Origin of the sequence: Streptomyces sp. x-19 (assembly GCF_046549115.1) — a bacterium.
GTDB lineage: Bacteria > Actinomycetota > Actinomycetes > Streptomycetales > Streptomycetaceae > Streptomyces > Streptomyces albulus_C.
The window spans coordinates 114,900-171,037 of sequence record NZ_JAJPWK010000004.1 but is presented as its reverse complement, the minus strand read 5'-3'; the positions used below and the strand labels follow the sequence as shown (position 1 = coordinate 171,037).

General features: G+C 72.6%; 55 protein-coding genes and 1 pseudogene (2 of these 56 cut by a window edge). 29 read left to right on the top strand and 27 right to left on the bottom strand.

All coding sequences use genetic code 11. The features are described 5' to 3' along the window. Positions 1-347, bottom strand: the 5' portion of a protein-coding gene (locus ACLJT4_RS13285) for a PIG-L deacetylase family protein (RefSeq protein WP_411122503.1). Its footprint begins 454 nt before the window's first position; the window shows 347 of its 801 coding nt (coding positions 1-347); its start codon is at positions 345-347; its stop codon lies off the left edge, out of view. 174 nt (positions 348-521) lie between these two features. After that, a complete protein-coding gene (locus ACLJT4_RS13280; RefSeq protein WP_411122502.1) occupies positions 522-1,187 on the bottom strand; it encodes a DedA family protein in 666 nt (221 codons plus the stop codon). Positions 1,188-1,320: 133 nt separating this feature from the next. Between ACLJT4_RS13280 and ACLJT4_RS13275 the strand changes: the two genes are divergently transcribed. The 4 genes and pseudogenes from ACLJT4_RS13275 to ACLJT4_RS13260 all read left to right on the top strand — a co-directional run bounded on the left by ACLJT4_RS13275 (position 1,321) and on the right by ACLJT4_RS13260 (position 4,993). Further along, entirely contained in the window at positions 1,321-2,457 is a 1,137-nt protein-coding gene (locus ACLJT4_RS13275; RefSeq protein WP_411122501.1) for a sensor histidine kinase, read from the top strand. After that, positions 2,457-3,091: pseudogene (locus ACLJT4_RS13270) on the top strand (response regulator). The gene ACLJT4_RS13275 and the pseudogene ACLJT4_RS13270 overlap by 1 nt, the downstream one beginning before the upstream one ends. A 193-nt stretch (positions 3,092-3,284) precedes the next feature. Continuing rightward, positions 3,285-4,274 carry an esterase/lipase family protein gene (locus ACLJT4_RS13265; RefSeq protein WP_411122500.1) on the top strand — a complete coding sequence of 330 codons (990 nt, stop codon included), beginning with the start codon at positions 3,285-3,287 and terminating at the stop codon, positions 4,272-4,274. A 317-nt stretch (positions 4,275-4,591) separates the two neighbouring features. Next, positions 4,592-4,993, top strand: a complete 402-nt coding sequence (locus tag ACLJT4_RS13260; protein ID WP_411122499.1) for an ACT domain-containing protein — start codon at positions 4,592-4,594, stop codon at positions 4,991-4,993. 3 nt (positions 4,994-4,996) lie between these two features. On the opposite strand, the gene ACLJT4_RS13255 is transcribed toward ACLJT4_RS13260, so the two are convergent. From ACLJT4_RS13255 to ACLJT4_RS13225, 7 genes are all read right to left on the bottom strand, one after another. Continuing rightward, positions 4,997-5,809, bottom strand: coding sequence for a fumarylacetoacetate hydrolase family protein (locus ACLJT4_RS13255; protein ID WP_411122498.1), 813 nt, complete (start codon positions 5,807-5,809; stop codon positions 4,997-4,999). A gap of 77 nt (positions 5,810-5,886) precedes the next feature. Then, positions 5,887-7,056: an enolase C-terminal domain-like protein gene (locus ACLJT4_RS13250; protein WP_411122497.1), complete on the bottom strand. Its 1,170-nt coding sequence runs from the start codon at positions 7,054-7,056 to the stop codon at positions 5,887-5,889. Then, complete coding sequence (locus ACLJT4_RS13245) at positions 7,053-7,991, bottom strand: alpha/beta hydrolase (RefSeq protein WP_411122496.1); 939 nt, start codon at positions 7,989-7,991, stop codon at positions 7,053-7,055. Before ACLJT4_RS13245 ends, ACLJT4_RS13250 begins: the two co-directional genes overlap by 4 nt. A 63-nt stretch (positions 7,992-8,054) precedes the next feature. Then, positions 8,055-9,755 carry a GH3 auxin-responsive promoter family protein gene (locus tag ACLJT4_RS13240; RefSeq protein ID WP_411122495.1) on the bottom strand — a complete coding sequence of 567 codons (1,701 nt, stop codon included), beginning with the start codon at positions 9,753-9,755 and terminating at the stop codon, positions 8,055-8,057. 139 nt (positions 9,756-9,894) lie between these two features. After that, positions 9,895-10,839: an NAD(P)-dependent oxidoreductase gene (locus tag ACLJT4_RS13235; RefSeq protein WP_411122494.1), complete on the bottom strand. Its 945-nt coding sequence runs from the start codon at positions 10,837-10,839 to the stop codon at positions 9,895-9,897. A 40-nt stretch (positions 10,840-10,879) separates the two neighbouring features. After that, positions 10,880-11,647 carry a class I SAM-dependent methyltransferase gene (locus tag ACLJT4_RS13230; protein WP_411122493.1) on the bottom strand — a complete coding sequence of 256 codons (768 nt, stop codon included), beginning with the start codon at positions 11,645-11,647 and terminating at the stop codon, positions 10,880-10,882. A 344-nt stretch (positions 11,648-11,991) separates the two neighbouring features. Next, complete coding sequence (locus tag ACLJT4_RS13225; protein ID WP_411122492.1) at positions 11,992-12,843, bottom strand: helix-turn-helix transcriptional regulator; 852 nt, start codon at positions 12,841-12,843, stop codon at positions 11,992-11,994. Positions 12,844-13,019: 176 nt separating this feature from the next. Here ACLJT4_RS13225 and ACLJT4_RS13220 point away from each other — a divergent pair, with 176 nt between their 5' ends. The 5 genes from ACLJT4_RS13220 to xdhC all read left to right on the top strand — a co-directional run bounded on the left by ACLJT4_RS13220 (position 13,020) and on the right by xdhC (position 20,051). Further along, complete coding sequence (locus ACLJT4_RS13220; RefSeq protein ID WP_411122491.1) at positions 13,020-14,468, top strand: MFS transporter; 1,449 nt, start codon at positions 13,020-13,022, stop codon at positions 14,466-14,468. 105 nt (positions 14,469-14,573) lie between these two features. Continuing rightward, positions 14,574-14,717, top strand: a complete 144-nt coding sequence (locus ACLJT4_RS13215; RefSeq protein ID WP_411122490.1) for a hypothetical protein — start codon at positions 14,574-14,576, stop codon at positions 14,715-14,717. Between the two features lie 621 nt (positions 14,718-15,338). After that, positions 15,339-16,802, top strand: coding sequence for a xanthine dehydrogenase small subunit (locus tag ACLJT4_RS13210; protein ID WP_411122489.1), 1,464 nt, complete (start codon positions 15,339-15,341; stop codon positions 16,800-16,802). Continuing rightward, positions 16,799-19,240, top strand: a complete 2,442-nt coding sequence (xdhB, locus tag ACLJT4_RS13205) for a xanthine dehydrogenase molybdopterin binding subunit (protein WP_411122488.1) — start codon at positions 16,799-16,801, stop codon at positions 19,238-19,240. The genes ACLJT4_RS13210 and xdhB overlap by 4 nt, the downstream gene beginning before the upstream one ends. 1 nt (position 19,241) lies before the next feature. Then, entirely contained in the window at positions 19,242-20,051 is an 810-nt protein-coding gene (gene xdhC / locus ACLJT4_RS13200) for a xanthine dehydrogenase accessory protein XdhC (protein ID WP_411122487.1), read from the top strand. A gap of 102 nt (positions 20,052-20,153) precedes the next feature. Here xdhC and ACLJT4_RS13195 read toward each other — a convergent pair whose 3' ends face one another. The 6 genes from ACLJT4_RS13195 to ACLJT4_RS13170 all read right to left on the bottom strand — a co-directional run bounded on the left by ACLJT4_RS13195 (position 20,154) and on the right by ACLJT4_RS13170 (position 28,245). Next, complete coding sequence (locus ACLJT4_RS13195) at positions 20,154-21,152, bottom strand: TIGR01777 family oxidoreductase (protein ID WP_411122486.1); 999 nt, start codon at positions 21,150-21,152, stop codon at positions 20,154-20,156. A gap of 81 nt (positions 21,153-21,233) precedes the next feature. After that, entirely contained in the window at positions 21,234-23,795 is a 2,562-nt protein-coding gene (locus ACLJT4_RS13190) for an ABC transporter permease (RefSeq protein WP_411122485.1), read from the bottom strand. Positions 23,796-23,900: 105 nt separating this feature from the next. Then, the gene (locus ACLJT4_RS13185) at positions 23,901-24,683 is read right to left on the bottom strand and encodes an ABC transporter ATP-binding protein (protein ID WP_020931209.1); all 783 of its coding nucleotides are present in this window, start codon (positions 24,681-24,683) and stop codon (positions 23,901-23,903) included. 286 nt (positions 24,684-24,969) lie between these two features. Beyond that, entirely contained in the window at positions 24,970-25,647 is a 678-nt protein-coding gene (locus ACLJT4_RS13180; protein WP_411122484.1) for a response regulator, read from the bottom strand. Then, positions 25,644-27,386: a sensor histidine kinase gene (locus ACLJT4_RS13175; RefSeq protein ID WP_411122483.1), complete on the bottom strand. Its 1,743-nt coding sequence runs from the start codon at positions 27,384-27,386 to the stop codon at positions 25,644-25,646. The genes ACLJT4_RS13180 and ACLJT4_RS13175 overlap by 4 nt, the downstream gene beginning before the upstream one ends. 109 nt (positions 27,387-27,495) lie before the next feature. After that, a complete protein-coding gene (locus tag ACLJT4_RS13170) occupies positions 27,496-28,245 on the bottom strand; it encodes a MerR family transcriptional regulator (RefSeq protein ID WP_411122482.1) in 750 nt (249 codons plus the stop codon). 46 nt (positions 28,246-28,291) lie between these two features. Between ACLJT4_RS13170 and ACLJT4_RS13165 the strand changes: the two genes are divergently transcribed. Then, on the top strand, positions 28,292-28,756 hold the full coding sequence (locus ACLJT4_RS13165) for a DUF6194 family protein (protein WP_411122805.1): 465 nt from the start codon (positions 28,292-28,294) through the stop codon (positions 28,754-28,756). Positions 28,757-28,775: 19 nt separating this feature from the next. On the opposite strand, the gene ACLJT4_RS13160 is transcribed toward ACLJT4_RS13165, so the two are convergent. Next, the gene (locus ACLJT4_RS13160) at positions 28,776-29,465 is read right to left on the bottom strand and encodes a TetR/AcrR family transcriptional regulator C-terminal domain-containing protein (protein WP_016575368.1); all 690 of its coding nucleotides are present in this window, start codon (positions 29,463-29,465) and stop codon (positions 28,776-28,778) included. A gap of 254 nt (positions 29,466-29,719) precedes the next feature. Here ACLJT4_RS13160 and ACLJT4_RS13155 point away from each other — a divergent pair, with 254 nt between their 5' ends. After that, complete coding sequence (locus ACLJT4_RS13155; protein ID WP_411122481.1) at positions 29,720-31,081, top strand: cytochrome P450; 1,362 nt, start codon at positions 29,720-29,722, stop codon at positions 31,079-31,081. Between the two features lie 98 nt (positions 31,082-31,179). On the opposite strand, the gene ACLJT4_RS13150 is transcribed toward ACLJT4_RS13155, so the two are convergent. Beyond that, positions 31,180-31,761: a hypothetical protein gene (locus ACLJT4_RS13150; RefSeq protein WP_411122480.1), complete on the bottom strand. Its 582-nt coding sequence runs from the start codon at positions 31,759-31,761 to the stop codon at positions 31,180-31,182. A 157-nt stretch (positions 31,762-31,918) separates the two neighbouring features. On the opposite strand from ACLJT4_RS13150, the gene ACLJT4_RS13145 reads away from it, so the two are divergent. Further along, positions 31,919-32,527 (top strand): hypothetical protein, encoded by a 609-nt coding sequence (locus ACLJT4_RS13145; protein ID WP_411122479.1) that lies wholly within the window; start codon positions 31,919-31,921, stop codon positions 32,525-32,527. Between the two features lie 44 nt (positions 32,528-32,571). Here the strand turns inward: ACLJT4_RS13145 and ACLJT4_RS13140 are convergent, their stop codons facing one another. The 3 genes from ACLJT4_RS13140 to ACLJT4_RS13130 form a co-directional block, all read right to left on the bottom strand. After that, complete coding sequence (locus ACLJT4_RS13140; RefSeq protein WP_411122478.1) at positions 32,572-33,324, bottom strand: AroM family protein; 753 nt, start codon at positions 33,322-33,324, stop codon at positions 32,572-32,574. A 31-nt stretch (positions 33,325-33,355) separates the two neighbouring features. Then, positions 33,356-35,071, bottom strand: coding sequence for an OPT/YSL family transporter (locus ACLJT4_RS13135; protein WP_411122477.1), 1,716 nt, complete (start codon positions 35,069-35,071; stop codon positions 33,356-33,358). A 76-nt stretch (positions 35,072-35,147) separates the two neighbouring features. Continuing rightward, a complete protein-coding gene (locus ACLJT4_RS13130) occupies positions 35,148-36,152 on the bottom strand; it encodes a DUF1177 domain-containing protein (protein ID WP_411122476.1) in 1,005 nt (334 codons plus the stop codon). A gap of 125 nt (positions 36,153-36,277) precedes the next feature. On the opposite strand from ACLJT4_RS13130, the gene ACLJT4_RS13125 reads away from it, so the two are divergent. The 4 genes from ACLJT4_RS13125 (at position 36,278) to ACLJT4_RS13110 (ending at position 39,680) form a co-directional block, all read left to right on the top strand. Next, positions 36,278-37,111, top strand: a complete 834-nt coding sequence (locus ACLJT4_RS13125; RefSeq protein WP_411122475.1) for an IclR family transcriptional regulator — start codon at positions 36,278-36,280, stop codon at positions 37,109-37,111. 49 nt (positions 37,112-37,160) lie between these two features. Beyond that, positions 37,161-37,901, top strand: coding sequence for a dipeptidase PepE (gene pepE / locus ACLJT4_RS13120; RefSeq protein WP_411122474.1), 741 nt, complete (start codon positions 37,161-37,163; stop codon positions 37,899-37,901). 262 nt (positions 37,902-38,163) lie between these two features. Beyond that, the gene (locus ACLJT4_RS13115) at positions 38,164-38,883 is read left to right on the top strand and encodes a helix-turn-helix transcriptional regulator (protein WP_411122473.1); all 720 of its coding nucleotides are present in this window, start codon (positions 38,164-38,166) and stop codon (positions 38,881-38,883) included. A gap of 251 nt (positions 38,884-39,134) precedes the next feature. Next, positions 39,135-39,680 carry a DoxX family protein gene (locus ACLJT4_RS13110; RefSeq protein ID WP_411122472.1) on the top strand — a complete coding sequence of 182 codons (546 nt, stop codon included), beginning with the start codon at positions 39,135-39,137 and terminating at the stop codon, positions 39,678-39,680. A gap of 41 nt (positions 39,681-39,721) precedes the next feature. Here ACLJT4_RS13110 and ACLJT4_RS13105 read toward each other — a convergent pair whose 3' ends face one another. Continuing rightward, positions 39,722-39,961, bottom strand: coding sequence for a hypothetical protein (locus ACLJT4_RS13105; RefSeq protein WP_411122471.1), 240 nt, complete (start codon positions 39,959-39,961; stop codon positions 39,722-39,724). Positions 39,962-40,053: 92 nt separating this feature from the next. Between ACLJT4_RS13105 and ACLJT4_RS13100 the strand changes: the two genes are divergently transcribed. Further along, complete coding sequence (locus ACLJT4_RS13100) at positions 40,054-40,584, top strand: DUF488 domain-containing protein (protein WP_411122470.1); 531 nt, start codon at positions 40,054-40,056, stop codon at positions 40,582-40,584. A 98-nt stretch (positions 40,585-40,682) separates the two neighbouring features. Further along, positions 40,683-41,090, top strand: coding sequence for a chaplin (locus tag ACLJT4_RS13095; protein ID WP_411122469.1), 408 nt, complete (start codon positions 40,683-40,685; stop codon positions 41,088-41,090). Positions 41,091-41,214: 124 nt separating this feature from the next. Here ACLJT4_RS13095 and ACLJT4_RS13090 read toward each other — a convergent pair whose 3' ends face one another. Further along, positions 41,215-41,685, bottom strand: coding sequence for a MarR family winged helix-turn-helix transcriptional regulator (locus ACLJT4_RS13090; protein WP_411122468.1), 471 nt, complete (start codon positions 41,683-41,685; stop codon positions 41,215-41,217). A 137-nt stretch (positions 41,686-41,822) separates the two neighbouring features. Here ACLJT4_RS13090 and ACLJT4_RS13085 point away from each other — a divergent pair, with 137 nt between their 5' ends. Genes ACLJT4_RS13085 through pcaB form a run of 5 tightly spaced genes read left to right on the top strand, consistent with a single transcriptional unit; the run spans position 41,823 to position 46,042 of the window. Next, on the top strand, positions 41,823-42,605 hold the full coding sequence (locus ACLJT4_RS13085) for a CoA transferase subunit A (RefSeq protein ID WP_411122467.1): 783 nt from the start codon (positions 41,823-41,825) through the stop codon (positions 42,603-42,605). After that, entirely contained in the window at positions 42,605-43,264 is a 660-nt protein-coding gene (locus ACLJT4_RS13080) for a 3-oxoacid CoA-transferase subunit B (protein WP_233655670.1), read from the top strand. Before ACLJT4_RS13085 ends, ACLJT4_RS13080 begins: the two co-directional genes overlap by 1 nt. Before the next feature lie 6 nt (positions 43,265-43,270). Further along, positions 43,271-44,047, top strand: coding sequence for a protocatechuate 3,4-dioxygenase subunit beta (gene pcaH, locus ACLJT4_RS13075; protein ID WP_411122466.1), 777 nt, complete (start codon positions 43,271-43,273; stop codon positions 44,045-44,047). 1 nt (position 44,048) lies between these two features. Next, positions 44,049-44,636 (top strand): protocatechuate 3,4-dioxygenase subunit alpha, encoded by a 588-nt coding sequence (pcaG, locus tag ACLJT4_RS13070; RefSeq protein WP_411122465.1) that lies wholly within the window; start codon positions 44,049-44,051, stop codon positions 44,634-44,636. Further along, complete coding sequence (gene pcaB, locus ACLJT4_RS13065; RefSeq protein WP_411122464.1) at positions 44,633-46,042, top strand: 3-carboxy-cis,cis-muconate cycloisomerase; 1,410 nt, start codon at positions 44,633-44,635, stop codon at positions 46,040-46,042. Before pcaG ends, pcaB begins: the two co-directional genes overlap by 4 nt. Positions 46,043-46,145: 103 nt before the next feature. Here pcaB and ACLJT4_RS13060 read toward each other — a convergent pair whose 3' ends face one another. Continuing rightward, entirely contained in the window at positions 46,146-46,637 is a 492-nt protein-coding gene (locus ACLJT4_RS13060; protein WP_275467043.1) for a TetR/AcrR family transcriptional regulator, read from the bottom strand. An 84-nt stretch (positions 46,638-46,721) separates the two neighbouring features. Here ACLJT4_RS13060 and ACLJT4_RS13055 point away from each other — a divergent pair, with 84 nt between their 5' ends. Then, positions 46,722-47,804 (top strand): FAD-dependent monooxygenase, encoded by a 1,083-nt coding sequence (locus ACLJT4_RS13055; protein WP_411122463.1) that lies wholly within the window; start codon positions 46,722-46,724, stop codon positions 47,802-47,804. Between the two features lie 184 nt (positions 47,805-47,988). On the opposite strand, the gene ACLJT4_RS13050 is transcribed toward ACLJT4_RS13055, so the two are convergent. Next, a complete protein-coding gene (locus ACLJT4_RS13050; protein ID WP_411122462.1) occupies positions 47,989-50,211 on the bottom strand; it encodes an alpha/beta fold hydrolase in 2,223 nt (740 codons plus the stop codon). A 135-nt stretch (positions 50,212-50,346) separates the two neighbouring features. Between ACLJT4_RS13050 and ACLJT4_RS13045 the strand changes: the two genes are divergently transcribed. Further along, positions 50,347-50,862: a TetR/AcrR family transcriptional regulator C-terminal ligand-binding domain-containing protein gene (locus ACLJT4_RS13045; RefSeq protein WP_411122461.1), complete on the top strand. Its 516-nt coding sequence runs from the start codon at positions 50,347-50,349 to the stop codon at positions 50,860-50,862. Positions 50,863-50,999: 137 nt separating this feature from the next. Here ACLJT4_RS13045 and ACLJT4_RS13040 read toward each other — a convergent pair whose 3' ends face one another. Continuing rightward, entirely contained in the window at positions 51,000-51,350 is a 351-nt protein-coding gene (locus ACLJT4_RS13040; protein ID WP_233656271.1) for a hypothetical protein, read from the bottom strand. Beyond that, the gene (locus tag ACLJT4_RS13035) at positions 51,337-51,600 is read right to left on the bottom strand and encodes a hypothetical protein (protein ID WP_016578069.1); all 264 of its coding nucleotides are present in this window, start codon (positions 51,598-51,600) and stop codon (positions 51,337-51,339) included. Before ACLJT4_RS13035 ends, ACLJT4_RS13040 begins: the two co-directional genes overlap by 14 nt. 193 nt (positions 51,601-51,793) lie before the next feature. On the opposite strand from ACLJT4_RS13035, the gene ACLJT4_RS13030 reads away from it, so the two are divergent. The 3 genes from ACLJT4_RS13030 (at position 51,794) to ACLJT4_RS13020 (ending at position 54,938) form a co-directional block, all read left to right on the top strand. Continuing rightward, entirely contained in the window at positions 51,794-53,008 is a 1,215-nt protein-coding gene (locus tag ACLJT4_RS13030; protein ID WP_411122460.1) for a cytochrome P450, read from the top strand. 2 nt (positions 53,009-53,010) lie between these two features. Further along, positions 53,011-53,649, top strand: a complete 639-nt coding sequence (locus ACLJT4_RS13025) for a TetR/AcrR family transcriptional regulator (protein ID WP_411122459.1) — start codon at positions 53,011-53,013, stop codon at positions 53,647-53,649. Between the two features lie 122 nt (positions 53,650-53,771). After that, entirely contained in the window at positions 53,772-54,938 is a 1,167-nt protein-coding gene (locus tag ACLJT4_RS13020) for a cytochrome P450 (RefSeq protein WP_411122804.1), read from the top strand. A 52-nt stretch (positions 54,939-54,990) separates the two neighbouring features. On the opposite strand, the gene ACLJT4_RS13015 is transcribed toward ACLJT4_RS13020, so the two are convergent. Beyond that, complete coding sequence (locus ACLJT4_RS13015) at positions 54,991-55,812, bottom strand: lipase family protein (RefSeq protein ID WP_016577058.1); 822 nt, start codon at positions 55,810-55,812, stop codon at positions 54,991-54,993. A 287-nt stretch (positions 55,813-56,099) separates the two neighbouring features. Between ACLJT4_RS13015 and ACLJT4_RS13010 the strand changes: the two genes are divergently transcribed. Then, a protein-coding gene (locus ACLJT4_RS13010; protein WP_411122458.1) for a hypothetical protein crosses the window boundary here: on the top strand, positions 56,100-56,138 show its beginning. It continues 1,020 nt past the right edge of the window; the window shows 39 of its 1,059 coding nt (coding positions 1-39); it begins with the start codon at positions 56,100-56,102; its stop codon lies beyond the right edge, outside the window.

Genomic DNA, 56,138 nt, shown 5'->3' with positions numbered 1-56,138 from the left:
AGCCCGCCGTAGGCGTCGTGCGTGACGACCACGTGCGGACGCACCTCCCGCAGGTGCCCGACCAGCCGCCCCACCGCCTCGTCGAGGGGCGCGTCACAGAGCCGGGCGCCGCCGGGAGTCGACTCCGGCACGCGCGCATCGGCGTAACCGAGCATCCGCGGTGCGCCGGCACCCAGGATCCCGAGGGCCGCCGCCAACTCCGCTTCGCGGTGCGTCCGTCGGGCCCAGGTGGCCGTGACGACGGCGGTCCGCGCGCCCGCGGCGGCATGTCGGGCCAGTACCCCGCCCGCCGACAACGACTCGTCATCAGGGTGCGCGAACACCGCCAGGAGACTGGGCAGGGACATCGTCGGATCACCCTTCCACTGCGGGAACTGCGGGAACTGCGGGAACTGCGGGAACTGCGGGAACTGCGGGAACTGCGGGAACTGCGGGAACTGCGGGAACTGCGGGAACTGCCGATGGTGGACCAGCGAAGGCTACCCAGTCACCCACCGGCGCCCGGGCCCCGCCGCACGGCGTCACGAGGGGCGGCGCGGCGAGCGGTGCCCGCCCCGGCCCGCCCGCGCCAGCCGGAAGACCACGAAACCGCAGACGGCGAGCACGACGGCGACCGCGACGGCCTTGGCGTACGTGTCCACGACGTCGGTGACCTCGCTCCAGCGCGCGCCCAACGCATGGCCGACGCCCACGAAGAGGCCGTTCCACAGGAAACTGCCCGCCGTCGTCAGGCCGAGGAAGCCGGGCAGCCGCATCCGTTCGACGCCGGCCGGAAGCGAGATCAGGCTGCGAAAGATCGGGATCATGCGGCCGAAGAACACCGCCTTGGTGCCGTGCCGGGTGAACCAGGCCTCGGTCCGGTGGATGTCGGACACCTTCACCAGCGGCAAACGGGCGGCGAGGGACAGCGTGCGGTCCCGACCGAGCAGGGCGCCCACGGCGTAGAGGACCAACGCGCCGACGACGGAGCCGGCCGTCGTGCACAACAGCACTGCGACGAGGCTCAGTTTGCCCTGGCTCGCGGCGAAGCCGGCGAGCGGCAGCACCACCTCGCTGGGCAGTGGCGGGAAGAGGTTCTCCAACGCGATGGCCGCCCCGGCACCGAGGGCGCCGAACGACTCCATGAGATCTGCGGCCCAACCGGCGAAACCGGCTGCGGGGACCTGGGACACGGCGATGTGCATCATGCCTCCGACGCTAGGGATCGCCGCGCCGCACCGGCATGCGGAAGCCCGCAGACCCCGCTGCGCGGATCCGCACCACGGGACTGTGGTTTTCCGCAGTCCCGTGCGCCCGTCCGCTCGGCTAGCGTTGCCGACCATGCGAAGCCCCCTCGACCGCTGGTGTCGGCTGACGCCCGGCGTGCTCCTCGGCGCCCTCAGCGCGCCCATGGAAATCGCCTTCGTCACCCTCGGCGGACTCTGGCTGCTGGCCACGCCCGGCCGGCTCCCCGGCCGCCGCGGCGAGACCCGCGTGCTGGCCGGAGCCCGCCGACTTGCCGAGGTGCAGCGATGCAGGATGGCCGCGTGCTACGGCACGGTCCTCGCCGCGCCCAGCACGCACGGGTCCCCGCTCATCTACCTCGCCCTCCGCTGGGTGCTCGGGGTGTTCGGCGGCACGGTGCTGCTCGGCGGGCTGGTCGGTGCCGGTTACGCCTCCGCCGCGGTGTGGTTGTGGTTCGTCCGCGACGTCGCCCATCCGGGCACCGTCATCCTGTCCGGCCTCGGCGGACTGGTCCTGCTCCTCCTCTGCGCACAGGGGACGTACGGCGCTGCCCTGTTGGACGAGCGCCTCGCCCGCCGAGTGCTCGGGCCCGACGACCGGGAACGGATGCGCCGCCGGATCGGCGAACTGGCGCGGAGCCGGGCCGAGGTCGTCGAGGCTGTCCACGAAGAACGGCGGCGTATCGAGCGCGACCTGCACGACGGGGTCCAACAACGCCTGGTCGCCGTCGGCATGCTCGTGGGCCGGGCCCGCCGTACACCCGACTCCGACAAGGCCGGGGCGCTGCTGCGGCAGGCGCACGAGGAGTCCCAACGGGCGCTGGCGGAACTGCGGGAGGTTGCCTGGCGCGTCTATCCGGCGGCACTGGACGAGGGCGGTCTCGTGGTGGCCCTGGAAACCGTCGCCGAACGCGCCGGCCTGCCCGTCCGCCTCTCCTACAACCTGCCCTCGATGCCCGGTCCCACCATCCAGGCGGTGGCCTACTTCGTCACCGCGGAGGCGGTTACGAACGCGGTCAAGCACTCCGGCGCGACGCTGGTCACCGTCGACGCCACCCAACGCGGCACCATGCTCCGGATGCGGATCGAGGACGACGGTTCGGGCGGCGCGGACCCCGCCGGCGGCGGACTCCTCGGTCTCGCCCGTCGGGTCGCCGCGCTGGACGGCCTGCTCACCGTCGTCAGCCCCGCCGGCGGCCCCACCGTCCTCACCGCGGACCTGCCGTGCGCCTGATGCTCGCAGACGACTCCACCCTGCTGCGTGAGGGGCTGGCCCGCCTCCTGGCTGACGAGGGCACGTGGTCGCGGCCGCGGTCGGCGACGCCGAGGCGCTGCTGGCCGCCGTCGCCCAGGACCCGCCCGACGCGGTCGTCGTGGACGTGCGGATGCCACCCAGTCACACCGACGAGGGGATGCGCGCGGCACTGGAGATCCGTCGTCGCTGGCCGCGGACCGGTGTGTTGGTGCTCTCGCAGTACGTCGAACGCCGCTACGCCACCGAGCTCTTGGGTACCGCCACCGAAGGCGTCGGTTACCTCCTCAAGGACCGCGTGGTGCAGATCGACGAGTTTCTCGACGCCCTGGACCGGGTCGGCGACGGGCGCACCGCGTTCGACCCGGAGGTGGTGCGGCAACTGCTCGCCCGCAGCAGCCACACCGATCCGCTCCGGCGCCTCACCGACCGCGAGCGGGACGTGCTCGGCAAGATGGCCCAGGGCCACACCAACGCGGCGATCGCCCAACAGCTGTACGTCTCCCAGAGCGCGGTGGAGAAGCACATCAACGCGATCTTCGACAAGCTGCAACTCGCCGGCACCACCGGTTACAGCCGGCGCGTCCTCGCGATCCTCCGCTGCCTGGATTCGTGACGGTGGCCCCGACCGCCGTACGGGGGAACGCACCCTGCGTCCGCTTGGCTCCTTCGCCTTCACTTCGCTGGTACAGAATGATTACCAGCCGTAACTTACCGGTCGGTCACCACGTTGGCCCTTGCGATCCCGGGCCCCGGCGCGCGGCTCACGGATCAGTTCGGAGTCGCCTTCCCCCCGCAAGGAGCACCGTATGAAGCTGTCTTGGCCGAGACTGCTCACCGCCTTCCCGGCGGTCACCCTGGCCGTGGGCCTGACCGTCTCGCCCCTCGCCGCCCACCCGGCGACCACCGCGCCCGTCGCCGAAGCCTTCGGCTCGCCCCCGCGCCTGCCGGCCGCCGCGCTGCCTCGGGGACCTCTGGGACCGCCGCTCCTCAAGCCGTCCGCCGTGCACGTTCCGCACCACGCGCCGTGGGCGTTCCCCGCCAGCAGGGGGTGGAACAACTTCGCCTGCCGACCGTCCGCCCACCACCCCCGCCCGGTCGTCCTCGTCCACGGCACCTTCGGCAACGCCATCGACAACTGGCTGGGCCTGGCCCCCTACTTGGTGGCCCGCGGCTACTGCGTCTTCTCCCTCACCTACGGCGAACTGCTCGGCCTCCCGCTCGTCGGCGGGCTCGGTCCGATCGACCACTCGGCCAGGCAGCTCGCCCACTTCGTCGACCGGGTGCTCGACGCGACGGGCGCGGTCAAGGTCGACCTGGTGGGACACTCCCAGGGCGGCATGATGCCGCGGGTGTACCTGAAGTTCCACGGCGGCCGCCACAGGGTGCACACCCTGGTGGGGTTGGCTCCCGACAACCACGGCACCGACCTGCACGGCCTGGCCAAGCTGGTGGACATCGCCCCCGTCAAGCAGACCCTGCACGCGCTCACTCCGGGGCTGATCGAGCAGAAGACCGGATCCGCCCTGCTGCGCCGGCTCAACGTCGGCGGCGACACGCTCCGGGGCATCCACTACACCGTGATCGCCACCAAGTACGACGAGGTCGTCTCGCCGCTCGGCTCGGAGTTCCTGCACGGCCCGCACGTTCACAACATCCTGATCCAGCGGCTGTGCCCGGCCGACCTCTCCATGCACGCGAGCCTCGGACTCCTCGACCGGATCGCCTTCCACGCCACGGCCAACGCGCTCGACCCGGCCCACGCCACCCCCACCACCTGCGCCTCCGTCCTGAGCTGACGGACGTCCCGGCCCGGTGCGGTGCCTGGGCACGGCATGTCCAAGCTGGGCACGGCATGACCGGGCTGGGGAGCTGACAGGCGGCTGCCGGCGGGCAGATGCTTCCCGCATGGCATGGGGCCGACGCGCAGCACTGGGTGAGTTCCTCCGACTCCCGCCGTGCCCACCTGTGGTCGGAGGAACTGGGGTTGTCGCGACGGCCTTCCGGTGAGGTGAGTCGGCGCTTGCCCCGAGCCGGGGACGGAGGCGGCTGAGCGTGCCCGATCGCCGCGCCGGCGCCAGGAGGCTCCGCGGGCCGGCGCGGTAGCGTCTGGGGCGTGGCTGGTGAGACTGATCTGCAGAAGCTGTTGGGCGGGATGCGTCCGCAGCTGAACCCCGGGCGGTACGTGTTCGCGACGGTCGAGGGCGGAGTGCCGCCGGGCCTCGCCCCGGTCGTCACGGTCGCCGAACCGGAGGGCCTGACCCTGGTCCTGCCGCAGGAGGACGCCGATGCGGCAGGGTTGGCGTACGCGTACGTGGCGGGTTGGATCACCTTGCGCGTCCACTCTGCCCTGGAGGCGGTCGGGCTGACCGCCGCGGTGGCCACGGAACTCGCCGACGCCGGCCTGAGCTGCAACGTCGTCGCCGGCTTCCACCACGACCACCTCTTCGTGCCCTATGAGAGCGCCGGCCGGGCGGTCGCGGTGTTGGAAGACCTGGCGGGACGTTCGGCGGGGTAGCCGTCAGGGCGCGGTGGTCCGGGAGCCGGTGGGGGCCGCTACGGGGTTGCGGAGGGTGCCCAGGCCGTCGATGTCGATGGTGACGGTGTCTTCGGGGGCCAGGGCGGCACTGCCCTCGGGGGTGCCGGTCAGGAGGACGTCGCCGGGGAGCAACGTCATCAGACGGCTCACCTCCGACACCAACACGGCCGTGCTGCGTGTGAGGTGGGCGGTGCTGCCTTTCTGGCGCACCTCGCCGTTGATGCGGGTGGTGATGAGGGCCGCCGCGGGGTCGAGGTCGGTGCTGATCCAAGGACCGAGGGGGCAGAACGTGTCCATGCCCTTGGCCTTCGTCCACTGGCCCCCGTCGGTCCCGATGTCCCAGGCGGTGACGTCGTTGGCACAGGTGTAGCCGAGGACGTGGTGTGCGGCGCGCTCGGGCGGCACCGAGCGGCAGGTCCGGCCGATGACGACCGCGAGCTCCCCCTCGTACCGCACGTCCTGGGAGAGGTCGGTGAGCACGATCGGCTCGTCCGGACCGACGACGGACGTCGGCGGCTTGAGGTGGATCACCAGTCTGTCGGCGGCGTCGGGCCGGCCGCCGTAGTTGCGGCCGATGACCACGACCTTGCCCGGGACGACCGGCGCCAGCAGCTTGGCGGTCGCCAGGGGAACGGTGTCGCCCGTGGCGGCCGGTGCGGCCGGGTCCGTCAGGTCGGCCAGGGCCGCGACGCCGTCGGGTCCCGCGGGGAGCGTCAGGATTCGGACGGTGTCCCGGACCTGGTCCACCAGTCCGTACCGGGGCCCGTCGGGCGTCATGAGGCGTGCGAGGTGCATGGGGAGGGGGCTCCTGTTCGGTGTGTGGTGCTCGACGGGCCGGTGTGCTGCGGTGCCGCGGGCGGCGGGTGGGGCGGTCAGTCGGTCAGCTGGGTGGTCAGGGCGGCGGCCGGGCGCAGACCGTGGCCGGGGCCGGGAGGTGGCGGGGCGGTGTGGTGCTCCCGGTCGACGGCGTAGGGCGGGTCGGTGAGCGGGGTGGGGAACCACTCGTCCTGGCGGCCGGATTCGACCGCCACGACGTCGGTGAGGCGGGCCGCCAGGGTGCGGCCGACGGACCACAGCGGGCCGATCTCGCCCACCTGGACGCCGAGTTGGACGCGCAGGCCCAGTGCGCGGGCGCGCACGGCCGTCCGCAGCGTGGGCAACAGGCCCCCGCACTTCGAGATCCGGAGGTTCACCAGGGAGGCGGCGCCGGTGGCGGCCGCCCACTCCACGTCCGTGGAGTCCATCGCCGATTCGTCGAGCATGACCGGCGTGCCGCCCTGTTGGATGCGGCGCAGGGTGGGCCAGTCCCGTGGCGCGGTGGGTTCCTCCAGCCAGTCGAGGGCGGCGCGTTCGCGCAGCAGCCGGGCGCCCCGCTCGGCGACGTCCGGCGCCCACCCGCCGTTGGCGTCCACGGACAGCCGCACCGACGGGCCCAACAGGCCGCGCACCTGGAGCGCCCGTGCGGCGGTCTCCTCGGGGTCGGGCAGCGCCTTGAGCTTCACGTGGGTGAGGCGGGCCCGGGCGGCGGACGACAGGGCCGACAGTTGTTCGGTGGGCGTGCGGCTGAGGTCCACCACCTCGCTCACCGCCCGGGGGACGTTCTCGGTGGTCAGCACGTCCGCCGCCCAGGGGCAGGCGTCCAGGACCGCGGCCGTCGGCAGGCCGTGGCGCCGGCACAGGGCGTCGAGGAGCGCGGTCTCCAACGCCGCCGCGGCGGCCGGCAGCGGCCGCAGTCCCCCCAACAGCCGGGGCAGGTCGACCGAGGCGAGGGCCGCCACCGCGCGGGGGAAGTCCGCCGCCCCGTCGAGCAGGGCGACGAGCGCGGACGGGTCGAGGGCGCGCAGGGCCTGCACGGTGCCGGCCACCGTCTCGCCGGTCACGTACGGTCGGGGCGCGCCCTCGCCCCAGCCCGTCACGCCGTCCCACCGCAGGGTGACCAGGACGGAGCCGGTTCGGGCGTGGGCGTGCCGGGCGTGTGCGAAGGGCCGGTGCAGGGGGACCTGCGCGGTCCGCACGTCGAGGACGTCGAGGGCGTGCTTCACCGCCGGCCTCCCGGGCCGACGGCGCCCGGTGCGGCGTGCCGAACGGGCCGCGCGGGCAACGGGGTTGCGGTTGCGCCGCCGCCCGCACCCGCCGCGACGTCCGCGAGCCAGTCCCAGAACTGGTCCCGTACGGGGGAGAACTCCAGGTAGTGCCGGTCGGCGTCGAAATGGGCGTCGACGGCGTGCGGGCACATCCGGGCCAGCGTCGCGCGGGCGGCGTCCAGGTTGATGACGGCGTCCCGTTCGGGCCGCGCGAAGTGCACCGGGACCGGGGGACGGCCGGTGTTCCACGGGGCGCCTTCGGAGTAGAGGAGCTCCAGTTCCGCCATCACGGCACGGAAACCGTCCGTGACTTGGCGGAGCATCGCGTGGTCGTTCGCCATGAAGCTGAGGTAGCGCTGCTCCCCGGTGTAGTCCTCGTCCTTGAGGGTCACGGGGGAGGTGCGGTGGCCGTGGAGGGCGCGCATCCGGTGCACCCCGTCACGACCGTGCCGGGCCTGCTGCTGGCCGAGCGCCGGGGCGCACAGGACCACACCGTCGGGGGCGATACGGCCGGTGGTGAGCAGGGCGGCCAGCAGGCTGCCGCCGAAGCTCTGGCCGACCGCGGTGATCGGCGGTCCGCCGGGGTCGGCGGCCCGGACGGCGGCGAAGGCCGCCGCGTAGTCGTCCAGTGCGGTGGCGGCGGAGTCCAGGTGGCCGCGCGGTCCGCCGCTGGCTCCGGAGCCGCGGCGGTCCGGTGCGTAGACGGCGATCCGGCGGCGGGCCAGTTCCGGGCCGGTTTCGAAGAGCCAACCGGCGTGGCTCTGCAGTCCGTGCACGTAGAACACGGCCGCTTCGGGGTTCTCGGGGACCCACTGGTGCAGGGCGAGGGGGATGCCGTCGGCAGCGGTGACCGTCTCGACGCGGTGCACCCCTGCCGGGCGTTCTTCGGTCATCACGTGGCAGTCATCTTTCCGGGGGAGGGGCGGTGGGGGGCTGGTCCGGGACGTGGCGGGGCGTCAGCCGTACAGCGGGAGGCCGAGATCGTCGATCACGGTCAGCAGGGTGTCGTCGTTCTGGATCCAGTGGTGCTTGATCTGCATCGCGGCCGCGCCCTTGCGGCGCTGGGCCTCGGCGATGGCGAGGAAGCTCTTCGGGGCCAGGGGGAGCAGCCGCAGCGGGCGCAGTCGATCGCTGCGGCGCTTCTCGGCGTACTCCGGGTTGCAGTCCTGGAGCGCGGCCTCGACGGCGGTGGTGAAGCCCGCGCGTTCGGCCGCGTCCGACTGCGGGTCCCACTCCACGGCCAGGACGTAGCCGGGCGGGGTGCCCCAGGACGGGATGCAGGTGAACATGGGCAGGGTGCCCCGGGCGCCGCGGTGGGCGGTGCGCACGGCCTCGTAGACGTGGGCCTCGGTGAGCTTCTCGCCGGTGAAGGAGCTGCCGAAGCCGGCCCGGCCCGCGAACTCCAGGCGCGGCAGGGCGCCGACCCGGCCCAGTACGGTGTAGACGTCTCCCACGTCGTAGCGGTAGAGGCCGTTGGCCTGGCTCATGACGAGCCGGTAGGAGTGGCCGGTCTCCAGTTCCTGCGGGTCCAGGGTCGCGGCGGCCGGGTCGAGCGGCCCGCCGTCGTCGTCCTCCCGGCACGGTACGAACTCGAAGACGCCCTGGTCGGCGGCGAGCGGCCCGGCCGAGGGGTGGTCGTCGACGGGGATGGTGACGATGCCCTCGGTGCCGGTCGTGCTGAACGGCAGTTTGCGGATGCCGGGCGTGACGTCGTCCAGCCAGTCGCGGTAGAGGCCGGCGGAGGCGGAGTTCCAGCAGACGAGGACGGACAGTCGGGGCCACAGGTCGGTCAGTCGCAGCCCGGCGGGGCGGTGGGCGAGCGTGCGCGCCAGCCGCCGGGCGAGGTCGGGATCGGCGACGGCGCCGCCGGCCGGGCGCCCGGAGACCGTTCCGCGGCCCACTTCGTCGACCAGTTCCGGTCCGCGCAGCGCGAGTTGTTCGGCGAGGCCGACGATCTTCGAGGGGTTGAGGGTGACGACCAGTCGGACGTCGGCTCCGGCGAGCAGGCGCAGCTTCCGGTAGAGGCTGTCCGCGTACTCCTCCTCGTCGTCCCCGCGCAGCCAGGGCGCGTCGTACCAGGGCGGGACCCAGTCCTCGGGGCCGACCGCGGCGGGCCGGCGGGAGATGCTGTAGACGGGGAAGCCGTGCAGGCTGCGGGAGGCGGGCGTCCGCTCCCAGGAGAGGTCGAGGATGTGCTCGGCGGTGAGGTAGTCGGCGCCGATCTGCTCGCAGTACAGGCCCCATTGGGCGTACAGGCCCCGGCCCCGGTACCGCTCCCGCCAGTGCCGGGTGGTGGGTATGTACTTGGGCAGTCCGCTGGAGCCGGAGGTCTTGAGGAACGCGTACGGCGCGCTGCGGGTGAGGACCTGGGCCTCGCCCGCCAACTGCCGCTCCACGTAAGGGCGCAGCTCCTCGTACGTCCGGATCGGGACGGCGCGCTTCCACTGGGCGAGGGTGGCGACGGAGCCCAGGCCGTGGGCGCGTCCGAAGGAGGTGCTGCGGGCCTGGTCGAGGAGGTCCTGGAGCACCAGGGCGCTCGTCGGGCCGGGGTCGTGGCAGAGTTCCCGCTGCCGGGCCAGGGCCTGCAGGGTGCGCTCGGCGAAGGTCTCTCTCTGGGCGTGCTGCGGAGACGTGGCCGCAGCGATGGGCTGGATCATCCGGTTACCCCCTGTTCGTCCGGTGCGGCAGGCCGGTCGGCAGCCGGCCGCGGCACAGTGACGGGCGTGCGGTTGAGGTTGGTGCGGTGGCTGCCGCGCGGGTCCCGACGGCTCCGGGGACCCGCGCGGCGCCGGGACGTCAGACGAGTCGCCGGACCGGTCCGGTACCGGCGTCGCCCGAGGTGGCGAAGGCGAGGGCGGCGGCGAGGAAGCGCCCCACCGTGTCGTCGGTCATCCACGCCATGTGTGGCGTGACCAGGGCGTTCGGGTGGCTGCGCAGCGGGTCCCCGGGAGGCAGCGGTTCGACGTCGAAGACGTCGAGCGCCACTCCGCCCAGCAGGCCGGCGGTCAGGCGTCGGCGCAGCTCGGCCATGTCGAGCAGCGCGGCGCGGGCGGTGTTGACCAGCAGGGCCCGGGGGCCGAGCAGGGCGAGCCGGCGAGCGTCGATGATCTCCTGGGTCTGCGGGGTGGCCCGCAGGTGCAGGCTCACCGCGTCCGCGCTGCCGAGCAGGGTGTCCAGGGGCAGCAGGGCGACTCCGGCGGCGCGGGCGGTGTCCTCGTCCAGGGACGGCGACCAGGCCGCGACCCGCATGCCGATGCCCTGTGCCAGGCGCGCCACCCGGGAGCCGATGCGGCCCCAGCCGACGATCCCCAGCAGGCGTCCGGCGAGTTCGCGTCCGGCGGACGGTTGCCAACCGGTCGCGTCGCCGACGGCCGTGGGCACCCGGTGGGCCAGCATCAGCAGCAGCGTCAGGGTGAACTCGGCCACGGAATCGGCGGCCAGGCCGGGGACGTCGTAGACGGCGATGCCGGCGGACCGGGCGGCGTCGACGTCGACCACCGGGGCGGCCGGGCCGGCCACGACGACCCGCTCAGGTCGTTCGCCGCGCAGGACGTCGGCGTCCAGCGGCCGGCCGTTGAAGAAGTGCAGCACGGTTCGAGCGCCGCGAATGCGCTCGGCGAGCTGGGACGAAGTGGTGCACGGGCCGTCGTGGAGCTCGACCGCGTCGCCGCCCGGGCAGCGGCGGACGAGCTCGGCCAGGTGCGGATATCCGTCGCACTCGGGCATGACGAGGCGTCCCACGTTGTTGTTCCTCCCCCGTTGACTGGTGCGGTCCGACCGGTCAGCGCGTGGCCAGGCGGACGCGGCAGGTCCACCACCACGTCGTGTGGTCGGTCATCCGCCGTTCGGTGACCTCGCGCAGCCGGGTCAGGCCGAGCGCGTCCTCGCTGACGCCTTCCTCCAGCAGGGCGATCACCCCGCCCTGGCTCGCCGCGAAGTCGACGAAGCGGGCGGCGCCGCCGGTCTCCTTCATGTGCAGGCAGACCTCGTTGACGTGCCGGAAGAGCCCGCTGTCCCGCAGTCGTTGCAGGTGCTCGCTCTTCGGCGCGAAGTGGGGGCGCAGACCGCGTTCGGCCTCCAGGGCGTGGTGCACGGCCTCGAAGTCGCGGTAGGCGGCGTCCACTTCGGGGTCCACGGCCGGCGGCCAGTCGAAGTCGAACGCGGCCAGCACGGCGCCGGGCCGCATGATGCGGGCGATCTCCGGGAAGGCGCGGGCGGCGTCGAACCAGTGCAGGGCGTGGCTCACGGTCACGATGTCCGCGCAGCCGTCCGGCAGTCCGGTCTCCTCGCCCGTGCCGTCGACGACGCGGATGCCGCGCTGGGCCGCGATGGCCCGCATCTCGGCGGAGGGCTCCACCCCGGTCGCTTCGGGCCAGATGGTGGAGGAGAGGCCGGTGCCGCAGCCGATGTCGACCACGTCCGGGTCGGTGGTCCCGGACCACTGGCGCAGCAGGTTCGCGAGTTCCTCGGGCGGATGGGGGCGGACGCGATCATAGAATTCCGCAAACTTACTGAAGCGTTCCGCAGAGTCAGGAATTACATTCGCCATGGCGTTGAAGGTAACACAGGTCTCGGACGTGTGTTGGAGTGATGAACGGCATAGTTAAAAACTTGTCAAATCGGAGTCTCGGCTTCGGTGATCCGAAAAGGTGCAGCGGGGTTCGGATAAAGCTCAACTATCCGGCGGGATCGCCATCGTCCCAGCTCAAAGGGTTTCTAGTGGAGGGTGGACGGGAGTCGGTGAGGTCGCAAAAACCTCCCATCGGGTATCTTTCGATAACCTTGAAAAATTCCAGCACGGAGCGCGCTGTAACACCCCAATCCAGTTAAGTGAATTGTCGGGGAAAATCTCCCGGACGGGCAATTGAAGGGACGCGGCATTCCGGACGGCGGCTAGCCCGACAGGCTCAGCAGCGCCGCGTGGTCCGGGGTGTCCGGAGGGGCCTGGTAGACGACCAGCCGCTGGCCGTCGCTGCGCGCCACGTCGAAGGCTTCGTAGGTCAGCGTCATCCGGCCCGCCGTCGGATGCCGGTACACCTTGCGGCCGTTGGTTCGCGCCCGGACGTCGTAGCGCCGCCACAGGGCGGCGAACTCGGCGCTCTCCTCGGTGAGTTCGTCGACGATCTCCCAGAGGTCCGGCGCGCCCGGGTGCACCACCACCGCGGCGCGCAGATGGGCCACCACGCCGTGTGCCACGTCGTCCCAGTTGGCGTACAACTCCCGGGCGCCCGGGTGCACGAAGGCGTAGCGCGCGGTGTTGCGCTCCTGCTCGGGCCAGTCCTCGATGCCCGGGAAGAGCCGCAGCGCGGCCTGGTTGGCGGCCAACAGGTCACTGGACCGGCTGAGCACGCACGCCGGGTAGGGGTGCGCGATGTCCACCATGCGCCGGACCTCGTCCCGCACGGTGCGCACGGCCCGACCGCGCCGCCCGCCGTCGCCCGGCACCAGTGCCCGACCGCGCCCCAACTCCGCCAGGTAGCGGTGCTCGTCGTCGGTCAGCTTCAGTACCCGGGCGATCGCCTCCAGGACCGCGGGGCTCGGCCGTTGCTGCTTGCCCTGCTCCAGGCGCCGGTAGTACTCGATGCTGACGCCGGCCAGGATCGCGACTTCCTCCCGCCGCAGTCCGGCGGTGCGCCGACGGCCCGCCGATGGGGGGAGGCCGGCCTCGTGCGGTGCGACGCGACTGCGCCGACTCCGCAGGAACTCCCCCAACTCCGTGCGATTCCCCGTTAGTACGTCTCCCACCCATGCAGTATGCATCGAACGGGTCGGGTAAGGGGGGCCCTGGCAGGGCCCCTTTACCGGGGCCTGGCCGCAGCGGGCTTCGCCAGGCAGGCTGAACGCACCGCGCCGGTCCGTCGCCGCGGTCTCGAACGTGACGGGGCACGAAGGCCCACGACGAGAGGACGGTGGGCCCTCCGGTGTCCACTCAGGTTGAACTCACCCGCCCGCGACGCAATCTCATCCTGGCGGTCTGTTGCACAAGCGTGTTCCTCGGCAACCTCAACAACACGGTGCTCAACGTGGCACTGCCCGCCATGCAGCGCGATCTGCGCAGTCCGCTGTCCGGGTTGCAGTGGACCACCGACGCCTACCTGATCGTGCTGGCGGCGCTGCTGATGCTCGCCGGCTCCGCCGGGGACCGACTCGGCCGCCGCCGCGTCTTCCAGGCCGGCCTGGCCCTGTTCACCCTCGGCTCGCTCCTCTGCGGCTTGGCGCCCGACCTGCGCTGGCTCATCGCCTTCCGCATCGTCCAGGCGGTCGGCGCCTCGATGCTGAACCCGGTGGCCATGTCGATCATCACCAACACCTTCTCGGCGCCCCGCGAGCGGGCCCGGGCGATCGGTGTCTGGGGAGCGGTCATGGGCGTGGCGATGGCGGTCGGCCCGATGGTGGGCGGGGCGCTCGTCCAAGGCATCGGCTGGCGGTCGATCTTCTGGCTCAACCTGCCGATCGGACTGGCCGCCCTGGTCTGCGCCGCGCGGTTCGTCCCCGAATCCCGCGCGCCCCGGCCCCGCCGGCTGGACCCCGTCGGGCAGTTCCTGGTCATCGTGCTGATGGGGTGTCTGACGTACGCCATCATCGAGGGCCCCAACACCGGCTGGACCGCCCCGCGCACCCTGGGCTGCGCGGTGGCCGCCCTCGTCGCGCTGCTGGCACTGCTCCGCTACGAGAGCCGGCGCCACGAACCCCTCGTCGACCTGCGGGTGTTCCGCAGCGCCGGATTCAGCGGCGCCAGCGCCATGGCGGTGTGCTCGTTCTTCGTGCTGGGCGGCTTCCTCTTCCTCAACACGCTCTACCTGCAGAACGTGCGGAACCTGTCCGCCCTGGTCGCCGGCCTCTTCCTGCTGCCCATGGCGGTCATGAACATCCTCACCTCACCGCTCTCGGGGCGACTGACCGCCAACCGCGGCCCCCGGCTCCCGCTACTGCTGGCCGGTGTCGCCACCACAGCGGGCGGCGCACTGCTCGCCGCCGGTGACGCCCTCACGTCCGACGTCTGGCTCTTCACCGCGTACGTCCTGATCGGCATCGGCGTGGGACTGGCCAACACGCCCGTCACCAACGCCGCCATGGCCGGCATGCCCCAGGAACAGGCCGGCGTGGCCGCGGCGATCGTCTCCACCAGCCGCCAGTTCGGCCAGGCACTGGGCGTCGCCGTGCTCGGCGCGGTGCTCACCACCGGCCTGCACTCCGGTACGGGCTTCGCCCGAGCGGTGCGTCCGGCCTACTGGATCGTGACCGCCTGCGGCGCGGCCATCATCCTCCTCACCCTGGCCACCACGCGCCGCCCCGCCCGGCCCGTGGGCATCGCCGCACCCGTGCGGCAACAGCCGCAGGCACCCGGGGTACCGGAACCGCGCGCCTGAGGAGGGTTCCGCGGGCCGCATGCGCCGCTCGTGACCGGGGACGGGCGTCCCGCGCCGGTCAGCGCATGACCTTGATTCGGCGTCGTCGCCGGCGACGAACATCGTGTGGTCGCCGCCGGTGACGGACTCCGGATCGACGACGGTGGCCTGTTCCCGGGTGACGAAGGACTTGACGACTCCGGTGGTCGGGAGGGCGCGCTGGATCTGCTCGCCGAGGCCGTCCGTGTCGACCGGCTCCAGCGCGGGTAGGTCGAACTCCCCAAGGCCGTCGAGCGCGCCCTTCCCAGGCCGTGGCCCTTGTCGTGGGACGGGAACTCCTGCACCCTCGTCAACGACGGCAGCGAGAACTCCACCGGATCGCGAATTTCGGGGAAGGCACAGAAAAGGGCGTCGCCGAAAGGGGACCGCAGCGCGACGACGGATTTACCGTTGAGAGGGATTATCGGGCGCCCATTTGTAGGAACAGCCAAAGCGTAGGGGATTTGTCGGCCGTTGTCCTGTAGATTCCCACAGGGAACGCTTCATCTTCGCAGGTCGCCTTGACGATGCGACGGCGGCAACTTAGCTTCTATCGCAGCGACTCGTGAACTGCTGGAAGGAGGCGAAGTCGGATGTCCACCATCTCTGACCTGCATCGCCTCGCCCGGCAGGCCGCCTGGGTTCCGGGTCGCGTAGCGCACGGCTGCTGAGCGGCCCCGTCCCGGCGTGCCCGCTCGTGGCCCCGGCGTCTTCCGGTATTTGTCACCCTCGGCACGTTGTTGCGTGCTGATTTGTGCTGCGTTTCCTTAAAGCGCGCCACCGAAAGAGAAAGTCCCCTGAAATGGCGACTCAAATAGTCAGTACGCCCGCGCTCCGAAATGAGGAAGTGTCATGGTAGCGGCGCGGATCACGGTCAATGGGAAAGAAACCTCAATTTCCCCGGCCGCACCCCACACCACGGTTCTGGACTTCCTGCGCGAGCGCGGCCTCACCGGCACCAAGGAGGGCTGCGCCGAGGGTGAGTGCGGCGCCTGTTCGGTCCTCGTGGCCCGCCCCGGGGTGAACAAGCCCACCGACTGGGTGGCGGTCAACGCCTGCCTGTTCCCGGTCGCGGCCCTCGACGGCCAGGAGATCGTCACCTCCGAAGGTCTCGCCACCCCCGGTGACCCCGGCACGCCGTCCACCCTGCACCCGGTGCAGGAGGAGATGGCGCTCCGCGGCGGCTCCCAATGCGGCTACTGCACGCCGGGCTTCATCTGCAGCATGGCCGCCGAGTACTACCGGCCCGACCGCTGCGCGCACGCGGCCCCGGCCGACGGCGCCGACGCCGAGCACGGCCCCAACGGTTTCGACCTGCACGCGCTGAGCGGGAACCTGTGCCGCTGCACCGGGTACCGCCCGATCCGCGACGCCGCCTTCGCCGTCGGCGCGCCCACCGACGAGGACCCACTGGCGCAGCGTCGCGAGCAGTCCCCGCCGGCACCGGTCGCCACCGAATACGCCCAGGACGGCAAGGAGTTCCTGCGGCGGAACACCCTGGCCGAGACGGTGCAGTTGCTGCGCGATCGGCCCGACGCGGTGGTGGTCGCCGGTTCCACCGACTGGGGCGTGGAGGTCAACATCCGCTCCCGCCGCGCGGACTGCGTGGTCGCCCTCGACCGACTGTCCGAACTCCGCGAACTGCGCGTCGAGGCCGACCACATCGAGATCGGCGCGGCGCTGACGCTCACCGAGATCGAACGCCGCCTCGACGGCCGGGTCCCCCTGCTGGCGCAACTCTTCCCGCAGTTCGCCTCGCGGCTCATCCGCAACGGCGCGACGCTCGGCGGCAACCTGGGCACCGGCTCTCCCATCGGTGACAGCCCGCCGGCGCTGCTCGCGCTGGAGACGTCGCTGGTGCTCGCCGACGCCGACGGCGAGCGCGAGGTGCCGCTGGCGGAGTACTTCACCGGTTACCGGCAGAGCGTGCGCCGGCCCGGCGAGTTGATCCGCGCGGTGCGCATCCCGTTGCCGCTGTCGACGACCGTGGCCTTCCACAAGATCGCCAAGCGGCGCTTCGACGACATCTCCAGCGTGGCGGTCGCCTTCGCGCTCGACATCGAGGACGGGACCGTCCGCAAGGCACGCATCGGGCTGGGCGGAGTGGCCGCCACCCCGATCCGCGCCCTCGCCACCGAGGCGGCCCTGGAGGGCAACCCGTGGACGGTGGAGACCGTCGAGGCCGCGGCCCGGGTGCTGCAGGCGGAGGGGACGCCGATGGACGATCACCGCGCCAGCGCCGCGTACCGATCCGCGATGCTCGGCCAGAGCCTGCTGAAGCTGTCCGCGCAGACCACCGAGGCGGTGTCGTCATGAGCCAGTTGTCCGAGCGTCCCGAAAAGCCCGTAGTCGGCGTTTCCCTGCCGCACGAGAGCGCCACCCTGCACGTCACCGGCACCGCGCTCTACACCGACGACCTGGTCCATCGGACCAAGGACGTGCTGCACGCCCATCCGGTCCAGGTCATGAAGGCGCACGGCCGGATCACCGCGCTGCGCACCGAGCCCGCGCTCGCCGTCCCCGGCGTGGTCCGCGTGCTCACCGGTGCCGACGTGCCCGGCGTCAACGACGCCGGGATGAAGCACGACGAGCCGCTCTTCCCCGACGAGGTCATGTTCCACGGCCACGCGGTCGCCTGGGTGCTCGCGGAGACCCTGGAGGCGGCCCGGCTCGGTGCGGCGGCCGTCGAGGTGGAACTCGACGAACGGCCCTCCCTGATCACGTTGCAGGACGCGATGGCGGCCGACAGTTTCCACGGCGCCCGGCCGGTGATGCTGACCGGCGACGTCGACGCCGGATTCGCGGACTCCGCGCACGTGTTCACCGGTGAGTTCCAGTTCTCCGACCAGGAACACTTCTACCTGGAGACGCACGCGGCGCTGGCCTACATCGACGAGGCCGAGCAGGTCTTCGTCCAGAGCAGCACCCAGCACCCCTCGGAGACCCAGGAGATCGTCGCGCACGTGCTCGGGCTGCACAGCCACGAGGTCACCGTGCAGTGCCTGCGGATGGGTGGGGGCTTCGGCGGCAAGGAGATGCAGCCGCACGGCTTCGCGGCCGTCGCCGCGCTCGGGGCCAAGCTGACCGGTCGGCCGGTCCGACTGCGGCTCAACCGGACCCAGGACCTGACCATGTCCGGCAAGCGGCACGGGTTCCACGCCAAGTGGAAGATCGGGTTCGACGCCGACGGCCGCATCCGGGCCCTGGACGCCACCCTGACCGCGGACGGCGGCTGGAGCCTGGACCTGTCCGAGCCGGTGGTGGCCCGCGCACTGTGCCACATCGACAACACCTACTGGATCCCCAACGCGCGCATCGCCGGTCGCATCGCCAAGACCAACAAGGTCTCCAACACCGCCTTCCGCGGCTTCGGCGGACCGCAGGGCATGCTGGTGATCGAGGACATCATGGGCCGGTGCGCGCCGCTGCTCGGCCTGGACCCGACGGAGTTGCGGGAGCGCAACTTCTACCAGGAGGGGCAGGCGACGCCGTACGGCCAGCCGGTCGTCCGGCCCGACCGGATCTCCGCCGTCTGGCAGGCCGTGAAGGACACCTCCGACCTCGCCGATCGCCAGCGGGAGATCGCCGCCTTCAACGCCGCGCATCCGCACACCAAGCGGGCACTGGCGCTCAGCGGCCTCAAGTTCGGCATCTCGTTCAACCTCACCGCCTTCAACCAGGGCGGCGCACTGGTGCTGATCTACAAGGACGGCTCGGTCCTGATCAACCACGGCGGCACCGAGATGGGCCAGGGCCTGCACACCAAGATGCTGCAGGTGGCCGCGACCTCGCTGGGGATCCCGCTGCACAAGGTGCGGCTGGCCCCGACGCGCACCGACAAGGTCCCCAACACCTCCGCCACCGCCGCCAGCGCCGGCGCCGACCTCAACGGCGCGGCGGTGAAGAACGCCTGCGAGCAGCTGCGCGAGCGGCTGTTGCAGGTGGCCGCCACCCAACTGGGGGCGAACGCCTCGGACGTGCGCATCGTCGAGGGCGTCGCGCGCGCCCTGGACAACGACCAGGAGCTGGCCTGGGACGACCTGGTCCGCACCGCGTACTTCCAACGGGTCCAGCTGTCGGCAGCCGGCTTCTACCGGACCGAGGGCCTGCACTGGGACGCCAAGACGTTCCGCGGCACGCCGTTCAAGTACTTCGCGCACGGCGCGGCCGCGACGGAGGTGGAGGTGGACGGCTTCACCGGCGCCTACCGCATCCGGCGGGTGGACATCGTGCACGACGTCGGCGACAGCCTGTCCCCGATGATCGACATCGGTCAGGTCGAGGGCGGTTTCGTGCAGGGCGCGGGCTGGCTGACGCTTGAGGACCTGCGGTGGGACGCCAGCGACGGGCCGAACCGCGGCCGGTTGCTGACCCAGGCCGCGAGCACCTACAAGCTGCCGAGCTTCTCGGAGATGCCCGAGGAGTTCCACGTCACGCTGCTGGAGAACGCCACCGAAGAGGGCGCGGTGTACGGCTCCAAGGCGGTGGGCGAGCCTCCGCTGATGCTGGCGTTCTCGGTCCGTGAGGCGCTGCGGCAGGCCGCCGCCGCGTTCGGGCCGGGCGGCGCGAGTGTCGAGTTGGCCTCGCCCGCGACGCCGGAAGCGGTGTACTGGGCGATCCAGGCGGCGCGCCGCGACGAAGCCTCCCGCAGCGGTCAGGCCCGCAACGGCGGCGCCGTCAACGGCCACGTCGCCAACGGCAGTGCCGCCAACGGCGGGGCGCGCGCCGACGCAGAAGTGCTGAGCGGTGCCTGACATGACGTGGGTCGCTGCGGTCGCACGGTTGCGAGCACGCCGGGAGTCCGGCGTGCTGGTGACCGTCACGACCGTGCGCGGTCATGCCCCGCGCGACGCCGGTGCGAAGCTCGTCGTGGGGCAGACCGAGACGTGGGGTTCGATCGGTGGCGGCAACGTCGAGGCCGTCTCCATCGACCGGGCCCGGGAGATGAGCGCCGCGGCCAAGAAGGAGCCGGAAGTCCTCGACTTCACCCTGAACGACAAGGTGACCAACCAGCACGGCGTGCAGTGCTGCGGTGGCACGGTCTCGGTGCTGCTCGAACCGCTGCCGGTGGTGCGGGCGGTGGCGATCTTCGGCGTCGGGCACGTCGGCCTGGAACTGGCCCGCATCCTGGCACGGCAGGACCTCGACCTGCATCTGATCGACAGCCGCTCCGACATCCTCACCGAGGACCGGCTCGCCGTGCTGGCGGATGCGGTGGCGCAGGTGCACGTGCACCACACGCCGCTGCTGCCCGAGGAGGTGTTGGCGGAGTTGCCGCCCGGCACCCACGTCCTGGTCATGACCCATGACCACGCCGAGGACGCGGCGCTCTGCGACGCTGCCCTGCGCACACCGCACCTCGGCTCCATCGGGCTGATCGGGTCGGCGGCCAAGTGGGTGCGGTTCCGCAAGCGCCTGTTGACGGAGGGCGGCCACGACGAGGCCACTGTCAACCGGATCAGGACGCCGATCGGCATGACCGAGATCACCGGCAAGGAACCCGCCACGATCGCGGTGAGCGTCGCGGCGGATCTCCTCCGGACCTTCGAACGGGCCGTTCCTTGACCGGAAGGACGCCGGTCGGGAGTCGGCCGGCGGCCGGCCGCCCCGCACCGGTCCCCGTCGGGGTCGGTGCGGAGCCGCCGGCCCCGGCACCGTCGGTCAGCCTCAGTGCCGCGACCGCACCCCGGCCTCCGGACCCCTGCGCCCCGTCCGGCGACCCGTGCGGAACGTCGCGGACCGCCGGACGAGGTCCACGGCGGCCCCCTCCCACTCGGGGTGCGTGAAGTCGAACCCGGCCGCACGCAGTCGACCCGGCACCACCCGGCGGCTCTTGAGCAGCAGCTCCGTGTCCGTGCGCAGCGCGAACGCCCCCAGCTCCGCCATCCACCGCGTCGCCGGCAGCCCCAGCGGGACGCCGCGGGCCGTGCGCAGCGCCCGCATGAAGTCCCGCTGCGGGAGCGGGCCGGGCGACGCGAGGTTCACCGGCCCCTCGATGTCGTCCCGGGCGATCAGGAACTCCACCGCGCGGACGAAGTCCTCGTCGTGGATCCACGACACGAACTGCGCACCGCCGGCCACCGGGCCGCCCAGCCCCAGCCGGGCCAGCCCCAGCAGGACGTCGAAGACCCCGCCCCGGTCCGGGCTCATGACCATCGCCGAGCGCAGCGCCACCTTCCGCGTCGCCGGGGTGTCCGCTGCGGCCTGCGCCCGCTCCCAGTTCCTGGCGATGTCGACGCTGTACGCCCAGTAGTCGGGCACCCCGGCCTCGGCACCGCCGAACACCCCCGTCGCCTCGTCGTGCGCCGCGTCGAAGCGGTGGGCGTAGATCGTCGCGGTGCTCATCTGCAGCCAGACCCGGGGCGGCCGCGCGGCGGCGGCGATCGCCGCGCCGACCACCCGCGTCGAGTCGACACGGGACTCCATCATGGCCCGCAGGTTCTCCGCCGTGTAGCGGCAGGAGACGCTGCGGCCGGCCAGGTTGACCACGACGTCACTGCCGTCGACGGCTTCGGCCCACGCGCCCAGCGTGGCTCCGTCCCAGCCGATCTCCCGCGGCCGGCGCGGGCGCCGGGTCAGCACCGTGACCTCATGGCCCGCCGCCGTCAGGGCGCGGTCGAGGATCGCGCCCACCTGTCCGGTGCCCCCGGGCAGCACTACCTTCATCGAGCCCCCTCAGATGTGGTGGACACCAAGGTAACCACGGAATTGAACGCGTTCAAAATGGCCGCGTGCGGGTGAGTGCGGCTACGCGTCCGCCACCGCCTGGAGCGGACTCAGCCGAGCCGCCCGGCGGGCCGGGACGACCGCTGCCACCGCGCCCACCACGAGGGACAGCAGGACCACCAGCAGCAGCGTCCCCCAGGGGAGCGCGAGCGAGTACTGCGCCAGCGCACCGTTGGCCAGCGCGCCCACCGCCCACGCGCCGAACACCCCGCCCGCCAGGCCCAGCAGCGTGCCGAACGCGGCGACGGTCAGCGCCTCCAGCCGGATCATCCGCCGGATCCCGGCACGGTCCATGCCGAGGGCGCGCAGGACGCCGATCTCCCGGGTCCGCTCCGACACCGACATGGCCAGGGTGTTCACGATCCCGAGCGCGCAGATCAGGAGGCCGACGACCAGCAGCCCGTACATCACGGTCAGCAGGTCGCCCAGGGTGCCGGCGGCTTCCCGCACCAGCGCAGCCCGGTCCTGGACCTTCAACAGCGGGTTGTCGCCCACCGCGGTGCGCAGCCGGCCCGCCAGGTTCGCGGACGCCGCGCCGTCGTCGGTGCGGACCAGGATCCGCTGGGCCGAGCCGGGCCGGAAGCCGGTCTTCTGCACTTCCGCGCGGGCCCCCAGGGCGTCCCGGGCGATGGGGTTGTCCTGGTAGACGCCGACGACGGTGTACTGCCGGAACCCCTGGCCGAGTCCCATCCGCGCGGTCAGGCGATCGCCGGCGTGCAGCCCGTGTGCCCGGGCGAGGGAGTCGGAAAGGGCGATCCGGCCCGGCCCGAGGTCCCGCGCGGAGCCGCTCAGGAAGTGGAGCCTGAGGACCGCGTCCACGGCGTTCGGGTCGATGCCGGAGACCTGCCGGACCTGACCGCCGGTGAACAGCGTGGAGTCCGCGAGGGCGGCCGCGGTCCGCACGCCGGAGGTACCGCTCACCCGGTCCACGGTCGCCGGGGCGATGCCGGTCGTCGGCGTGCGGGTGCTGATCACGTAGTCGGCGCCGAGTCCTGCGGCGGCCTGCCGGTCGAGCGCCTGCCCCGTGGAGTTCCCGATGACGGCGAGCCCGGAGACCAACGCGGTGCTGATCATCAAGGCGGAAGCGGTCGCCGCGGTGCGCCGCGGATCGCGCAGCGCGTTCTCCCGCGCCAACCGTCCGACGACGCCGAAGCGGCCGGTCAGCCGGCCGGTGAACCGGATCACCGGGGCGGCGAGCAGCGGCGCCAGCACGATCATGGAGACGGCGAGCAGGCCGCAGCCCAACAGGGCGCTCCGCAGGTTCTCGACCGAGGCGTCCTTCGCCCCGGTGAGGGACACCAACAGGCCGCCCCCCAGGGCGAGGAGGATCAGCCCCACCGCGCCGCGCACCCGCGACCGCGTGCGGGACGGCACCTGCGCCGTCGCGCGCATCGCCTCCAGGGGCGCGATGCGCGCGGCCCGCCGGGACGGCAGCCAGGCGGCGAGCACGGTGACGCCCACCCCGACGCCGAGGGCGGCGACGACGGGCCGCGGACCGATCACGAGCGGCCCGTCGGGCAACGCGTCCGCACCGGCGCTCAGCAGGTCGGGCAGCACGGCGGCGAGGCCGACGCCGAGGAGGAAGCCGACGACCGAGGCGGCGCATCCGACCAGGGCCGCCTCGACGAGGACGGAGCGGACCACCTGGCGGCGCGTGGCACCGATCGCCCGCAACAGCGCGATCTCACGGGTGCGTCGGGTGACGAGCATGCTGAAGGTGTTGACGATGAGGAACGAGCCGATGAACAGCGAGACCCCGGCGAAGACCAGCGGCACCTTGGTGTAGCCCCGGGTCAGCGTGTCGAGGTAGCCGGCCTGCTGGGCGGCCTGGGCGGCGCCGCTGACGGCCTCGGCCCGGTCGGCCGGGAGCACCGCGCCGACCCGGTCCGCGAGCACGGCCTGATCGGTGCCGGGCGTGGCGGACAGGTCGATCCCGGTGTAGTGGCCCGGGGCCGCGAACAGCCGCTGGGCGGTGGCCGCGTCGAACAGGGCGAGGGTGCCGCCGGCGGTCACCCGACTGTCCCGGCTGGCCACGATGCCCACCAGCCGCTTCGTCATGACCGGGCCGTCGGTGGCCAGCCTGACCGTGTCGCCGAGGGCGAAGCGGCCCGCGGCGGCGGTGCCGGCGTCCACCGCCAACTCGTCTGAGTTCCGGGGCGCGTGCCCCTTGGCCAGCGGATAGCGACGGTCCTCGCCGTCCTTGCCGGGCAGGTAGCCGGCGGCCAGGTTCGCCCAGGACGCGCCGGCCCGCAGCGGAGCGCCGTCCGATGCGGCGAGCACCGCCGAGCCGTCGACCGACGGCCGCACGGCGGCGACACCGGGCACGCCGGCCAGTGTCCGGGCGAGCGCGTCGTCCAGGACCGTGGCGGGCCGGTTGGTGGGGCCGGTCGGCGGGTCCTTGGGGGTCACGGTGACCGCGACGTCCGCGAAGTCCTTCGACGCGGCGGCGCGGTAGGCGGCGGCGGAGGAGTCCGCGAAGACCATGGTGCCGGAGACGAACGCGACGCCCAGGCAGATCGCCAGGGCCGTCATGGCCAGCCGTGCCTGGTGCGCGAGGAGGTTGCGCAGGGTTGTTCGCAGCATGGGGAGCTTTCGGGAGCAGGGAGATGCGGAAACGGCCGCAGGAGGTGCGGACGGGCGGGGCCGGGCGGGCGCGCCGGGGGCGCTGGGGGCGCTGGGGCGACGGTGTCAGTGCCGGCGGGTCGGTGCCTGGGCCTCGAACTGGAGCATCCGGTCGAGTACGGCACCGGAGGTCGGCTCGTGCAGTTCGTCGACGACCCGGCCGTCGGCGAGGAACACCACCCGGTCCGCGTGCGCGGCGGCCACCGGGTCGTGCGTGACCATCACCACCGTCTGCCCCAACTCCCGTACCGAGTCCCGCAGGAAGCCGAGGACTTCCGCGCCGGACCGGGAGTCGAGGTTCCCGGTCGGCTCGTCGGCGAAGACGATGTCGGGTCGGGAGGCCAGGGCGCGGGCCACCGCGACCCGCTGCTGCTGGCCGCCGGAGAGTTCGGCGGGCCGGTGGTCCAGCCGGTCGGCCAGCCCGACGGTGCCGACGACGGTGTCCAACCACCCGGCGTCCGGGCGTCGGCCGCCGATCCGCAGCGGCAGCGTGATGTTCTCCAGCGCGGTGAGGGTCGGCAGCAGGTTGAAGCCCTGGAAGACGAAGCCGACCTTCTCCCGTCGCAGCGCAGTGAGTTGACGGTCCGTCAGCTGCGCGAGCTCGGTGTCGCCGATGCGCGCCGAACCGGAGGTCACGCCGTCCAGCCCGGCCAAGCAGTGCATCAGGGTGGACTTGCCGGATCCGGAGGGCCCCATGACGGCGGTGAACCGGCTTCGGGCGAACTCGACGGACACCTCGTCCAAGGCGGTGACCCGGGTCTGGCCCGTCCCATAGACCTTGGTCAGGTTGGTGGCGCGGGCGGCCGGTTCGGTGCCGGGGGAGCGGGGGGAAGAAGAGGCTTGCGACATGTGTACTCCGCCTGGATGCGTGGGCCCGCGGCGAGCGCCGCGAACCGGGAACGCATCCATCCTCACCGCCCTCACCTGCGGAAACATCGTTCGCTACGGCTGAGTTGAGCTCTGCCCGAAGCAAGGGTCGGGCGGGCCGCTCTCCGCTCTTCGGCACAGTCCGGACGGCCGCGCTCTTCCTTTGGACAGAGGTGCGAGGCACCGGCCGGCCACCGGCAGCGGGCCGCCGGGCAGCGCGGGCCAGCGGCACCCGGAGAGCACGCGCCGCGCCGTCCCGCTGATGCCTTCAGGACGCCAGACCGGTGCGGTGGGCCAGCAGGGCGGCCTGCACCCGGCTCGTCGAACCGGTCTTGTCCAAGATGGCGCCGACGTGCGTCTTCACCGTGCCGATCCCGATGCCCAACCGGCCGGCGATGTCCTGGTTGGACAGGCCCTCGCCGAGCATCGCGAGGACCTCCCGCTCCCGGACGGTGAGTCGGACGACGCGCTCGTCCGCGAGCGCGCGGTCGGCCGCCGCGGGATCGCCGCCGCGCAGCATCCGGGAGATCACCGCCCCGGTGACGCCGGGGGAGAGCACGGCATCACCGGCGGCGGCCGCCCGCACCGCACTGATCAACTCCTGTGGCCCCTCGTCCTTGAGCAGGAAGCCCGCGGCGCCCTCCCGCAGCGCCCGGATGACGTTGGCCTCGTCGCCGAAGGTCGTCAGCATCACGACCCGCGGCGCGGGATCGAGGGCGAGCAGCGGTGCGATCGCGGCCAGGCCGTCGCAGACCGGCATCCGGATGTCGAGCAACACCACGTCCGGGCGGTGGGCGGCGGCCAGTTCGACGGCCTGCCGCCCGTCCGACGCCTCGGCGACGACGTCGATGCCGTCGGTGTGCCGGAGGATCAGGCGGACGCCGTGCCGGATCATCGTCTCGTCGTCGGCGAGCAGGACGCGGAGGGGGCGGGCGGGTTCGCTCACGGGGACTCCCAGGGCGTGGCGTCCCGGACCGACGGGACGGTGAAACGGTCGATGGAGATCAGGCGGTGCGCCGCGTCGAAGCAGTAGCGGGCCACGATCAGGCCGCCCGGGTGGCTCTCGGTGGCGCCGTTGAACGGGTAGATGCAGCCGGCCGTGCCGGCGGGGCGCGGCGGTTCGTGCCCGGTGGCCGCGGCCCGAACCGCCGCGTTGTCCAGGACACCCAGGCCGGCCACTTGCTCGTACGTCATGCCGACGCGGGGCAGCGGCGGCGGTCCCGACTGGTGGGGCCGGGTCGCATACACGAAGGCGACCCCGAGCACCATGAGGACGCTCAGACCCGCCAACCCGAAAGCCAGCGTCAGCACGTCGGCCGTCCGGCGTTCCCGGACGTCGGGCCGACCGCCCCTGTCTGACGGGTCGTCGGCCCCCGGCCCGCGGTGCGCCCCCGCCGAGCCGGAGGGATCCGCCCGGCCGTCGCCCGGCCTCCGCTCCGCGGCACCGGCGGCACCGGGCCGGTCATGGTCGGTGGGTTCGGTCGGCACGGTGGCGGCCACCTGGAACCCGCCGGACGGCAGCGCCGCGGCGTCGAAGCTGCCACCGAGCAGCTCCACCCGCTCCCGCAGGCCGGTGAGCCCGCGACCGGTGCCCGTCTCCCCGGCGGCCGGCGGACGCGGCGGCGCTCCGTTGCGCACGGTGATCCGCACCTCGGCGTCGTCGTGCACGACCGTGACGGTGACGTGCGCCGCGGTCGCGTACCGGTGCACGTTGGTCAGCGCTTCCCGCACCAGGCGGTCCACCGCCCGCCGGACCCGCGCCGGGCGGGCGTCGAGGTCCGGCCCGGTCCAGTCGAGTCGGACGGCGATCCCGCCGTCGCGGGACCTCGCCACCAGCGCCTCGACGTCGGCGCGGGTGCCGGTCGCGTCGGTGAGCGCGTCCGGCCCGGTGTCCCGGCCGAGCGGCCCGAGCACCCCGAGGGCCTGCCGCAGTTCGCGCAGCGCGTCCCGGGTGGTCCGGCGCACCAGGACGGCCTCCTCGCGCAGCTCCGGCGCGGCGCGGTCCAAGGCCAGTTCCAGCCCCCCGGCGTGCAGGGAGATCAGGCTGAGGCGATGTCCCACCAGGTCGTGCATCTCGGCGGCGATGCGCGACCGCTCGTGGATGCGAGCCTCGCTGTCGGCGAGCCGACGGGCCCGCTCCGCCGCGTCACCGCGTTCGCGCAACGCCCGCAACAGGCGCCCCTGCTGACCGTGCGCCGTGCCGACCAGGCCGGGCACGACCACCGCCGTCGAGGCCAGGACCAGCCCGAGCGCCACCGCGTACGGCACCGGTTCGGGGCCGAACCACGGCGCGACCGCCACCGCGGAACCCAGGACGAGGGCCCCCGCCGCCCCGAGCAGCCGGGCGCGCCGACGCGCCCGCACGGTACGGCGGGCCACGGTGTAGGCGGCCGCCGCCGTGATCGGCCCGACGCCGACCGACAGGCCCGTCAGCGCGGCGAGCACCAGCAGCACGATCCCGGGGAACCGGCGCCGCACCGGCAACAGCCCCGCACCGATCGCCAACGCCAGCAACTGGAGCCCCGGGTACGGCAGGAACCCCAGGCGCCCGACCGCCAGCAAGGCGCCCAGGCCCGCGAGGACCACCCCGGCCGGTTCCGCGATCGCGCGCGCGGGACCGCCCGCGGCCGATCCGACGGGCGGACGACAGCGGGGGAACCGACGGAACGGGTTGGTGCGCACCACGCTGACCAGTATCGACGCCCCGGCGCGCGTCGGCATGGACCCTGCGGGCGAGGTGTTGCTCTACCGAAAGGCAGAGACCTGCCGACCGCCACCGGCCGCGCGGCGTCGCCTACGGGGCCGCCGGCTCCGCGAGCGAGGAGACGACGGTCGCCAGGTCCGCGCCCGCCCGCAGGAGCGCCACGGTCCGGACCGCGATCCGGTCGAGGTGGCGTTGCAGGATGCGCTCGGTCTCACCCGGGCCGTCGAGCCGCTCCAGGGAGCCGATGACCTCGCGCACGGCCGGGATGCCGTAACCGGAACTGCGCAGGGCGGCGACGATGCGAGCCGCCCTGATGGCGGGCACGCCGTAGCGACGTGCCCGCAGGGAGGTGACGCGCTCCGGCGTGACGAGTCCCTCCTGTTCCCAGAACCGCAGGGTCGAGGTGCGGACGCGGAGCGCTTCGGCGAGTTCCGTGATCGTCATGGCGTCGTCGTCCTGCGTCGCCCCGGCGGGCTGGGCCTCGGTCCGGATGGCGTGCAGGGCCCGTTGGGCGCGCAGCGCCTCGTCCCGTTCCCGGGCGAGTCGGACGTGCAGCTCGTTGACGGTCGCGGCCGCCTCGGTGAGGGTGCCGGTGCGCAGCTCCGGGAGGAGCTGCCGGGCCGCGACCGGGCCCACGGCACCGGCGAGCCCGCGATAGGCGCGCAGCGCATGGACGTGGACGGCGGCGTAGTCGCGGTACCCGTTGTCGGCGCGGGCCGCCGGCGGAATGACCCCCAGCCGTTCCAGGTCGCGCACCTGCTGCACCGAATACCCCGACTCCCTGGCGACATCGACCGTGCGCAGCGGTCCCCGTTGCGCACCGCCCGCCGTCCCGTCCATGACCAACCCCACAGAAGCACTTGAAGGAGATGCTTGAACCATGAGTATGGAACAGATCATCGCGTCGGTGCAGAGTCTCGACGGGGCGCTCGTGGTCCGCCCGGAGCCCGGCGGCGACTTCCCCGACCTCGTGGTGGGGGACTCCTTCTTCTACTACGCCCCGGACGGCCGGATGCCGCAGACCACCCAGCCCTACGGGACCATCGTCACCAAGAACTATCCCGACGACACCGCCTCCGACCTCGATCGCCCGGGGCACTGGCGGGTGAACGTGAATGTGGACCGTGCGACGTTTCAGGAACTGCTCGACGAAGCACCGGGCGACCTCACCCGGCCGCGCGACCACACTGCGGTCGACACCGTGCTGCCGCACCCGGTGTACGGGGCCCTCGGTTGGATCTCCGTCGTCAACCCCGGCGCGCGGACCACGGAACTGGTCGAGCGGCTGCTGAGTGGTGCCCACGACGCCGCCCGGGCCCGCTACCTGCGGCGGCGCGGGGCGGACGACTGACGGCGGTCGCGGGCCGGGGTCAGGGCCGGGCGGGGCCGCCGTCGTACGGGACGCCGGCCCTGGCCGCCAGCCCGGCGATCAGCAGTTCCAGTCCGTAGTGGAATTCGGCGTCGTGGTTGCCGGCGGCCAGGTGGGGTGCGGCGGCGATCAGGATCGGGTCGCCGGTGGCGGCGATGTCGCGGCCCTGCTGCCGGAGCTGCTGGTCGTCCAGGGAACCCAGGTAGATGGCGTGGCCCAGCTCCCGCATGATCGAGCCGATCATGAAGGCGGTGTAGCTGCGCAGGACGTGGACGCCCTCCTCCGGCGTCAGCCGGAGGTCGGTGAGGGTGGCCAGGGTGGAGCGGAGGGCCCGCAGGGCCGCGGGGGAGCACGTGGGGCGGGTGAGCACCAGGGGGAACGCCTTCGGATGGCGCTTCGCCTGGGTCCGGAAGGCCGCGGCGTGCGCGCGGATGCGGTCCTGCCAGCCGTCGGTGTCGTTCTGCGGGAACTCCACCTCGGCGAGGAGCGCCTCCGCGACGCCGTCGAGGAGGGCGTCCTTGTTGGGCACGTGGTTGTAGAGGGACATGTTCTCCACGTCCAGCTCGACGGCCAGCTTCCGCAGGGAGAAGGCGTCGGCGCCGTCGCGGTCGATCATCGTGACGGCCGCGGCGATCACCTTCTGCCGGGTCAGGCCGAGCCTTCTGCCGCGGCCGGTGCCTCGAACCGTCACGTTGCCCTCCCGACCGCGGCCCGTGCGACCGCGACGCCCACTCGATCCTTGACATCACTTGCACCGCAAGTCTAGCGTCCGGGGCACCACTGACTTGCAGTGCAAGTCTTCGCGCGGGGTGCCCCGCCGGCCCCGCCGAGCCGGCCTGCACGAGGAGCCCGACCGCCCGCCTTTCCCCGCCCGGCCGCACGCCACCTGCCGGGCCGCCCCACCGGCGCGCACGGCCGGCGCACCACGGAAGGAAGCGACCCGCCATGAGTGATCTCCCCTACCCGCAACGGTTGTTCGCCCGCGACGTCCGATGGGCCCTCGGACACGCCCTGCCCCGGCTCGCCATGGACCGCGCGGCACGCCAGGGCGACCTTCACGGGCAACTGGTGGCCCTCTCCCGGAGCCCGCGTCCGCACGGCGACACCGCCGACGTCGAACGGCGGTTGATGGACCGCATCCGCGCCGAAGGGCCCGTCCACCGCAGCCGGTTCGGCTTCGTCACCGCCTCCCACCCCGCCGTCCGCGAGGTGCTCGGCAGCAACGACTTCCGCACCGGCGCGCTCCCCGTCACCACCGGGCCGTTGGGGCGGCTCGCCGCCTGGGCCGGTGCCGACGCGCCCGTCGGGCCGCTGAAGCCCCCGTCCCTCCTGGTGACCGAGCCGCCCGACCACACCCGGTACCGCAAGCTCGTCACCCGGGTCTTCTCCGTCCGGGCCGTGGAACAACTCCGCACCCGGGCCGAGGAGATCGCCGAGGAACTCCTCGACGACCTCCAGCGCCGCCCGCCGGGCGCCGACGACGTGGACCTGGTCTCCGCGTACTGCGGCCTGCTGCCCGTCACCGTGATCGCCGAAATCCTCGGCGTCCCCCACGCCGAGCGGCACCGCGTGCTGCGCTTCGGCACCGGCGCGGCACCCAGCCTCGACTTCGGGCTGCCCCGACGCCGGTTCCTGGCCGTCGAACGCTCCCTGCGCGACTTCGACGCCTGGCTGGCGCAGCACATCGAACGAATCCGCCGGCAGCCCGGCGCCAACCTGCTCAGCCAACTGGTCACCGCCCGCGACGACGACGGCCGGGGCCTGACCGGGACCGAACTGCGCGCCACGGCCGGCCTGGTGCTCGCCGCCGGCTTCGAGACCACCGTGAACCTGCTCGGCAACGGCATCGCCCTGCTCGACCGCCACCCCGACCAGCGCGCCGCCCTCCACGACGACCCGACCCTGTGGCCGAACGCCGTCGACGAGATGCTCCGCTTCGACCCACCGGTGTTCCTCACCGGGCGCGCGGCGACCCGTGACACCAGCATCGGCGGCCGCCCGGTGCCGCGGGGCGCGTTCGTGACCCTGCTGCTCGCCGGCGCCAACCGCGACGCGGCGCTCTTCACCGCACCGCACCGCTTCGACGTCACCAGGCCCAACGCCAAGGAGCACCTGTCCTTCTCCGGCGGACGCCACTACTGCCTGGGCGCCGCGCTCGCCCGCATGGAGGCGGAAGTCGGCCTCCAAGCCCTCCACCGCCGCTTCCCACACCTCACGCTGCACGCCGGCGCCCGACGCCGCACCACCCGCATCCTGCGCGGCTACGTCCACCTCCCCGCCCGACTCGGCACGCCCGTACCGGTCTAGGGCGTGTCCGATGGGTCGGCCGGAGAAGTACCGCTTCGGTGTGGTTCCGGCGGACGCCTCACGTCCTTTCGGGGCGCCGAGAGCTTGGGGCGCCCGGACTACTGCGCCCAGCGTCCCATTGCCGGCGCGGTGCCGATCAGGCACTCGATGCCGGTCGGGAAGCCAGCGAGAGCGTGGGCGGTCAGGCGCAGGTGGCCCTCAAGACAGACCAGGTCGTCCTGCCTCTCGCCGACGAGGATGAACGGCGGGAACCGCTCCCCTCTGTCGAGCGCGCGGGCCGCCTCGACGAACGGTTCGTTGGGCACGTCGTACGCCCGCAGACCTGCCGTGATGCGTGCGGCCGCATCGTGCGGCCGGCGGCTGCCACCCGACAGTTCGACCCAATAGGAAGAGGCGAGGTAGCGCACGCCGGCCGCCTCGCGGGCGGTCAGGAGCGCCCTGGTCCAGGTGACGTGAGGGGGGAAGTTCTCGAACAGGTCGCGGTTCTCGCCGTACCCGCGCGTCGCAGCGAGCAGAGCGCGGCGTGTGAGGTTCGCGCCGGCGTCGGAGAGGTCCGGGCGCGTCAACAACTGCTCGGTCCGCCCGGCTGCCGCCAGGTGGGACCGGAGGCGCTGCCCGAACCTCCGGCTGGACAGCTCGCCGCCCAGAAAGCAGGCGACCATCTCGTCCTCACTGCTCATGCCCAGTACCTGCACGCCCGTCAGCATAGGGTCGACCCGGTCGCACCGGTTGACGCCTCCCGGCGAACGCTCCCGTTCACAGCACCGGAGACGGCGACGAACCAGGCACCGCGGCACGGGACGACGCGTTGTCAGTGGCAACGCCTAAGGTCGCGGCATGAGTTCTTCCCTGAGCGTCTACCTGCTCGACGTGGCCGCGACCCGCGCCCTGGTCGGATCCGGCGACGACGAACTGCTGGAGGTGATACGCACCCGTTTCCAGGACGACCTGGCCGGCGACGACGACTACTTCAGCCACGAGATCGCGCAGGGCGCCCCCACCGCGTACGACGCGCTCCGTGCGGTCGTCCACGGCGGTCCCTTCAGCGACCACTCCCACCACGCCTTCCAATACGGCTACGCCTACCAGAGGTTGTGCGCGTTGACCGGCTCGTTCCTGCCCAACAACTGCTTCACGCCGCACCGCGGCGACTGGCTGGAGACCGTCGACCGAGGACTGAAGGACCTGCGCATCACGGCCGTCTCCGTCAGCGACTTCAGCTACGGCGTGCCGCCCGTTCCCGTTCCCCACGCGGACATGCCCGGGTGCGGCGTCTGGACGCCCGAGCAGATCGCGCGGGCGCTGGAGGAGTTCGAAGCCACCAAGCGGGCGGAGCACGCACCGCCGCTGGAGCCCGAGGTGGTGGAGGCCGTCATGCAGTGCCTGGAATGGATGCGCCACGCGCAGGCACGACCCGGCCACGGCCTCATCGGCTTCCGCTCCTGACGCACACCGCCGCGCCCGGCCAGGGACGGGCGACGCGCCCCCGGTCAGCCGGGGACGGCGCAGGCCACTTCGGTGGCCAGTCGCACCGCGAGGGTGCGGGAAAGCAGCACGGGCAGGCCGCTCGCGGCCGCCGCGGCCCGCCGCATCGCCTCGGTGTAGCCGATGCAGTCCAGCACCAGCCAGCGACTGCCCCCACGCGCCAACTCGTGTGCGGCCTCGGCGACGTGCGCCAGGGCGTCGTCCGCATAGGGGTTGCCGGGGGCGGCCCGGACGGTGCCGGGCAGCAGTGGCGACCAGCGGCGTTCGACGTCGGCGCGCTGGTCGGACAGCGGGCACACGAGCCCGACCGGATCGCTGCCGGCGATGCCGCGGACCGCCTGTTGCACGAGCGGCTCCGCGTACAGCAGCGGCCGCCGGGCCGGGACCGGCGGGAAGCTGCCGGTGCACAGCAACAGCGTCGCGGTGGCACCGTCCCGTTCGCAGCGGGCCACCGCGTCGCGCATCCGAGGGGCGAGCGCCTCGTGCCCGAGGACGACGGAGCCGCCGTCGCGCAGCCTGGTGACGAGCGGGGCCTCGCCGGACGCGGGCGCGAGGTCCGCGCGGGTCCGCCCGCCGGCCGGGCCGGTGAACTCGTCGAGGTCCAGGGCGCCGTGCTCGATCGCCCGCAGCCCGCGCAGCAGCGGGGCGACGTCGGCGGTCAGGTCGGTGCGCGGGGACTGCCCGATGGTGACCAGGCCCAGGCCCAGGCCCAGGCCGGGGCCGTGCGGCGCGGGGCCGGGTCCGGATGCTGCGTTCATGGTGGGTGCGTTCCTCTCATATCGGCGCGGGTCAGAGGGCCTTGTAGATCTGACTGACGTCGTGCAGGGAACTCCCGGCGACCAACCCGGCCCCCACCAGCGCGAGGTCGGCGTCGGCGGCGGCTCGCGCGTCGGCCCGGGCCAGGTCGTCCCGGCCGGCCCGGCGGTCGCGGTAGCGGGTGTAGCCGAACCGCACCGCGAGCGCGGCCAGCACCAGCCACCCCGCCTGCGGGGTCGCGACGAGCAGACCGGTGGCCAGCAGGACGCCCATCTGCCGCGACGAGCCGCCGAGGAACTGGATCAGCGCCCCGGGGATCGCCCACAGCCCCATCATCATCAGCGCGTGCGGGTCGGTGAGGCCGGCCTTGATGGTGTCGACGTAGACCTTGGCGACCGGCGGCACGCGGCCTTCGGAGAAGAACGGCTGCCAGGCGATCACGACGACGAGGACGGCGACGGCGAAGCCGACCAGTTGCGCGAGGTACTGCTGGCGGCGGCCGGCACGCTCGTACGGCCGCCACGGCACGGCGTCCTTGCGCAGGATCCAGCCGGCCTTGAAGTCGAACCCGACGTCGGCGAAGGCCGGTCCGGTGGAGGCGGCGTACCCGACGAGCAGCGCCAGCGGCACCATCGGGATGCCCAGCACCAGCCCGAGGATCAGGAAGATCAGGGTGACCGCGAACGCCGGGAACCAGCCCGAGTGCATCGCGGCCAGACCGACGATCAGCTGGTGGACGAGGGCCGCGGCGCCGGCCAGCAGCACCCAGCCGACCAGGCCCGCCCCGCTCATGCCGGACGTCACCCCACCGAACACGGCGATGACCACCGCGCCGGCGAGGAACAGCACGAAGCCCTCCAGCAGGCCCCGGCGCAACCGGCGCGCGTCGACCGTGCGGGTCTCGGCGTCGAAGCGGTCCTCGTAGGCCGCCTCGGCCGCGGCACGGGCCGCCGCCCGCTCGCCCGCCTGACGGGCGGACCGTTCGGCGCGCCGCTCGCGCATCAGCAGGACCGCCTGCACCAGCGCGACCAGCCCGGCACCGATCATCACGCCGTGCGGCACATAGTGGGCGGCGAGGTCGGTGTGCAGGACCTCCGGTGCGTACTGGGCGACCAACAGACCGACGCCGAACATCAGCAGTGCCCAGACGTTGCCGAGGAAGGCCACGCCGGCCGCACTGGTCGGCAGCTTGACCAGGGCGCCGAGGAAGCCGACGACGGCGCTGATGCCGAGCAGCCCGGCCTTGCGTCCGCCCTCGTCCCCGGCCTTGATCGTCTCGGCGGCCGCCACGCCGGCCGGCCACGCGGCCGAGGCGGGCAACAGCCGCGAGTCGAAGACCCGGTAGAGCACCCAACTGTCCACGGCGAGGCCGATCACCGCGCCGCCGAGCATCGGCCACACCAGATGGGGGCGGCCCAGCAGATAGGGCACCGCGATCGGGGTGATCAGCGAGTTGGCGGCGGCGAAGGTGGAACCGGAGACGGCGGACTGCACCAGGTTCTGCCGGTGTGGATCGCGCATCCGGCGCAGCGCGGCGAAGGAGATCCGCCCGATGAGCATGGCGAGCAGCGCGCCGATGACGGAGGTGTTGGGCGCGATCCCGAGGGTCGTGATCAGGACGAGGCCGATGACCGCGCCGAGTACGGAGAGCACGATCGTCACGATCAACGTGACGGGTTCGAACGCTCTGGGGTGGGCCGCCCGGCTCTCCGGGGCGTCGGCCGGCGGGGCCGGCGGTGTCTGGCTCATGGGTGCTCCGGTGCGGTTCGTCCGGTGGTGAGGTGGGGCGGGCCCCGCGGGGGCTGGGGGCGGCGCGCCCGGGAGGTCAGGCGGCGGCGTCCTCGTCGGGCGCGCTCGCCTGGAGGCGGGTCATGGGCCCGTACAGCGCAACGAGCCGGGCGAACTCCTCGGCGTCGTGGAACCGCGCGGCGCCGCGGCCGAACTCCTTGGCCGCCTCCAGCGCGAAGCGGCCGGCCGCGGCGATGTCGGTCTCGTGGCTGGCGCCGGTGGCGCAGCCGGCCACCGCGCTCTGTGCGGTCACGGCGAGGCCCACGACCGGTGCGTCGGTGGCCACGCAGGGCTGCATGATCGAGTTGATGTGGTGCACGCCGTTCCCATAGGGCGTGATGTCCTGCGTGGTGATCGGCAGGACGTGCGCGGCCTCCCCGGTGACGGTCTCCAGGATGCCCAGCAGATCGTCGCTGACCCGCAGGATCCACCCCTCCTTGACCGTCGGGGACAGGGCGATGCCGCGGTGGTTGAGCAGCCGGTTGCCCTTCGTGGTGTCGATCGAGACGACCGCGTCCATGGCCGGGTCGATCTCGGCGCGGTTGCAGTCGAGGACCGACACGGGGGAGTCCATGAAGGGCACCGGGTCGTGCGGCCGGGTCGGCGCGTCGGGGCAGACGTGGGTGCTGACGATCACGTCGCCGCGCAGCACGTCGCCGCGCCCGTACATGTCGAGCAGTTTGGCCGCGGTGGCGAGCGCGGCGACGGCGCCGTCCGCGTCGGAGACCAGGCCGGTGCGTTCGGGCCGGGCCCCGACGCCGCCGAGCCGGCCGAGCACGCCCAGCGTGGGGGCGGCGCCGCCGGCCCGGGCCCCGTCGGCGCCCGGCACGACGACCTTGACGAAGTCGGTCCCGCCCTTGGCCCCTTCGACCCGGGTGACGGTGATCTCCACCGCGTCCGACCGGACGGCGGTCGCGGCCGGGGTGCCGACGGCCTCCCGGACGGCGCCGTCGAGCACGCCGCGCAGGTGCGCGGCGAGGAGCTGCCCGTCGGTCTGCGGGCGGTCGAGGAGTTCGAGGACGTCGAGTACGTGCTTGAGCACGGTGGCTCCCTGGTGCGAGGTGGTGCGGTGCGCGATTTCGCTCAGGTTGCGCCGGCCATATCCAAGTCAGCAACCTTTTCTCTATATCAGGGAAGCGGTCTCAGATGACGGTATAGGCTGCCGCCGTGACTACCGAACGAGGCGCTCCGCTCCAGACCGCCGACCGCGTGCTCCAGGTCCTGCTCGCCTTCTCCCACGACCGGGAGGAATGGGGGGTGACCGACCTCGCCGCCGAATTCGGCTGGGACAAGTCGGTGTCGCAGCGGCTGCTGGCGTCGCTCGCCCACCGCGGCTTCCTGGTGTCCGACCCGGTCACCCGCCGCTACCGCCTGGGCCCCGCGGTCTGGCACATGGCCACCGCCTGGGAACGACACAGCGGCATGGCCGGACTGGTCCGCCCCACGCTGCGCGAACTCGCCGCCGCGGCCGGCGTCACCGCCCTGTTCGCCGTGCCGGACGGGGTCCACATGCGCTGCGTGGAATCCGCCGACGGCGCGGCCGGTCCGCTGCGCGCCTACCGCCTGGCCGACGAGCTGTATCCGGCGCACGCCGGCGCCACCTCCCGCGCCTACTTCGGCATGCTCACCCCGGGCGCCCGGGCCGCACTGCTCTACGGCCGCCCGATGGCCAGGTTCAGCACGCTGACCGTCACCGACGAGGCCGAACTGGAACAGCGGATGTCCCGGGTGCCGCAGGACGGCCACGCCTACTCCCAGGGCGAGTACGACCCTGCGACCGCCGGACTGGCCGTCCCGGTCGTCGTGCGCGGCCAGCCGGTCGGCTCGCTCAGCCTGGTCGGCCCGCACGACCGGCTCGACGGCCCGCGCGAGGACCTGCTCGCCCCGCTGCGCGAGGCCGCCGGAGCGCTCGCCGAACTCCTCACCCCGCGCCGGCCGCCGCGCGCCGCGACCGGCCGCCGCACGCCCGCAGCCGGCAAGCCGACCCCCGGCACCGACTGACCCACCGCCCACCCGCGCACCGCCCCACCCCCTGCGAAAGGCACCGCCCATGCCCACCACGCGACTGCTGCTGCTCTCCAACTCCTCGGCGCCCGGCCGTGGTTACCTCGAACACGCCCGCGAGGCCGTCGCCGCGCACCTCGCCGGCGTGTCGGAACTCCTCTTCGTCCCCTACGCGCTGGCCGACCACGACGGCTACACCGCCAAGGCCGCGGACTTCTTCGCCGAGCTGGGCATCCGGGTCCGCGGTGCGCACACCGCGGCCGACCCGCGCGAACTCGTCGCCTCCGCCCAGGCGGTGTTCACCGGCGGCGGCAACAGCTTCCGCCTGCTCAAGACGCTGCACGAACGCGGCCTGGTGGACGCCCTCACCGAGCGGGTCCGCGCCGGCATGCCCTACATGGGCTCCAGCGCCGGCACCAACATGGCCTGTCCGACCCTGCGCACCACCAACGACATGCCGATCGTCCAGCCCCCCTCGTTCGCCGCGCTCGACCTGGTCCCCTTCCAGATCAACCCGCACTACCTGGACCCGGACCCGGCCAGCGCCCACATGGGCGAGACCCGAGAGGAACGGCTCACCCAGTTCCTGGAGGAGAACGACGTCCCCGTCCTCGGCCTGCGCGAGGGCACCTGGCTCCGGCGCACCGACGACCGCCTGACGTTGCACGGACTCGCCACCGGGGCCCGACTGTTCCGCCGCGGCGCCGCCCCGGTCGAGTACGCGCCGGGCGCCGACCTCAGCGAACTCCTCACCGTGCGGCCGACGTTCGACGACCACGCCGGCTAGCTCCCGGCCCGCCCGGACTCCGGCGGGCTTACCGCACCGCACCGCAGCGGTCCGCGGCGCCGGAGCGCCCCGACCCGGCACCCGCCGCCGGTCGGGGCGCCCGCCCGCCAGCGCACGGCTCACGGCGCGTCGGTATGCGTCAGGGCGGCCGCCGATTTCACCCATGCCCCTGGGCGAAAGGGGCGCGGGCGGGGACAAGAGGACCGTTCGGGGCCGTACGACCATCCGAAACACCCACATATGTGTGCGATACCGTGGTTTTGTGGGACTCGATGACGCCTCGCTCACTTCGCTCGCCGTCCTGGGGGACGAGTTGCGGCGGCGGATGTTCGACGTCATCCGGCGCGAGCACCGCCCGCTCACCCGCGAGGAGGTGGCCGCGCGCGTGGGCGTCTCCCGCAAGCTCGCCGCCTTCCACCTCGACAAACTCGTCGCGGCCGGCCTGCTACGGGCCCACTACGCGTCGCCGTCCGGCATCCGAAAGGTCGGTCGGCGCCCGAAGGTCTACGAACCCGTGGACGCGGCGATCGAAGTCAGCGTCCCCGAACGCCGCTTCCAGCTGCTGGCCGACCTCCTCACCGACGCCGTGCTCCGCGCGGGACCCGGCGAATCGGCCCACGACGCGGCACTGCGGGTGGCGGGCGAACGCGGTGAGAGCATCGGCACCGCGGAGCGCGCCCGGATCCGCCCCGGACGGCTCGGCGCCGAACGCGGACTCACGCTCGCCCTCGACACGCTGAACCGACTGGGCTTCGAGCCCGAACGCACCACCCCGACGCTGGTGCGGCTGCGCAACTGCCCGTTCCACCCGCTGGCCGCCAAGGCCCCTGAGCTGGTCTGTGACCTCAACCGCGCCTTCCTGGCCGGCTACCTGCGGGGCCTGGGCAGCGACGCCACCGACGCCGTCCTCGCCCCGGATTCCGGCCGGTGCTGCGTCGAGCTGCGCGCCCGGCCGACGGCCGACGGGCGCAACGGCACGTAGCGGACCAGAGTCGCCGGGGCGAAAAACACCAGCGAAATTTTCCGCAACCCCTGGACCTGGACCGACCGGGGGAGAAGTATCGAAAGCGGGGACGGGCCGGGTCCTGGCCCAGGGCACCGAGCAGGACCACGAGCCCGTCCGATCACCGCACCTGCGTGCCCGTAACGAGTTGCTTCCCCCCTTTCCCACACCGGCGCCCGTCCGACGCGACGTTCGCCAACGGGCGTCATCGACGTACAGGTGGTTCCGTCATGGAACGCGCAACCACGTCTGCCCCGCACTCCACCACGACCGTGGTGCGCCCCTCCCCGTCGGCCGTGACCCCCGCCGACGTGGGACTGTTGCTGCTACGGCTGCCGCTCGGCCTCCTGCTGGCCGGCCACGGTTGCCAGAAGCTGTTCGGCCTGTTCGGCGGCCACGGGCTGAAGGCCACCGGCGAGGGCTTCGAGGCCCTGGGGTACCGGCCCGGCGTCCTGTTCGCCGGCATCGCCGGCGCCACCGAATTCCTCGGGGGCCTGGGGCTCGCGTTGGGCTTCCTGATCCCCCTGGCCGCCGCCGCAGTGATCGGCGTCATGATCAACGCCATGGTCGTCTCCGCCTCGCACGGCCTGTGGGCGACCGAAGGCGGCCTCGAATACCCGATGGTCATCGCCCTCGTGGCACTCGCCGTGGCCCTCATCGGCCCCGGCGCCCTCGCCGGCGACCGCTTCTTCCCCTGGCGCCACGGCGGCTGGCGGGCCGGAGCCCTCGCCCTGGTCCTGGGCGGCGTCGGCGCCGCGATCGTCCTCACCCTGTGACGACCGCTCCCGCGTCACGGTGCGCGGGCCAGCTGTTCGGGTCAGCCGGGCAGATTCTGGGTGACGCGCCACAGCCGACGCGGAAGAGCGCCTTCCGTGAAGCCGTGGACCTCGGCCAGCTGCCGGCCCACCGCCAATTCGTCGACCAGCGCCCGGTCGAAGAAGAGCACGGCGAAGCCACCGTGCTCGTAGAGGCCGTCCCCGTGCGCGACGCCCGCGCCGTAGTGGGCGTCGCCGGTGTGCCGCACCGTGTGGACGAGCGCGCCGCCGGGCCGGAGCACGTCCGGCCAACGTCGGGCGCGGGTCCGCTCCGGGGGGAGCGCCGCGTGAGAGCCTCGAAGTGCTGGCTGACGGACGACAAGGAGTGCACCCGGTGAGCGGTGAGGAACGACCGGAACGCCATGCCCAGGCCGCCGGTGAGACCACTCGCAGCGTCTGGACGGAATCGATGTACGCCGTCGCACGGCCCTGGCCCGGAATGCGGGTGCTGGTCGACCGGAGCCTGCCGCTGGGGCGCAGGTCCGGGGCCACCTACCCGGACGTGTGGCTGGCCGCCGTCGCTCCCTCGGCCGCGCTGTGGCGGTGGTACGGCGTGTACGAGGCGAGGTACGCGGCGTTCGCCGACCGCTACGGGCGCGAGCTCGGGGAGCCCGTGCGCGCCGCCGGGCTCCGGCGCCTCCACGGGCTGGCGCGGGGCGGTCCGCTGGTGCTGCAGACCGCCGTCACGCCGATACACCTCAGCCACGCCCGGGTCCTGGCGCGGCACCTGCGGGCCGGCCGCCCGGCCGAGGAGGGCGGCGACAGCGCCTGTTGGCTGGGCCGGGTCTGTCCCGATTGTGGTCGCCACTGCGCTGCCCGAGGGGTGACCACCTGCCCGCACTGCCGAGCCCCGATGGCGCAGTGACGGACGCGTCGGCGGGCGCCCGTTCCCGGCTGACCGGGCGGTGCCGTCTGCGGACGCAGGCGCGGAGCGTGACGAATCGGCACGCACGAGTGGTCGACATGAGCGAAACAACGCGAAAGAGGGAATTGCTACCTCTTGCCTTAATGCTGGCGATCTGCGTGCCGAAGGGAAGAGCAGCGAGCGGCAGTGGGTCGCTTGGAACGAACGAAAGGTTCGGAATGTCACGGATCATTCGGATTACCGCCGTGGCCGCCCTCGCGGCCGGAACCGCTCTGGGCGGGAGTTCGGTTGCCTTCGCCGACGGTCATGCGGCGGGCAGTGCTGTCGGTTCGCCCGGTGTGCTGTCGGGCAACCTCATTCAGATCCCGGTGCACGTTCCCGTGAACCTGTGCGGCAACACCGTTGACGTCGCGGGCCTGCTGAGCCCGGCCTTCGGCAACGTCTGCATCAACGGCCACTTCAAGCACCACAAGCACCACAAGGGTCACCACGGCGGCCGGCGCTGAAGCAGCCGTCACCGACCGTGTGAGCCACGGTCTTCGACGCAACGGACCCGTCCCGTTCCCGTTCCGGTGATCCCGGTGCGGGCGGGGCGGGTCCCGTCGTTCGTCGTGCGCGATTCCCCGCGGCTCAGGAGCGCGGCGTGGCCGGCGGCCTGGTGGCGGGCCGGCGCAGCTCCTCGGCCGCTGTGGAGACCCGGTGCAGCAACTCCAGGAAAACGTTCTGCTCTTCGGGGTCCAGGGGGGCCAGGAAGATCTGATTCATCCGGGCGGTCCGGCCGGCGAGCTTGTGGTGCAGCCGGCCGCCCTGGGCGGTGAGCCGCAGCACGGAGCGGCGGGCGTCCTCGGCGTCACGGGTCTTCTCGATCAACTCGCGCGCGACCAGGCGCCGGACCACCTCGGCGATGGTCGAGCGGTCGAGGCCGACCCGTTCGCCCACGGTCCGTTGGTCCAGGCCGTCCTCGCCGACGAGGGTGTTGAGCACGGCGAACTGCGGGGAGGTGACGTCCTCCGAAACGATCGTCGTCCACAGCAGCGTGTGCGCCTGCTGGAGCCGCCGGGCCAGATGGCCGGGGTGGGTGCTGAGGTCGAGCGCGGGCACGGCGCCTCCCTGCTCCTCTCGCCAATGCTCTGTGTACGGAGGGCCTTGCCCTCCCTCACTCATCATGTCACGCTTCGAAACTGCCGGTAGATAGTCAGTGTACTGAGCAATCTGGTGGCGTCAGGGGAGAGTTGGGCATGGACAAAGTGGTGGGCTCGGCCGCCGAGGCGGTGGCCGACGTGCGCGACGGCGCCTCCTTGGCCGTCGGTGGGTTCGGCCTCAGCGGCGTGCCCGAGGTGCTCCTGAACGCCGTGCACGAGACGGGCGTCGGCGGGCTCCGCGTCGTCTCGAACAACTGCGGCGCGCTCGACCGGGGGCTGGCCGTGCTGCTCGCCGCCGGCCGGATCGTCCGGGTCACCGGCTCGTACATCGGCGCCAACAAGGAACTCGCGCGCCGCTACCTGGCCGGCGAACTGGAGGTCGAGCTGATTCCGCAGGGGACGCTCGCGGAGCGGCTGCGCGCCGGCGGCGCGGGCATCCCCGCCTTCTACACCCCCGCCGGCGTCGGCACCCAGGTCGCCGACGGGGGACTGCCCTGGCGGTACGACGGCGCCGGCGGGGTCGCCGTGGCATCGCCGCCCAAGGAGGTCAGGGAGTTCGACGGGCGCCCGCACGTCTTGGAACGGGGGATCCGCACCGACTTCGGACTCGTCCGGGCCGCCAAGGGGGACCGCCACGGGAACCTGGTCTTCGCCAAGTCCGCCCGGAACTTCAATCCGCTCGCGGCGATGGCCGGGCGCCTCACGGTCGCCGAGGTGGAGGAACTGGTCGAGCCGGGCGCGATCGACCCGGACCAGGTCCACCTGCCGGGCGTCTTCGTCCAACGGGTCGTGGCGCTCACCCCGGAGCAGGCGGCCGACAAGCAGATCGAACGACGTACCGTCGCCGTGCCCGGGACCGCGGGAAGGGAGCGCCGCTGATGCCGTGGAACCGGGCCGAGATGGCCGCGCGGGCGGCCGCCGAACTGACGGACGGTCAGTACGTCAACCTCGGCATCGGACTGCCCACCCTCATCCCCAACTACCTTCCGGCGGGCGTGGAGGTGATCCTGGAGTCGGAGAACGGGATCCTGGGGACCGGGCCGTACCCCACCGAGGACCAGCTCGACCCCGACCTCATCAACGCCGGCAAGGAGACCGTCACGGTGCTCCCCGGTGCCGCCTACTTCGACTCCGCGCTGTCCTTCGGGATGATCCGGGGCGGTCACATCGACGTCGCGGTGCTCGGCGCCCTGGAGGTCTCGCACCGCGGTGACCTCGCCAACTGGGCGGTCCCCGGCAAGATGATCAGCGGGATCGGCGGGGCGATGGACCTGGTGCACGGCGCCCGCACCGTCCTCGTCGCCATGACCCACACGGCGAAGGACGGTTCCGCCAAGCTCGTCGCGGACTGCACGTTGCCGTTGACCGGCCGGGGCTGCGTCGACCGGATCATCACCGACCTCGGCGTGCTCGACACCGCGGCCGACGGGTTCGTTCTCGTGGAGCGGGCGCCGGGCGTCACCGTCGAGGAGATCGTCGCTAAGACGGCCGCACCCGTGCGGACCGCGACCAACGAGCCGCGTGACCAGAAGGGTTGAGGACGCATGGCAACAGCCACCCAGAGCGAGATCGACCATGAGATCGCACAGGCACGGGCGACCTACGAGGCGTCCGTCGCAGGCGGTGCCGCGCGCACCGCACAGCCGGCGCACGCCTACCCGCCGTACCGCTCCACCGCACTCCGGCACCCCCGACAACCCCTCGTCACCCTGGCGTTGTCGCAGGACCCCGAGGCCGTCGAACTGGCCTCACCGGCGTTCGGCGGGACCGACGTCACCGCACTCGACCACGACCTCACCCGCCAGCACCAGGGTGCACCGCTCGGCCAACGCATCACCGTCAGCGGCCGCTTGCTGGACCGTTCCGGCCGTCCCGTGCGCGGTCAACTGATCGAGATCTGGCAGGCCAACGCCGCCGGCCGGTACGCCCACCAACTCGACCAGCACCCGGCACCGATCGACCCGCACTTCACCGGCGTCGGCCGGACGCTGACCGGCGACGACGGCGGCTACGCCTTCACCACGATCAAGCCCGGGGCCTACCCCTGGCGGAACCACACCGGTGCCTGGCGTCCGGCGCACATCCACTTCTCGCTGTTCGGGACCGCGTTCACCCAGCGGCTGATCACGCAGATGTACTTCCCCGGCGATCCGCTGTTCGCGCACGATCCGATCCTCCAGTCGGTCACCGACGCCGCCGCCCGCGAACGGCTGGTCGCCCGCTACGACCACGACCGGTCGGAGCCGGAGTGGTCCCTGGGCTACCGCTGGGACATCGTCCTCGACGGCCCCACCGCCACCTGGATCGAGGAGGGCCGCTGACATGACGACCTCCTCCGCACGGCCCACGCCCGCCCAGACGGTCGGCCCGTTCCACGGATGCGCCCTGCCGTTCCCGGGCGGCGGTGACGCGGCCCCGGCGGGCCATCCGGACACCCTCGTCCTCCACGGCCACGTCCGGGACGGTGCGGGCGCCCCCGTCCCGGACGCGCTGCTGGAGTTCTGGGGACCCGGCCCGGACGGCGAACTGCCGCGGGCCACCGGATCGTTGCGCCGCGACCCGACGACCGGTGGCTTCCTCGGCCGGGACGGCATCGGTTTCACCGGTTTCGCCCGGGTCGCGACCGATGCGGACGGCCACTGGGCGGTCCGCACCCTCCGTCCGGGCGCCCGCGGCGGGCACGCGCCCCACCTCGCGGTCTGCGTCTTCGCCCGGGGCCTGACCCGGCACCTGTTCACCCGGGTGTACCTGCCGGCGGCGGACCGGGAGCAGACCACCGACCCGCTGCTGGCCGCACTGCCACCCGAACGGCGCGCGACCCTGGTGGCGGTCGCCGAACCGCGGGGCAGTCATCGCTTCGACATCCGGTTGCAGGGTGCGGCGGAGACGGTGTTCCTGGAGTTCGCATGAGTGTCGACCACGACGGCCACGACGTCGATCACGAGGCCCACGACGGCGCGTTCCCGTCGTACGACGAGCCGGACGCCGGACTGCTCGACCCGGTGCGCGTGGGCTCCGCGGCCGAGGCCGCCACGGGCGAGACCGCCGTCCTCCAGGCCCTGTTGGACGCCGAGGCCGCGCTCACCCGGGCGCAGGCGGCACTCGGCCTGGCGCCCGCCGCGGCGGCCCGGGCCGTGACCGAGGCCGCCCGCGCCGACCGCTTCGACGCCCGCGAGCTGGCGCTGCGCGGGCGGAGCGGCGGCAATCCGGTGATCCCGCTGGTCGCCGCGCTGACCGCGGCGGTGCCCGACGCCCACGCGCCGTACGTGCACCGTGGCGCCACCAGCCAGGACATCCTCGACACGGCGTTGATGCTGGTGGCCCACCGGACCACGGGACTGGTCGTGGCCGACCTGGAGGTCGCGGCCGGCGCCCTGGCGCGGATGGCCGGTGAGCACCGCGACACACCCGTGGCGGGCCGCACGCTCACCCAGCACGCCGTCCCGACGACCTTCGGACTGAAGGTCGCGGGGTGGCGCAGCCTGGCGCTGGACGCCCGGGATCGTCTGCTCGCCGTGCGCGGCACCCTGCCGGCCCAACTCGGGGGTGCGGCAGGCACGTTGGCCGCCTTCCACGCCGACGCGCAGGCTGCGGAGGCCGCGTCACCGACGGACGCGCTGCGTCTACTCGACGCCTACGCACGGGAAGTCGCCCTGACCGCACCGGAGTTGCCCTGGCACGGCCTGCGGACCCCGGTGGCCGATCTGGCCGGCGCGCTGGCCTTCACCGCCGGGGCACTGGGCAAGCTCGCCGCCGACGTGCTGCTCCTCTCCCGCACCGAGGTCGGCGAGGTGAGCGAGGGGGCCGGCGGCGGCTCGTCGGCCATGCCGCACAAGGCCAATCCGGTGCGGGCGACCCTCGTCGCCGCGGCCGCGCGCCGGGCGCCCGGGTTGGCCGCCGTGCTGTACGGGTGCGTCGCCGCGGTGGACGAGCGGCCCGCCGGTGCCTGGCACGCGGAGTGGGAAACCCTGCGGGACCTGCTCCGTCTGGTCGGGGGAGCGGCCCGGGACGCGGCGGAACTCGTCGCCGGCCTCGACGTGCATCCCGCACGCATGCGCACCAACCTGGACCTGACGAACGGGATGGTCGTCTCGGAGCGACTGGCCGTCGTGCTCGCCGCCCGGCTGGGCCGGCCGCGGGCCCGCCAACTGCTCGCCGAAGCGGCGCACACGGTCCGTGCGGGAGGCGGCGGCCTCGCCGACGCGTTGGCGGACGAGCCGGCCCTGACGGACCTCGACCTGGTCTCCCTCGCCGACCCCACGGGCTACACCGGGGTGGCCGGCCCCCTCACCGATCGTGCGCTCAGGCGGCGTTGAGGTCCCGCCTGGCGTTCACCACCGCCGTGCGGAACCCCTCGCCGGCCGGCATCGATGACGGCTCGTCAGAGGGCGGTGGCGGTCGCCGCCCGCTTCACGGGGGTCAGGGCTGGCCGGTGACCGCGCGGAGTTCCTCGACGACCTCGGCGCCGGACGGTGCGTGCTCCGGATCCACCAGCCACTGCAGCATCAGGCCGCTCAGCAACGCGAGCGGCACCGAGCCGCCGAGGCCCTCCCGGCCCTGACGCTGCCCCTCGGCGAGGTGTGCGCGCACCTCGGGTGAGCGTTCGGCCTGCACGGCGGCCTCCAGTTGCGCCACCCACAGCGCCCGGTGCGTGGTGAAGCTGTCGATCAGCGCCTGCCAGCGTTCTTCCGGTCGGTCCGACGAGGTGCGCGGGCGGAGTTCCTCGTCGAGTTCGTCCACCGCTTGCACGAGTGCCTGGGTGAGCAGCGCGTCCTTGGAGCCGAAGTGGTAGCCGATGGCGGCGTGACTGACTCCGGCGGCCGTGGCGATGTCCCGGACGGTGGTGCGTGCCCAGCCCCGTTCGATCAGGCACTGCTTGGCCCCGGCGAGCAGATCCTCTCGGTTTCCCATGCCGCACAGCATAGCGGAGTGTTGTCCAATTGGTTCATCCAAATGGTTTGACCAAATGGGCAAGAGCTGGCTAGCGTGCCGTCCATGACGAAGCCGAAGGTTCTGATCTCCGGTGCCAGCGTGGCCGGCCCGGCCCTGGCCCACTTCCTGCACCGCGACGGTTACGAGGTCACCGTGGTCGAGCGCGCACCGGCCCTACGGGACAGCGGGTACGCGGTGGACTTCCGCGGTGCGGCGTTCGACGTGCTGGCCGAGCTGGGCGTCCTCGACGAGGTCCGCGGGCACGACACGCGGATGGGCGGCACCACACTGGTGGACGAGGCGGGGGCGGAGGTCGGGGAGCTCCCGGCCGAGGCGTTCGCCGGCGACCTCGAAGTGCCGAAACGGGAGCTGACCCGGATCCTGCACCGGCTCACCGCGGCGGACGTGGAGTACGTCTTCGACGACTCCGTCACCGCGCTCAGCGAGGACGACGCCGGCGTGGCGGTCACGTTCGAGCGGACGGCGCCGCGGCGCTTCGACCTCGTCATCGGTGCCGACGGGGTCCACTCGATGGTGCGCCGACTCGCCTTCGACGTGCCGCCCGACGCCGTACAACACCTAGGAATGTCCGGTGCCGGATTCACCACGGCCAACCGCCTCGGCCTCGACCGCCGCGGCGTGCTGCGGCCGACCGAGGGCACGGCGGTCTACGCGTTCAGTGCGGGTGACCCGGACCGGATGGTGGTCAGCCTGTCCTTCGCCACGCCCTCGGCGGAGCTGGACCGGCGGGGCCGGGACGTGCAGGAGCGGGCGGTGCGGGAAGCGTTCGCCGGCCACGGCTGGGAGGTGCCCCGCCTGCTGGAGGAGATGGCCGCGGCCGACGACTTCGCCTTCTCCTCGGCCTGCCAGATCCATCTGGACGGCTGGTCGCGGGGCAGGATCGCGCTGGTCGGGGACGCCGGCTACTGCGCCGCGCCCACCAGCGGCATGGGCACGTCGCAGGCGCTCATCGGGGCACGCTCGCTCGCCCGCCAACTCGCCGCTGCGGCCGGTGACCACCGGACCGCGTTCCCCGCGTACGAGGTGGAGGTGCGGCCCTACGTCGTCGAGAACCAGGCGAAGGGCCGGGACGCCGCGGCGATGTTCGGCGCTGGCGCGGAGCGGGCCGGCGACGGAAGTGAGTAGGCGCGGACCCGAGCAGGTCCCGCGCCGCTTCACCCGCGGCGGGCCCAGGCATCCCACCTACCAGGCAATCGAGGAACTCGGGGAACAGGCTCACTGATGCCGACCGGCGGGCGCTGTCGCCGCTGTTCCGGACGCATGTGAACCCCGCCGGAGCTTCGAGCCGGACGAGCCCGTATCTGTCTGCTCATCGAAGATTCTTGGAGCGGAGCCAGGTGCGGATGGCTTCAATGTGTTGGGCCTTGCTCTCGAGCGGCAGCCAGTGTCCTGCAGGCACCCGCGCCACGGTGAGATCTGCGCAGGCCGCGCGCATCGGGTCGCCTTGGCGGTTTCCCGAGATGTTGCAGATCGCGTCCCACTCGCCGTTGACGAACAGCACCGGCTGCGTCAGGCGCCCGCCGTCGGGTGCTTTGCGCGCGTAAGCGATGTTGGCGTCGTCGTTTGTGTACCACGCAGAGGGAGGACGAAAGCCGTGAGTTGTGAACGCCTGCACCAGGGTGTCGAAGTCCGTTGGTGGCCAGAGAGCCGGATCGGCCGGCGTCGGCGGTGCGCGGTGCGCGGCGCCGAAGCGTCCGCCGTCGCGTGTGACCGTGGCCGTCGGTGAGATGGCGCCGATCGCGGCGGGGCTGCCCGGCTGATAGACCGATGCCAGCGTTGCCGCCGGAGCCGCGTCAAGGTCGGCGACCGCCGCTTCGAAGTGTGTCGTGTAGTAGCGGTAGTAGTCCCACTGTCCGTCCGGATACCGGTCGGCCGGGTACAGCTGCCGGTCGACCAGGGGTACGAGCGTGGCCAGGCTGTTGGCGGTGGGGTAGTAGGCCCACGAGGTCAACACCACGCCGCGGCACCGCTCCGGCTCGTGTGCGGCCACTGCTCCCGCCACGGCGCTGCCCCAGTCGTGGCCGATCCAGACCGCGGTTCTGCCGCTGAGATGGTCGTGGAGCTCCGTCAGGTCCATCACGACCTCCTCGACGGTGTAGGCGTCGGTATCCGCCGGGGCGGAGGATTCGCCGTACCCGCGCAGATCGGGCGCGACGCAGTGCCACCCGTCGGCAGCGAACGCCTCCATCTGGGCCCGCCACAACAACCCGATGCCCGGCCACCCGTGGAGGAAGAACATCAGCGGTCCATCGGCTGGTCCGCACTCCAGGTAGTGCGTGGTGTGGCGCGGCGTGCCGAAAATGCGTGAGGTCAACGGCGGTGCGATATCGCGCCGAACGTCGTCCTCGCCATCCCGTCGACGCGCGTGGGCGGCCCCGGCAACGAGAGCGAACAGGACCAATGCGATGTCCAGGGCTCCATACACGACGGCTGTTGGTTTGAGCCCGAATCGCTCGACAGCGAGCCCGGCGGCGAGCGCAGGCACACTGAAGGCGAGATAGCTGACGATGTACATCGTCGCGAACACCTGGCCCCGTCGGGCGATCGGTGCCGCCTCACCGAGGGCATGGACGGCAAACCGGAACGTCGCCCCGAACCCGAATCCCGCGATCAGCGACCCGACGACGTAGAGCGGCAGTACACCCGTCGGCATGGCCGCGATAGTGACCAGGACGCCAATGGCGAGGGGCCCGAGGCCGAACCATGCGCGGTGTCGTGGCGGAGCGAAGGCCGACGCGACGGTGCCCGCCGTCCCTGCGACGAAGAAGACGCCGAGGATGACGCCCGCGACGAAGTGGTTGTGCACGTCGAGGACGGTGGTGAGGATCGACGATCCGAGCGAGAGGTACAGGCCGCCAAGGGCCCACGTCGCACTGATCGACGGCAGCAGTGCGACGAAGACCGGCCGTGTGGCCCGCGGGAGTTGAGCGCTGGGCAGCAGTGACCGCCACATCGTTTCCCGGCTTGGCGAGTCGGATCGAGCTCTCTCGGGAACCAGCCAGACGAGTGCCGCGAGCACCAGGTACACGACGGTGAGGATCCAGAAGACGAGTTGGCGGGGCAGTGGCGCGAACTCCACCAAGGCGCCGGCGAGGACGGCGCCGATCGCTATCCCCAAGGGAGGGACCGCGCTGCTGATGGTCGAGCCGAGCCGGGGGTTCGGCGCGGACTCCATGATCAGGGCCGTAGTGGCGCCGGCGGCTGTCCCCACGGCAAGCCCCTGCACAATGCGCGCGGCCATCAGGCCGCCGACGCCTGTGGCGACGGCGAAGAGCAGCATGCCCAGAGCGAGCAGCACCAGGGCACCGCAGGCGACAGGCCGACGGCCCACGCGGTCGGAGATCGATCCGACGGTCAACAGGGCGGCGAGCAAGGCGAAGACGTAGACGGCGAAAACGACCGTCAAGGTGAACGTGGAGAGGTCCCAAAGGCGCTGATAGACCGGGTAGAGGGGGGACGGCGCCGAAGCGGCAGTGAGCGTGGCCGCGCCCACGGCTCCGGCGAGGAAGAACGAAACTGAACGGTGGAGCACGCGACCTCCATCGGAATGCAATGATCTTTGCTTTAGTCCGGGCGGCCCATCGTAGTAGAAGCAAAGATCTTTGCGTATGCTGGTGACGTGTCTCACCATGCAGCCGCCAGCCGCCCCGGAGGGCGGAGCAGTCGAGTGCTGACCGCGGTCTACACCTCGGTCGGTGAACTCGTGGGCGAGGGCGCCGAAAAGATCACGTTTCCCGTGGTCGCCGAACGGGCCGGGGTCAACCCGACGACGCTCTACCGACGCTGGGACAGCGTCCACGCTCTCCTTGAGGAAGTCGCTGTCGCCGCCCTGACCCGGGACGGTGAGTCAGCGCCCGACACCGGATCCCTCCAGCAGGATCTGACCGAGTGGGCGCAGGTCATCGCCCGCGACATCACACGTCCCCACCGAGCCCGATACCTGCGTGCGATGGTGTCGGCCCGCACCGAGATCGTCGCGAGTTGCCCGGTCACGGAGAAACGCCGCGAGCAGGCGTCGGAGGTGGTGAGCCGGGCCCGCGAACGCGGTGAGAAGACACCGAGCGTCCCGCAGATCCTCGACCATGTCATCGCGCCTCTGTACCACCACGTCGTATTCGCCTTGCCCGTCGATCGCGAGTACGTGCGACGTCTGGTCCGCGATGTGCTGGCTATGGCTGAGTGACCGGCTGTCCCGGTGGGCCGACGGCGGCGGTGAGGTCCGCGCACGACATCGGTACGACATGAGTGCGGACTCCCCGGCGCCGCCGCGCCGGGGAACCGGCACCCTCGCAGACGGCGGTCGACCTCCCCGCCGTCGCCTCACTCGATGTGGCCGCAGGCGGAACAGACGAACTGGCTCTCCTGCGTCGGATTCCCGTCCCCGTCCGTCTCGACGGTCCGGTACATGGTGCCGCCGCACTTGCCGCAGCCTCGGGTCTGGATGAGCTGGCCCATGGGCAGGTCCTCCCTAGGGGCGCGCGTGCGGCACTCGCCGCGCAGCGCCATCGCGTAGTCGAGAAGGACGAACGCCTCTTGCCGTCCCCGTTCACGGATGGTGATGTCGTCCGCGGTCTCGCCCGTCGCCGCGACGCGACCGCAGCGGTAGCAGCAGTGCCGGTTGCCCTGTGGCCCCGGCTCCACCATCGACAGGTCGCAGTCAGGACAGTCCACCGTCGGCCTCCTTGACGAATCCGCACCGCGCACAGACCGAGATCGGTCGCCCGTCCCGGTCGCGTTGGCCCCACATGGTGTTCCGGCACCGCGGGCAGCCGCTGGTGTGGATGCCGCGCGGGCCCAGTGGCGGCGGCTCGGGCGTGGACTCCACATAGGCGATGATCAGCGCGCGGTCCCGCTCGCTGTTGCCTGCCATGCGCAGCAGATTCGCCAGCCGCGACCGTGCTTCGTCGGCGAAGGTCCCCATGGCGCGGAGGGTATCGGGCCCGCGCCCCCGAAACGACGACCTCCCGCGGAGTGCACTCGATCAGTTGAGATGACCAGCGGCGTCGCAGGGGCACGGCCGGGTCGGAACGGGGTTGCGTTCTAAGTCAGTTGCTTGACTTAAGGGCCGGTGCGGCGTTGACTGCCCACCGACCCCAGGACGAAGGGAGACGGTGGTGAGCCACGACGACGGCACCCCCGCACCGGCCTATCCGTTGACGGCCCCCGGCGCGTTGGAAGCACCGGCCGAATGGCGGGAGTTGCGTACCACGTGCCCGGTGGCCCCGGTGACACTGCCGAGCGGCGACCGGGCCGCGCTGCTGACCCGCTACGACGACGTCAAGCAGGTGCTCTCCGACCCGCGCTGCACCCGGCAGCTGAACGCCGAAGGCGCCGCCCGCATCTCCGCCGACGCCTCCGGTGGGGTGTTCAACAGCGCGATGGCCGAGTCCCTCAACGGTGCCGGACAACAGCGCTGGCGGCGCATGCTGACCAGGTGGTTCACCGCCAAGCGGATGAACGCCCTGCGCCCGGCGATCGAGGCGATGGCGGAACAACTGGTCGACGAGATGATCGCCCGGGGCCACCCGGCCGACCTCAAGGCGAGCGTCGGCTTCCCGCTGCCGGTCTGGGTGATCTGCGATCTGCTCGGTGTCCCCGCGGCCGACCGGGACCGCTTCTCCCGCTGGTCCGACATGCTGCTCAACCTCACCCGCTACGGTCGGGACGAGATCGACACCGCCCAACGGGACTTCCACGCCTACCTGACCGAGCACCTGGAGGCCAAGCGCGCGGAGCCGGGGGAGGACCTGCTCAGCTCCCTCATCACCGCGACCGACGCCGACGGCGGGCGGCTGACCGACGACCAACTCGCCGCCACCGGCCAGGCCCTGCTGATCGCCGGCCACGAGACCACCGCCAACATGATCGGCAAGATGATGGCGCTGCTGCTCGCCGATCGCCGCCGCTGGCAGCAACTGGTCGCCGACCCCGCACTGGTGCGCACCGCCGTGGAGGAGGTCCTGCGGTACGACGCCAACGCCGGTTTCGGCATGCCCCGCTACGTCACGGAGGACATCGACGTCGCAGGCACCGTTCTGCCCCGAGGTGCGACCCTGGTGTGCAGCATGGCCGCCGCCAACCGGGACGGGGCGGTCTTCGCCGCCGCCGACGACCTGCGGCTGGAGCGCAGCCCCAACCCCCACCTGGCCTTCGGCGCCGGGCCGCACTCGTGCCTGGGCCAGGCGCTCGCCCGCACCGAGCTCCAGGTGGTGCTCGACGTCCTGCTGCGCCGCCTCCCCACTCTCGAACTCGCCGTGCCCGTAGGCGAGTTGCGGCGCATCGAGGGCCTGGTCGTCGGCGGGCTGTGCGACGTTCCGGTCCGGTGGTGACGATGTCCGTGAAAGCCGCGCGGGCCGCGGAGACCCGGGAAGCCATCCTGACCGCGGCGGAGCGCCTGTTCGCCGAACACGGCGTGTTCGCCGTCTCCAACCGGCAGATCAGCGAGGCCGCCGGCCAGGGCAACAACGCCGCCGTCGGCTACCACTTCGGCACCAAGACCGATCTGATCCGGGCCGTCGTCCGCCGGCACGCCGACCCGATCGACGAACTGCGGCAGCGCATGCTCGCCACAACCGGCGACTCCCGCGACGCACGCGACTGGGTGGCGTGCCTGGTCCGACCGGGCGCCCGGCACCTGGGCCAGCTGGGCAGCCCCACCTGGTACGCGCGGTTCGCCGCCCAACTGATGACCGACCCGGTGCTGCGCGAGGTCATGGTCGACGAGGCGTTCGGCCCGTCCATCGCGCGCAACCTCGACGGACTCAACCGGTGCCTGCCCGACCTTCCCCTGCCCGTGCGGATCGAACGCGGCGACATGGCACGCCACTTGATGGTGCACACCCTCGCCGAGCGCGAACGCGCCCTCGCCGACGGCACCCCCACGGTCCACGCCGACTGGGACGCCTACGCGGACGGACTCATCGACGCGATCACCGGACTGTGGCTCGCCCCGTGCCCGACCACGCCGTGACCGTCCCCACCCGCACTCCGCACACCCCACTCGAAAGGCGGTCGTCCGTGCCCGACGCAACCGGCTCCACCCCCACCGGCTTAGCGGAGCCACACTGCCCGTCCGACGTACCCGAGTTCCCGATGCCGCGCGCGGCGGGCTGTCCGTTCGACCCACCGCCGACCCTCACGGCGCAACAGCAACAGGGCCCGCTCACCACGGTCCGACTCTGGGACGGCAGCACGCCGTGGCTGGTGACCCGCTACGCCGACCAGCGCGCCCTGCTGGCCGACCCGCGCGTCAGCGCCGACGTCACCCGCCCCGGCTACCCCAGCGCGGCCCCGGTCAGCGGCAACACCATCGGCTTCATCCTGATGGACGACCCCGAGCACGCCCGGCAACGCCGCATGGTCACCGCCCCGTTCGCCGTCAAACGCGTCGAGGCGCTGCGCCCGCGCGTGCAGCAGATCGTCGACGAGCGCGTCGATGCGCTGCTCGCCGGCCCCCGGCCGGTGGACCTGGTGGAGGCGTTCGCCCTGCCGGTGCCCTCCCTCGTCATCTGCGAACTGCTCGGCGTGCCCTACGCCGACCACGACTTCTTCCAGGAGAACAGCCGGATCCTGATCAACCGCAACGTCACTCCGGAAGAGCGCACCACCGCCCACGGACGATTGAGCGACTACCTGGACGACCTGGTCGGCGAGAAGCTCGTCCGGCCCACGGACGACCTGCTCTCCCAGCTCGCCCAGCGTGTCGTGGCCGGCGAACTGACCCGGCTCGACGCGGCCCGGATGGGCGTCCTGCTGCTGATCGCCGGCCACGAGACGACCGCGAACATGATCGCGCTGGGCACGCTCGCCCTGTTGGAACACCCCGGACAACTCGCCGCCCTGCGGGCGTCCGACGATCCCAAGCGCGTGGCGAACGCCGTCGAGGAACTGCTCCGGTACCTCCACATCACCCACAGCGGCCGCCGCCGGGTGGCGACGGCGGACATCGAACTCGCCGGGCGGACCATCCGGGCCGGCGAGGGACTGATCTTCCCGAACGACATCGCCAACCGTGATCCGGACGCCTTCCCCGACCCCGACCGCCTGGACCTGCAACGCGCCGCCCGGCACCACGTGGCCTTCGGCTTCGGCGTCCACCAGTGCCTGGGCCAGTCACTGGCCCGCCTCGAACTCCAGGTCGTCTACGGCACCCTCTACCGCCGCATCCCGACGCTGCGACTGGCCGTGCCGCTGGCGCACGTCCCGTTCAAGCACGACGGTTCCGTCTACGGCGTGTACGAACTGCCGGTGACCTGGTGAGCTGGCCTGCCCCGGCCGCGACCGGTGCGCGGCGGGGCAGGCGCGCCGACCGTCAGACGTTCTGCCCGATGGCGGCGATGTACCGCTTGATCGAGTGGTCCCGGATGCCGTCCGCGGCGGGCGCGAAGGCGTCCGCCGTCAGCCCCTTGGCCCGGTCCGCCAGGTTGCCCAGCAGCCCCATGGAGTCGTGCAGCTTGCCGCCGGAGTCGATGTAGCGCAGCGACTCGACGTGGGTGAACGCGGGCTCCGGCGGGAGCTGCGGAACGATGTCGTTGTTGTTGACGAAGCGGTACATGCGGTTCTGGAAGCCCTTGTTGTACGCGGCCGCCAGGATGCGGTCGCAGGTGCGGGGCTGCCCGTAGGTGTAGACGCCGTCCGCCTGGAGCCGCGGGTCCTCCAGGTACATCCGCGCGCCGGCGAGCATGGCGAGCGCCCCGCCCAGGCTGTGCCCCGTGAACCACACCGTCTGCCCGTTGGTGCGCAGCTCGGCCAGCGTGTCCTTGACGTCCGGGAAGACCGACTGGAGCGCCTCGGCGAAGCCGTAGTGGACGTAGCCGGTCTTGGCCGGGCCCGGCCACGGGGGCGTGCTGGCGTCGGACAACCAGTCACGGATCTGCGCCGGCTCCGTACCGCGGAAGGCGGTGATGATCATGTGGTCGCTGGCGACCGTGTACGCCTGGGTGTCCTCCAGCGGGAACGGCGGCGTGAACCGCGTCTGGTGGTGGCGCACCTCGTCGAAGCCCCAGGAACGGGCCTCGGACTCGATGGTGGCCTCGTCCTTGTAGGCCAGATCGGACGCCTGGGCCAGCCAGTAGGCCAGGGGCAGGCTGTACCCGGTGGGCGAGCGGTGGTCGATCGCGGTCGGTGCGGACATGCGGGCTCCTTCGGCTCGGTGTCGTCCGGTGCTGGGGTCACGCCGTGCGCGGGACGGTCGCCCCGGCGCGAGACCGGTCCCTTCGTAATGCCGGCGGCCCGCCAGGGGGTTGTCGCCGCGCCCGTAGTCCCCCGAACGGCGGGGCCGCGGGTCCGACGCCGGTCGTGACGAACACCGAACGGCACCTGCCTGGCGCATCCGGCGGCCCGGACGGGCGAGCAGCGCGTGCCGCACGGCCCGTCAGGTCGCACACTGGCGGCCGGGGACGGTCTGAGTCGGAGGGCGCCGTGGTGTCGCAGTCTCGGCTGGTCGTGGGGCTCACCTAC

Coding starts and splice junctions, on each gene's coding strand:
- ACLJT4_RS13280 (WP_411122502.1), bottom strand. CDS start 1,187: ATGATGCACATCGCCGTGTCCCAGGTCCCCGCAGCCGGTTTCGCCGGT.
- ACLJT4_RS13275 (WP_411122501.1), top strand. CDS start 1,321: ATGCGAAGCCCCCTCGACCGCTGGTGTCGGCTGACGCCCGGCGTGCTC.
- ACLJT4_RS13265 (WP_411122500.1), top strand. CDS start 3,285: ATGAAGCTGTCTTGGCCGAGACTGCTCACCGCCTTCCCGGCGGTCACC.
- ACLJT4_RS13255 (WP_411122498.1), bottom strand. CDS start 5,809: ATGCACCTCGCACGCCTCATGACGCCCGACGGGCCCCGGTACGGACTG.
- ACLJT4_RS13245 (WP_411122496.1), bottom strand. CDS start 7,991: ATGACCGAAGAACGCCCGGCAGGGGTGCACCGCGTCGAGACGGTCACC.
- ACLJT4_RS13240 (WP_411122495.1), bottom strand. CDS start 9,755: ATGATCCAGCCCATCGCTGCGGCCACGTCTCCGCAGCACGCCCAGAGA.
- ACLJT4_RS13230 (WP_411122493.1), bottom strand. CDS start 11,647: ATGGCGAATGTAATTCCTGACTCTGCGGAACGCTTCAGTAAGTTTGCG.
- ACLJT4_RS13210 (WP_411122489.1), top strand. CDS start 15,339: ATGGTAGCGGCGCGGATCACGGTCAATGGGAAAGAAACCTCAATTTCC.
- xdhB (WP_411122488.1), top strand. CDS start 16,799: ATGAGCCAGTTGTCCGAGCGTCCCGAAAAGCCCGTAGTCGGCGTTTCC.
- xdhC (WP_411122487.1), top strand. CDS start 19,242: ATGACGTGGGTCGCTGCGGTCGCACGGTTGCGAGCACGCCGGGAGTCC.
- ACLJT4_RS13195 (WP_411122486.1), bottom strand. CDS start 21,152: ATGAAGGTAGTGCTGCCCGGGGGCACCGGACAGGTGGGCGCGATCCTC.
- ACLJT4_RS13190 (WP_411122485.1), bottom strand. CDS start 23,795: ATGCTGCGAACAACCCTGCGCAACCTCCTCGCGCACCAGGCACGGCTG.
- ACLJT4_RS13185 (WP_020931209.1), bottom strand. CDS start 24,683: ATGTCGCAAGCCTCTTCTTCCCCCCGCTCCCCCGGCACCGAACCGGCC.
- ACLJT4_RS13170 (WP_411122482.1), bottom strand. CDS start 28,245: ATGGACGGGACGGCGGGCGGTGCGCAACGGGGACCGCTGCGCACGGTC.
- ACLJT4_RS13165 (WP_411122805.1), top strand. CDS start 28,292: ATGGAACAGATCATCGCGTCGGTGCAGAGTCTCGACGGGGCGCTCGTG.
- ACLJT4_RS13155 (WP_411122481.1), top strand. CDS start 29,720: ATGAGTGATCTCCCCTACCCGCAACGGTTGTTCGCCCGCGACGTCCGA.
- ACLJT4_RS13150 (WP_411122480.1), bottom strand. CDS start 31,761: ATGAGCAGTGAGGACGAGATGGTCGCCTGCTTTCTGGGCGGCGAGCTG.
- ACLJT4_RS13145 (WP_411122479.1), top strand. CDS start 31,919: ATGAGTTCTTCCCTGAGCGTCTACCTGCTCGACGTGGCCGCGACCCGC.
- ACLJT4_RS13140 (WP_411122478.1), bottom strand. CDS start 33,324: ATGAACGCAGCATCCGGACCCGGCCCCGCGCCGCACGGCCCCGGCCTG.
- ACLJT4_RS13135 (WP_411122477.1), bottom strand. CDS start 35,071: ATGAGCCAGACACCGCCGGCCCCGCCGGCCGACGCCCCGGAGAGCCGG.
- pepE (WP_411122474.1), top strand. CDS start 37,161: ATGCCCACCACGCGACTGCTGCTGCTCTCCAACTCCTCGGCGCCCGGC.
- ACLJT4_RS13110 (WP_411122472.1), top strand. CDS start 39,135: ATGGAACGCGCAACCACGTCTGCCCCGCACTCCACCACGACCGTGGTG.
- ACLJT4_RS13095 (WP_411122469.1), top strand. CDS start 40,683: ATGAGCGAAACAACGCGAAAGAGGGAATTGCTACCTCTTGCCTTAATG.
- ACLJT4_RS13085 (WP_411122467.1), top strand. CDS start 41,823: ATGGACAAAGTGGTGGGCTCGGCCGCCGAGGCGGTGGCCGACGTGCGC.
- ACLJT4_RS13080 (WP_233655670.1), top strand. CDS start 42,605: ATGCCGTGGAACCGGGCCGAGATGGCCGCGCGGGCGGCCGCCGAACTG.
- pcaH (WP_411122466.1), top strand. CDS start 43,271: ATGGCAACAGCCACCCAGAGCGAGATCGACCATGAGATCGCACAGGCA.
- pcaG (WP_411122465.1), top strand. CDS start 44,049: ATGACGACCTCCTCCGCACGGCCCACGCCCGCCCAGACGGTCGGCCCG.
- pcaB (WP_411122464.1), top strand. CDS start 44,633: ATGAGTGTCGACCACGACGGCCACGACGTCGATCACGAGGCCCACGAC.
- ACLJT4_RS13060 (WP_275467043.1), bottom strand. CDS start 46,637: ATGGGAAACCGAGAGGATCTGCTCGCCGGGGCCAAGCAGTGCCTGATC.
- ACLJT4_RS13055 (WP_411122463.1), top strand. CDS start 46,722: ATGACGAAGCCGAAGGTTCTGATCTCCGGTGCCAGCGTGGCCGGCCCG.
- ACLJT4_RS13035 (WP_016578069.1), bottom strand. CDS start 51,600: ATGGGGACCTTCGCCGACGAAGCACGGTCGCGGCTGGCGAATCTGCTG.
- ACLJT4_RS13025 (WP_411122459.1), top strand. CDS start 53,011: ATGTCCGTGAAAGCCGCGCGGGCCGCGGAGACCCGGGAAGCCATCCTG.
- ACLJT4_RS13020 (WP_411122804.1), top strand. CDS start 53,772: ATGCCGCGCGCGGCGGGCTGTCCGTTCGACCCACCGCCGACCCTCACG.
- ACLJT4_RS13015 (WP_016577058.1), bottom strand. CDS start 55,812: ATGTCCGCACCGACCGCGATCGACCACCGCTCGCCCACCGGGTACAGC.